At 45.9% G+C, this 55,114-nt stretch carries 50 protein-coding genes and 1 pseudogene; 14 read left to right on the forward strand and 37 right to left on the reverse strand.

Annotated features, from left to right (window positions below):
- The 4 genes from SCJ97_09820 to SCJ97_09835 all read left to right on the forward strand — a co-directional run.
- The coding region (locus SCJ97_09820) for a CotH kinase family protein (GenBank protein MDW7740331.1) at nucleotides 1–543 on the forward strand (543 nt) is incomplete at its 5' end.
- A 1-nt stretch (nucleotide 544) separates the two neighbouring features.
- Entirely contained in the window at nucleotides 545–1,225 is a 681-nt protein-coding gene (locus SCJ97_09825; protein MDW7740332.1) for a DUF4956 domain-containing protein, read from the forward strand.
- A 16-nt stretch (nucleotides 1,226–1,241) separates the two neighbouring features.
- Nucleotides 1,242–1,982: a polyphosphate polymerase domain-containing protein gene (locus SCJ97_09830; protein MDW7740333.1), complete on the forward strand. Its 741-nt coding sequence runs from the start codon at nucleotides 1,242–1,244 to the stop codon at nucleotides 1,980–1,982.
- A gap of 16 nt (nucleotides 1,983–1,998) precedes the next feature.
- Entirely contained in the window at nucleotides 1,999–2,919 is a 921-nt protein-coding gene (locus SCJ97_09835) for an EamA family transporter (protein ID MDW7740334.1), read from the forward strand.
- Nucleotides 2,920–2,944: 25 nt separating this feature from the next.
- On the opposite strand, the gene SCJ97_09840 is transcribed toward SCJ97_09835, so the two are convergent.
- Nucleotides 2,945–3,382, reverse strand: coding sequence for a bifunctional nuclease family protein (locus SCJ97_09840; GenBank protein MDW7740335.1), 438 nt, complete (start codon nucleotides 3,380–3,382; stop codon nucleotides 2,945–2,947).
- A 175-nt stretch (nucleotides 3,383–3,557) separates the two neighbouring features.
- On the opposite strand from SCJ97_09840, the gene SCJ97_09845 reads away from it, so the two are divergent.
- The gene (locus SCJ97_09845; protein MDW7740336.1) at nucleotides 3,558–3,764 is read left to right on the forward strand and encodes a dodecin family protein; all 207 of its coding nucleotides are present in this window, start codon (nucleotides 3,558–3,560) and stop codon (nucleotides 3,762–3,764) included.
- A 221-nt stretch (nucleotides 3,765–3,985) separates the two neighbouring features.
- Nucleotides 3,986–4,411, forward strand: a complete 426-nt coding sequence (locus SCJ97_09850; GenBank protein ID MDW7740337.1) for an Rrf2 family transcriptional regulator — start codon at nucleotides 3,986–3,988, stop codon at nucleotides 4,409–4,411.
- Nucleotides 4,412–4,418: 7 nt separating this feature from the next.
- Here SCJ97_09850 and SCJ97_09855 read toward each other — a convergent pair whose 3' ends face one another.
- The 26 genes from SCJ97_09855 to gatC all read right to left on the reverse strand — a co-directional run bounded on the left by SCJ97_09855 (nucleotide 4,419) and on the right by gatC (nucleotide 35,547).
- Complete coding sequence (locus SCJ97_09855) at nucleotides 4,419–5,543, reverse strand: prephenate dehydrogenase (GenBank protein ID MDW7740338.1); 1,125 nt, start codon at nucleotides 5,541–5,543, stop codon at nucleotides 4,419–4,421.
- A complete protein-coding gene (gene aroF, locus SCJ97_09860) occupies nucleotides 5,524–6,537 on the reverse strand; it encodes a 3-deoxy-7-phosphoheptulonate synthase (GenBank protein ID MDW7740339.1) in 1,014 nt (337 codons plus the stop codon). Before aroF ends, SCJ97_09855 begins: the two co-directional genes overlap by 20 nt.
- Nucleotides 6,538–6,642: 105 nt before the next feature.
- Entirely contained in the window at nucleotides 6,643–8,025 is a 1,383-nt protein-coding gene (gene hydA / locus SCJ97_09865; GenBank protein ID MDW7740340.1) for a dihydropyrimidinase, read from the reverse strand.
- A gap of 44 nt (nucleotides 8,026–8,069) precedes the next feature.
- The gene (locus SCJ97_09870) at nucleotides 8,070–8,957 is read right to left on the reverse strand and encodes a nitrilase-related carbon-nitrogen hydrolase (GenBank protein MDW7740341.1); all 888 of its coding nucleotides are present in this window, start codon (nucleotides 8,955–8,957) and stop codon (nucleotides 8,070–8,072) included.
- Nucleotides 8,958–8,990: 33 nt separating this feature from the next.
- Nucleotides 8,991–10,016, reverse strand: coding sequence for an aspartate-semialdehyde dehydrogenase (locus tag SCJ97_09875; protein MDW7740342.1), 1,026 nt, complete (start codon nucleotides 10,014–10,016; stop codon nucleotides 8,991–8,993).
- 30 nt (nucleotides 10,017–10,046) lie between these two features.
- Complete coding sequence (locus tag SCJ97_09880) at nucleotides 10,047–10,505, reverse strand: SoxR reducing system RseC family protein (GenBank protein ID MDW7740343.1); 459 nt, start codon at nucleotides 10,503–10,505, stop codon at nucleotides 10,047–10,049.
- Between the two features lie 284 nt (nucleotides 10,506–10,789).
- Nucleotides 10,790–11,638 carry an FAD/NAD(P)-binding protein gene (locus tag SCJ97_09885; protein ID MDW7740344.1) on the reverse strand — a complete coding sequence of 283 codons (849 nt, stop codon included), beginning with the start codon at nucleotides 11,636–11,638 and terminating at the stop codon, nucleotides 10,790–10,792.
- Nucleotides 11,635–12,648: a 4Fe-4S dicluster domain-containing protein gene (locus tag SCJ97_09890; GenBank protein MDW7740345.1), complete on the reverse strand. Its 1,014-nt coding sequence runs from the start codon at nucleotides 12,646–12,648 to the stop codon at nucleotides 11,635–11,637. Before SCJ97_09890 ends, SCJ97_09885 begins: the two co-directional genes overlap by 4 nt.
- Nucleotides 12,649–12,659: 11 nt before the next feature.
- The gene (locus SCJ97_09895) at nucleotides 12,660–13,640 is read right to left on the reverse strand and encodes a 4Fe-4S dicluster domain-containing protein (protein MDW7740346.1); all 981 of its coding nucleotides are present in this window, start codon (nucleotides 13,638–13,640) and stop codon (nucleotides 12,660–12,662) included.
- 13 nt (nucleotides 13,641–13,653) lie between these two features.
- On the reverse strand, nucleotides 13,654–14,085 hold the full coding sequence (locus SCJ97_09900; protein ID MDW7740347.1) for a hydrogenase iron-sulfur subunit: 432 nt from the start codon (nucleotides 14,083–14,085) through the stop codon (nucleotides 13,654–13,656).
- The gene (locus tag SCJ97_09905; protein MDW7740348.1) at nucleotides 14,082–16,094 is read right to left on the reverse strand and encodes a CoB--CoM heterodisulfide reductase iron-sulfur subunit A family protein; all 2,013 of its coding nucleotides are present in this window, start codon (nucleotides 16,092–16,094) and stop codon (nucleotides 14,082–14,084) included. Before SCJ97_09905 ends, SCJ97_09900 begins: the two co-directional genes overlap by 4 nt.
- A gap of 32 nt (nucleotides 16,095–16,126) precedes the next feature.
- Nucleotides 16,127–17,101, reverse strand: a complete 975-nt coding sequence (locus SCJ97_09910; protein MDW7740349.1) for an electron transfer flavoprotein subunit alpha/FixB family protein — start codon at nucleotides 17,099–17,101, stop codon at nucleotides 16,127–16,129.
- Nucleotides 17,101–17,889, reverse strand: a complete 789-nt coding sequence (locus tag SCJ97_09915) for an electron transfer flavoprotein subunit beta/FixA family protein (GenBank protein ID MDW7740350.1) — start codon at nucleotides 17,887–17,889, stop codon at nucleotides 17,101–17,103. Before SCJ97_09915 ends, SCJ97_09910 begins: the two co-directional genes overlap by 1 nt.
- A 34-nt stretch (nucleotides 17,890–17,923) precedes the next feature.
- Nucleotides 17,924–19,060 (reverse strand): (Fe-S)-binding protein, encoded by a 1,137-nt coding sequence (locus SCJ97_09920; protein MDW7740351.1) that lies wholly within the window; start codon nucleotides 19,058–19,060, stop codon nucleotides 17,924–17,926.
- A gap of 291 nt (nucleotides 19,061–19,351) precedes the next feature.
- A complete protein-coding gene (selD, locus tag SCJ97_09925; GenBank protein MDW7740352.1) occupies nucleotides 19,352–20,371 on the reverse strand; it encodes a selenide, water dikinase SelD in 1,020 nt (339 codons plus the stop codon).
- Between the two features lie 52 nt (nucleotides 20,372–20,423).
- Nucleotides 20,424–22,334, reverse strand: a complete 1,911-nt coding sequence (gene selB / locus SCJ97_09930) for a selenocysteine-specific translation elongation factor (GenBank protein ID MDW7740353.1) — start codon at nucleotides 22,332–22,334, stop codon at nucleotides 20,424–20,426.
- Between the two features lie 30 nt (nucleotides 22,335–22,364).
- Nucleotides 22,365–23,792, reverse strand: coding sequence for an L-seryl-tRNA(Sec) selenium transferase (gene selA, locus SCJ97_09935; GenBank protein MDW7740354.1), 1,428 nt, complete (start codon nucleotides 23,790–23,792; stop codon nucleotides 22,365–22,367).
- A gap of 262 nt (nucleotides 23,793–24,054) precedes the next feature.
- Nucleotides 24,055–24,798, reverse strand: coding sequence for an MBL fold metallo-hydrolase (locus SCJ97_09940; GenBank protein MDW7740355.1), 744 nt, complete (start codon nucleotides 24,796–24,798; stop codon nucleotides 24,055–24,057).
- 32 nt (nucleotides 24,799–24,830) lie between these two features.
- On the reverse strand, nucleotides 24,831–27,152 hold the full coding sequence (locus SCJ97_09945; GenBank protein ID MDW7740356.1) for a hypothetical protein: 2,322 nt from the start codon (nucleotides 27,150–27,152) through the stop codon (nucleotides 24,831–24,833).
- The gene (locus SCJ97_09950; protein ID MDW7740357.1) at nucleotides 27,143–28,213 is read right to left on the reverse strand and encodes a metallophosphoesterase; all 1,071 of its coding nucleotides are present in this window, start codon (nucleotides 28,211–28,213) and stop codon (nucleotides 27,143–27,145) included. Before SCJ97_09950 ends, SCJ97_09945 begins: the two co-directional genes overlap by 10 nt.
- Nucleotides 28,214–28,240: 27 nt before the next feature.
- Nucleotides 28,241–30,349, reverse strand: coding sequence for an alpha-galactosidase (locus SCJ97_09955; protein ID MDW7740358.1), 2,109 nt, complete (start codon nucleotides 30,347–30,349; stop codon nucleotides 28,241–28,243).
- On the reverse strand, nucleotides 30,321–30,818 hold the full coding sequence (locus SCJ97_09960; protein ID MDW7740359.1) for a hypothetical protein: 498 nt from the start codon (nucleotides 30,816–30,818) through the stop codon (nucleotides 30,321–30,323). Before SCJ97_09960 ends, SCJ97_09955 begins: the two co-directional genes overlap by 29 nt.
- A gap of 120 nt (nucleotides 30,819–30,938) precedes the next feature.
- Nucleotides 30,939–32,258 carry an adenylosuccinate synthase gene (locus tag SCJ97_09965; GenBank protein MDW7740360.1) on the reverse strand — a complete coding sequence of 440 codons (1,320 nt, stop codon included), beginning with the start codon at nucleotides 32,256–32,258 and terminating at the stop codon, nucleotides 30,939–30,941.
- Between the two features lie 11 nt (nucleotides 32,259–32,269).
- A complete protein-coding gene (gatB, locus tag SCJ97_09970; GenBank protein ID MDW7740361.1) occupies nucleotides 32,270–33,709 on the reverse strand; it encodes an Asp-tRNA(Asn)/Glu-tRNA(Gln) amidotransferase subunit GatB in 1,440 nt (479 codons plus the stop codon).
- Between the two features lies 1 nt (nucleotide 33,710).
- On the reverse strand, nucleotides 33,711–35,192 hold the full coding sequence (gene gatA, locus SCJ97_09975; GenBank protein ID MDW7740362.1) for an Asp-tRNA(Asn)/Glu-tRNA(Gln) amidotransferase subunit GatA: 1,482 nt from the start codon (nucleotides 35,190–35,192) through the stop codon (nucleotides 33,711–33,713).
- A gap of 43 nt (nucleotides 35,193–35,235) precedes the next feature.
- Nucleotides 35,236–35,547 carry an Asp-tRNA(Asn)/Glu-tRNA(Gln) amidotransferase subunit GatC gene (gene gatC, locus SCJ97_09980; GenBank protein MDW7740363.1) on the reverse strand — a complete coding sequence of 104 codons (312 nt, stop codon included), beginning with the start codon at nucleotides 35,545–35,547 and terminating at the stop codon, nucleotides 35,236–35,238.
- Nucleotides 35,548–35,838: 291 nt separating this feature from the next.
- Here gatC and SCJ97_09985 point away from each other — a divergent pair, with 291 nt between their 5' ends.
- A complete protein-coding gene (locus SCJ97_09985) occupies nucleotides 35,839–36,954 on the forward strand; it encodes an NAD(P)/FAD-dependent oxidoreductase (protein MDW7740364.1) in 1,116 nt (371 codons plus the stop codon).
- Here the strand turns inward: SCJ97_09985 and alr are convergent.
- The 4 genes from alr to SCJ97_10005 form a co-directional block, all read right to left on the reverse strand.
- On the reverse strand, nucleotides 36,951–38,135 hold the full coding sequence (gene alr, locus SCJ97_09990; GenBank protein ID MDW7740365.1) for an alanine racemase: 1,185 nt from the start codon (nucleotides 38,133–38,135) through the stop codon (nucleotides 36,951–36,953). The two genes, SCJ97_09985 and alr, sit on opposite strands and share 4 nt — an antisense overlap.
- Nucleotides 38,136–38,153: 18 nt before the next feature.
- Entirely contained in the window at nucleotides 38,154–39,443 is a 1,290-nt protein-coding gene (locus tag SCJ97_09995; GenBank protein MDW7740366.1) for a homoserine dehydrogenase, read from the reverse strand.
- Between the two features lie 96 nt (nucleotides 39,444–39,539).
- Nucleotides 39,540–40,778 (reverse strand): acyl-CoA dehydrogenase family protein, encoded by a 1,239-nt coding sequence (locus SCJ97_10000; protein MDW7740367.1) that lies wholly within the window; start codon nucleotides 40,776–40,778, stop codon nucleotides 39,540–39,542.
- Between the two features lie 19 nt (nucleotides 40,779–40,797).
- Entirely contained in the window at nucleotides 40,798–42,396 is a 1,599-nt protein-coding gene (locus tag SCJ97_10005) for an NAD(P)H-hydrate dehydratase (protein ID MDW7740368.1), read from the reverse strand.
- Between the two features lie 215 nt (nucleotides 42,397–42,611).
- Between SCJ97_10005 and rpsT the strand changes: the two genes are divergently transcribed.
- The gene (gene rpsT, locus SCJ97_10010; protein ID MDW7740369.1) at nucleotides 42,612–42,881 is read left to right on the forward strand and encodes a 30S ribosomal protein S20; all 270 of its coding nucleotides are present in this window, start codon (nucleotides 42,612–42,614) and stop codon (nucleotides 42,879–42,881) included.
- A 140-nt stretch (nucleotides 42,882–43,021) separates the two neighbouring features.
- Here the strand turns inward: rpsT and SCJ97_10015 are convergent, their stop codons facing one another.
- The 4 genes from SCJ97_10015 to SCJ97_10030 form a co-directional block, all read right to left on the reverse strand.
- On the reverse strand, nucleotides 43,022–43,549 hold the full coding sequence (locus SCJ97_10015) for a C-GCAxxG-C-C family protein (protein ID MDW7740370.1): 528 nt from the start codon (nucleotides 43,547–43,549) through the stop codon (nucleotides 43,022–43,024).
- Nucleotides 43,550–43,568: 19 nt separating this feature from the next.
- The gene (holA, locus tag SCJ97_10020) at nucleotides 43,569–44,639 is read right to left on the reverse strand and encodes a DNA polymerase III subunit delta (GenBank protein MDW7740371.1); all 1,071 of its coding nucleotides are present in this window, start codon (nucleotides 44,637–44,639) and stop codon (nucleotides 43,569–43,571) included.
- Between the two features lie 276 nt (nucleotides 44,640–44,915).
- The gene (gene ilvC, locus SCJ97_10025; GenBank protein MDW7740372.1) at nucleotides 44,916–45,911 is read right to left on the reverse strand and encodes a ketol-acid reductoisomerase; all 996 of its coding nucleotides are present in this window, start codon (nucleotides 45,909–45,911) and stop codon (nucleotides 44,916–44,918) included.
- Between the two features lie 86 nt (nucleotides 45,912–45,997).
- Nucleotides 45,998–46,711, reverse strand: coding sequence for a FadR/GntR family transcriptional regulator (locus SCJ97_10030; protein MDW7740373.1), 714 nt, complete (start codon nucleotides 46,709–46,711; stop codon nucleotides 45,998–46,000).
- 376 nt (nucleotides 46,712–47,087) lie between these two features.
- Between SCJ97_10030 and SCJ97_10035 the strand changes: the two genes are divergently transcribed.
- From SCJ97_10035 to SCJ97_10050, 4 genes are all read left to right on the forward strand, one after another.
- The gene (locus tag SCJ97_10035; GenBank protein MDW7740374.1) at nucleotides 47,088–48,317 is read left to right on the forward strand and encodes a pyruvate carboxyltransferase; all 1,230 of its coding nucleotides are present in this window, start codon (nucleotides 47,088–47,090) and stop codon (nucleotides 48,315–48,317) included.
- A 32-nt stretch (nucleotides 48,318–48,349) separates the two neighbouring features.
- Nucleotides 48,350–49,294, forward strand: coding sequence for a C-terminal binding protein (locus SCJ97_10040; protein ID MDW7740375.1), 945 nt, complete (start codon nucleotides 48,350–48,352; stop codon nucleotides 49,292–49,294).
- A 109-nt stretch (nucleotides 49,295–49,403) separates the two neighbouring features.
- Nucleotides 49,404–50,150, forward strand: a complete 747-nt coding sequence (locus SCJ97_10045) for a reductive dehalogenase domain-containing protein (protein ID MDW7740376.1) — start codon at nucleotides 49,404–49,406, stop codon at nucleotides 50,148–50,150.
- 2 nt (nucleotides 50,151–50,152) lie between these two features.
- Complete coding sequence (locus tag SCJ97_10050) at nucleotides 50,153–50,950, forward strand: epoxyqueuosine reductase (protein MDW7740377.1); 798 nt, start codon at nucleotides 50,153–50,155, stop codon at nucleotides 50,948–50,950.
- 218 nt (nucleotides 50,951–51,168) lie between these two features.
- Here SCJ97_10050 and SCJ97_10055 read toward each other — a convergent pair.
- Nucleotides 51,169–52,491, reverse strand: a pseudogene (locus SCJ97_10055) (Xaa-Pro peptidase family protein).
- 182 nt (nucleotides 52,492–52,673) lie between these two features.
- Between SCJ97_10055 and SCJ97_10060 the strand changes: the two are divergent.
- Together SCJ97_10060 and SCJ97_10065 are read left to right on the forward strand one after the other, a co-directional pair.
- Nucleotides 52,674–53,972: a purine/pyrimidine permease gene (locus tag SCJ97_10060; GenBank protein MDW7740378.1), complete on the forward strand. Its 1,299-nt coding sequence runs from the start codon at nucleotides 52,674–52,676 to the stop codon at nucleotides 53,970–53,972.
- A gap of 16 nt (nucleotides 53,973–53,988) precedes the next feature.
- The gene (locus SCJ97_10065) at nucleotides 53,989–54,651 is read left to right on the forward strand and encodes a cyclase family protein (GenBank protein ID MDW7740379.1); all 663 of its coding nucleotides are present in this window, start codon (nucleotides 53,989–53,991) and stop codon (nucleotides 54,649–54,651) included.
- A 65-nt stretch (nucleotides 54,652–54,716) separates the two neighbouring features.
- On the opposite strand, the gene SCJ97_10070 is transcribed toward SCJ97_10065, so the two are convergent.
- Nucleotides 54,717–55,114 (reverse strand): amidohydrolase family protein (locus SCJ97_10070; GenBank protein ID MDW7740380.1); only part of this gene is annotated, 398 nt, incomplete at its 5' end.

Consider the following 55,114-nt stretch of genomic DNA (forward strand, 5'->3'; position numbering starts at 1 on the left):
TATATAAAAACCAGGATGAATGTAACAAATTATATCGATGCTTTGATCGCCCAGATGTTTTTTGCCCAGACAGACCAGGGCAATATTCGTTACTGGCGGGAACAAAGCGACGAAGGCCGCTGGCACTGGCTCGTTTATGACCTGGACTGGTGTTTCTGGCCCAGCCACCTGCACCACAATACCCTGGCCAGCATGACCAACCCGGCAGGCACAGGTTATAATAATGCGGTAAGTACAACTCTCACGGTTAATCTACTTAGAAATGAGGAATTCAAAAAGGAATTCATTGAAAGGTTTGCCTATCACCTGAACAACACGTTTACAGCGGAAAAGGTAATTGCCAGGATTGATGAGCTTGCATCCAAGATCGAGCCGGAAATGCCCCGCCAGGTAGAGCGTTGGGGCGGCTCCATGGAACGCTGGTACAGGGAAGTTGAACATTTACGAAATTTTGCCAGGCAGAGGCCGGCAATCGTAACAGAACAGATCAGGCGAAAGTTTAACCTGAGTGATCAAGAGATGACGATTTTCGGGAGGTATTAATATGTGGCAGCAGATAATTGAATCATTTGCAATACCCGGAGAGTTGACTTTAAGCCTTCTAACAGCCCTGATAATGGCGCTGGTCTTATCATTTATAATTGCCATGATCTACCGCAACACACATCGGGGGATGAATTATGAGCCGGCCTTTCTGACAACCCTGGTTCTGATAGCTCCGGTTGTCGCGCTGGTTATGTTTTTCATTCGTGGTGATCTTGTTTTATCCCTGGGATTGATCGGTTCCCTTTCCATCGTCCGCTTCAGGACACCGATAAAGGATACACGGGATATGGTTTACCTCTTCTGGGCTATTGTAGTCGGCCTGGGCTGCGGAACGGAAAACTGGACTATAGCGCTGTTGGCAACATTGTTTATCTCCATAATCATCTTCTTCCTGTTTATTATCGAATATGGACGTCCGAAACATTCAGATTTTGTCCTGGTTGTATCGGGGCATAGTGAACATTCACCCCAAGGCGCCGGTGAGCTTATCCAGCAGTACGCTTCGCGTTTCAGGATTCGTTCTCATGATATCGTAGACGGTGGATGGGAAATTGTATACGAACTGCGATTCACAAAAGAGCAGGAACAGCTGACAGAACAGTTTATTACAGAATTAAAATCATTGGAAGGCGTAAACAAAGTATCCCTTCTGGCCCCCCAACTGGCCTTACCGATGTAATTGGAGATAAATATTGATGAACTTATTTAAAAAACCTGAACAAACGGTTATTCCCTGGCGGTTCGAATACAAGTACCGCATTTCTCTTTCGACTTATTACCAGTTCAGAAATGCCCTTGCGCCACACATGGAACAGGATCATTATACCCGCCGGTCACCAAGTAACCGTTACCTTGTGCGCAGTCTCTATTTTGATAATGACCAGTACCAGGCTTACTATGAAAAAATTGAAGGAAACTTTGGCAGGATTAAATGCAGGATCAGAACTTACAGTGAGGCAATGGAAGAAAATACGGTTATCAAGGCAGAACTCAAGAACCGGTGGGGTGAATCAATTGAAAAATACAGCACGTTGATAAGCCCTGACGATTACAAATTTTTCATGAAAAACCGGCACTGGCCTGATCAGGATAACTCTATTTTGCAGGAATTCGAACGCATTTATTACCTGAGGGCTATGAAACCGAAAGTGCTGGTTGAATATTATCGCGAAGGGTATATTCCCCGCAACCGGGAAGACGTACGGATAACCCTTGATCATGATGTGCGCAGCTGCAGCACCGATAGTTTATTCCCGAAACCTGCACATTTTAAAAGACACTATTTCCATCTGGTGATTTTAGAGATAAAATGCAGAAAGCAGCAGCCTTACTGGCTAAGCAGGCTGATCCGCCAATATGGTTTAAAATATATTGCAAACAGTAAATACACCCAGGGGATTGATGCTGTCCGTCCCGATTTTATAAGTCCATATTGAAACAGGTGAAAACTAAATGCCCTACAACAAAAACCTTACTATCCTTTCATATCTTACCGTCTGTATCGTCTGGGGTTCAACCTACCTGGCCATCCGTATCGGGGTTACCGATATGCCATTCCTGGCTTTCGCCGGTATCCGTTTCTTTACCGCCGGAGTTATCATTCTGACAATTTCATTGATTAAGCGCTGGACTTTTCCTGAAACCTTTCAGGATTACAAAACCCTGATCATAGCCGGAGCTTTACTGCTCTTTGTGAGCAACGGACTGATCTGCTGGGCTGAACAGTGGCTGGAATCAAACCTGACAGCACTGCTCGTAGCTTCTGTTCCTCTTTTCATGGCCCTGATTGAAACAATTTTTCCAAAAGATCAGAGAATAGGTGGATTGGGCTGGGTTGGGCTGGTAGTAGGTTTTATCGGAGTTGCTTTTCTGGTCAGTCCCCATGTAACTATGGGAGGAAGAACATTCCCCGCCATGCTTGCTGTCCTTGGCGCTTCAATGAACTGGGCTATGGCTTCAATATATTTGAAGCGAAGAACAGTGAGCGGTTCCATGATGCCCAATGTAGGTATCCAGATGACTTCCGCCGGGCTGGCTTTCCTTTTAAGCGCATTTTTCTTTGGAGGCATATCGATTGCCGGAGCATCTTCGAGAGGAATAGCCGCACTTATCTACCTGATCATCATCGGCTCGATTATTGCCTATACGGCATTCAACTATATGATCAAGGCTCTGCCGGCTTCAAAAGCAGGAACCTATGCCTATATTAATCCGGTAGTAGCTGTAATTCTGGGAGCGCTGATTCTTCAGGAAGAGATTACATTGAGAAGCATTATTGCAGCAGCAGTGATCCTGGGCGGGGTAATTCTTGTCCAGATCTCCAAGGTTAAATATATCGCACCGGCAGCAGTTGAGCAGGCAAGTAAAGGATAAATTTGCTGGTTATATAATTCAGATATCAGTGGAGTGTTTCATCTCCACCGCCATCGCGGGCGATTATATCCTGGTAATCATAGGTAAACTCAACCATCTTGGTGGCCATAAATATCGGTGCTTCTACACGCAAAGCAAGGGCAATTGCATCGCTCGGTCTTGAATCGAAAATTAAATCCACACCATTATGCTTCATATAAATTTCTGCATAAAAGGTGCTATCCTTGATATCTGTAATTACTATCTTTTCGACAACGGCCCCGAGTTGTTCACAAAATGTCTTTAATAGATCATGAGTTAACGGACGTGGTGGTGTTTCTCCCTGCAGTACAAGGGCAATGGCCTGTGCCTCAAGAGGACCGATCGATATGGGCAAAACTTTTTTTTCTTCGTCATCCATTAACAGGACCAGAAAATTGCCGCCCTGATCCGCCGTAACAGTTTTTACTTCCATTTTAATCACTGGATGTTTCCTCCCTCAGCTCTCTTTCCTGTATTCTATCACATAAAGCTCTGGGATCAAGTCAATAAGCTCTGTTAATTTCTTGCTGAATGGAATGATAATTAATTGAATTTTGACTTGTATATGAATTTTTTGTAAAATAAAATTAAGCCAATTAATCTAGAAGGAGGAAAAGATAATGAACAGCGTTTATAAAGTAGTCGAGATAATCGGAACCAGTGACAAGTCCTGGGAAGATGCTGCCCGGGGAGCTGTTGAAAAAGCCTCCAAGTCACTGAGAGACCTAAGGGTTGCAGAAGTTCAGGAGCTGGATCTGAAGATTGAAGATGGGAAAATTATCTTCAGAGTCAAGCTTAATGTCTCTTTCAAGTACGAAGATTAAATTTAAAAATTAAATAGAAACTAAAAATTTGGTAGGGCGGTACTGAAATATTGCAGTACCGCCCGTCTTTGTGAATTAATAAACAATACATACCATTTATTTCCAGTCTTCAAAAAAAACAGTAATTTTTTTGACAAAATGAACGCTCAAGGTTAGAATTAGAGCGAATACTCCTATTAATGAAATCGATAAAATATTATTTTCACATGGAGGTAACTATTTTGAAGTTATCCACGAAAGTCCGTTATGCAACCAGGGCGATGATTGAACTCGCTATGAACTACAAGGTTGAACCGATCCAGCTAAATGATATAGCCAACAAACAGGGTGTATCAGTTAAATATCTGGAACAGATAATGGCTCCGCTGAGGGTGAAAGGTTATGTGAGAACCCAGAAAGGGAGTCGCGGGGGATATCACCTGAATATTGACCCTAAACAATTAACCCTTTATCAAATTATTGAAAGTATTGAGGGTTCACTTGCTCCGGTAGATTGTGTTGATGATGAATCAACATGTGATCGCTCACCCATCTGTGTAACCAGACCGGTTTGGGTAAGTGTAAGAGACGCTATCAAGAATGAACTGGAAGCTCATACTCTGGCTCAGCTCGCTGCTGAACAGGAAAAAATATATTCCCGATTATAAGTAATTATTACCTGCTGTATGTATGATAACCGCGCTCGTTCAACAGATCGAGCGCTTTTTTATGCTGATCCCTGCTCCTGAAGCCGAGTCTGACACTACCTCCGGCAAGTTCTCTCACATGAACTATCTCGATTGCATCGATATTAATTCCTGCTTCTCCCAGCAAGGTCGCTACCTTGCCAATTATTCCCGGTGTATCACGGACAAGAACAGTCAGTTCGAAAATCTCGGGAAGGATGCCTTTGCCCCTGTGAGGTATGGATTTGCGATAATCCCGGGCTTGAAGCAGGTATTCCCGGACTGATTCGGCATCCGGTTCAGTCAGGTATTTTTCCAGGGTGCCCAGACTTTCTTTAAATGCTTTGAGGGCAGACAAGAGCGCCCAGCGGTTGCTGATAAAAATATCACGCCAAACATCAGGATTGCCCAGGGCAATTCTTGTACTGTCCCGAAATCCTCCTGCGGCAAGAGTCCGGACCAGTTCCATATCAGGCTTTCCGGCAACACTGTTTACCAGTGCCGCCGCTGTCATGTGCGGCAGGTGGCTGATCAGGGCAACTACCGTATCGTGGGTTAGCGGATCGAGAATGATCGGCTGAGCGCCGGCTGCTTCGAACAAGTCACTTAACTTATCAACAATCTCTTTTGGAGTATCCTCTTGAGGGGTCAAAACATAGATAGCATTTTCCAGTAATACCGGATCTGCGCCGTTTATACCGCTTTCTTCGGAGCCGGCCATGGGATGGCCGCCGATGAAAGTTGCGGTACCTGGTAGAAGCTGTTCTGCTGTTGCCATAACTGAACTCTTGGTGCTGCCAACATCGGTAATGACAACTCCTTTTTCCAGGTCGGGAAGGATCTCTTTTAACAGTTCAGGAGTAGTCATCACCGGCACGGCAATGATGATTAATTCAGCCCCCCTGACTGCGGCAGATAGCGATTCTGCCCTATAATCTGCAGCGCCCTTGTCTACAGCCAAACGGGAAGCAACATCGTCGATGTCGTAACAGGTAATGTTGCCAACCAGGTTATTTTCCCGGAGAGCCATTCCTATACTGCCGCCGATCAAACCGGTTCCCAGCAGTGCAACTTTTTTGTAGAAGCTCTTTTTATCAGAGAATTTTTCCGACACTTAGAGACACTCCTTTTAATTCGCTGACCAGGTCATTGAACTGTTGGGGGGTTAATGACTGGGGACCATCAGAGAGCGCTTCCTGGGGATTGGGATGGACCTCGATCATCAGGCCGTCTGCACCGGCAGCAATTGCCGCTTTACTCATTGAAGGCACCAGGCTGGATACACCGGTTCCGTGGCTGGGATCAACGATTATTGGCAGGTGGCTAAGCTGAGCTATGAGGGGCACTGCGCTGATATCAAGGGTGTTACGGGTGTAAGGTTCAAAAGTCCTGATACCCCGCTCACAGAGAATCACTTCATAATTTCCTCCGCTTAAAATGTATTCTGCGGCCATCAGCCACTCCTCAATGGTCGCTGACAGCCCTCTTTTCAACAACACGGGTTTGCGAATTTTACCCAGTTCCCGGAGGAGAAAGTAATTTTGCATATTCCGTGCGCCAACCTGGATTATATCGGCACATTCGACTACTTCACCGACGGTAAACTGATCCATCACCTCGGTCACAATCAGTAAACCTGTTTTTGATCTGACATCATCGAGAAATTGAAGACCCTGTTTCTCCAGTCCCTGGAAACTGTATGGTGAAGTTCTCGGCTTAAAGGCTCCTGCCCTGAGTATTTTCGCTCCTGCTTTTTTAATGGCCTGGGCAGCCTGCATAAGCTGGTCCTCGTTCTCAACCGCACAGGGTCCGGCCATGATTACCAGTTCAGGGCCACCAATCGTTACTTCACCGATCTTGATTATCGTTTTTTCAGGATGGAATTCTTTACTGGCCAGTTTATAGGGCCGGCTAATAAATACAACCTTTTCAACCTCGGGCATTGCTTCCATCGCCTGGGCTACTTCTTCACGGCGCTGGCCGATAACTCCGATTACAGTCCGGTTTTCACCAGTGGAAAGGTGTACCCCATAGCCCATTTTCTTTAATTTATCGGTGATCCTTGTTACTTCTTCTTTTCCGGCGCCGGGATTCATTACGACTATCATCTTCTATATCTCCTCCTGAAAAACAATTCAGATCAGCCCGGTTAAACTCAGCTGAAATCTGGTTGAATTGAAATAACCGGGATTAGTGATTTCTATGATTAAAGCTTACAGACCGCTAAAAGGAGTACGGGGCTGGAAGCGGCCGTCGCCGACAGTACCCACGTAATTTCCGTTATCAATAACCAACTGTCCGCGTAGATAAACTTTAACTGGAACTCCCAGGCCTTCATAGCCTTCATAAGGGTTATAGTCGACATTCTGGTGCTGTGTCTGACTGCTGAAAGTAAACTTTTTGACGGGATCGAATATAACCAGGTCAGCGTCACTGCCAACAGCAATAGTCCCTTTTTGCGGGTATAGGCCGAACAGCTTGGCAGGAGCAGTGCTGACCAGGTCAACGAATTTATTAATGGAAAATCGTCCGGCCACTACTCCCCCGTTATAGGTTAACTGGACCCTTGTTTCAACTCCCGGAGCGCCATTTGGAATTTTGGTATAATCGCTTTTACCAAGATCTTTCTGCCCTTTAAGGTTGAAAGAACAGTGGTCGGAGGCGACAACCTGCAAATTGCCGGATACAAGGCCGCTCCAAAGATATTCTTCATTTCCGCATTCCCTGAGTGGAGGCGACATTACATATTTTGCTCCCCCAAAGTCGGGTTCATAGTAGCGATCCAGATCAAGGAAAAGATACTGCGGGCAGGTTTCAGCATATACTGGCAGACCGCGCAGCCGGGCATCAGCAACCCTACCCAGGGCTCCGGCATCGCTGAGATGAACCACGTAAGCCGGAGATCCGCTTAATTCAGCCATGGTAATGAAGCGGTTAACAGCTTCTTCTTCGGCTTCGGGTGGTCTGCTAAGCGCGTGATAAACCGGGTCGGTCAAGCCGGCGGCAAGCATCTCTTTGGTCAGGACGTCGATGACATCGCCATTTTCGGCGTGAACCAAAACCAGCCCCCCTGCTTCCCCAGCTCTTTTCAATACTTTCAACAGCGTCGCATCATCTACCTGAAATACTCCCTTATAGGCCATGAAAACCTTGAAAGAAGGGTAACCCTTGTTAATCAATACTGGAATTTCATTCAAGACTGCATCGGTAAGATCGGTCACGGCAATATGAAAGCCGTAATCTACCGCACATTTACCTTTAGCTCTCTGATGCCAAGCATCAAGGGCTTCCTGGAGAGTTTTTCCCGGTGTCTGCAGGGCATAATCAACTATGCAGGTAGTAGCACCCGCTGCAGCGGCGATTGTTCCGGTAGTAAAATCATCTGCTGTAACCGTTCCGCCGAAAGGCATGTCTAAATGGGTATGGACGTCGATAGCCCCGGGTATTACCAGTTTGCCTTCTGCGTCGACGATCTCATCCGCCTCGGTTTTCAATTCAGACCCAATTGCAACTATCTTTTCATCCTCTACCAGGATATCAGCCTGGTAACCATCAGACGCTGTAACCACATGCCCATTCCGGATCAATAGTTTCATTGCATTAACCTCCCGGGTATTGGATTTTAAAAAATCATGCTACTTTAGGGAGCACAGATCTCTTTATAAAAATCAGGCCGGCGATCCCTGTAAAACTGCCAAACATTTCTTACTTCACGAATCATTTCCAGATCGGCATCACCGATAACAACTTCTTCCTGTTCCCGGCTGCCTTCAGCAACGAACTGGCCGCGCGGGTCGCAGAGATAGCTGCTCCCGTAGAAGTGTCCCATATCCCAGGGAGATTCTACACCAACACGGTTTATCGCCCCGACATAATAGGCATTTGCCACTGCATGCGCCGGCTGTTCAAGCTTCCAGAGATATTCTGAGAGACCGGCAACTGTTGCTGAAGGGTTGAAGACAATTTCTGCTCCATTCAATCCGAGAATTCTCGGTCCTTCCGGGAAGTGACGATCGTAACAGATGTAAACACCAATCTTGGCAAAGGCGGTGTTGAAAACAGGATGGCCCAGGTTTCCCGGTTTGAAATAATATTTTTCCCAGAATCCTGTTGCCGGGGTTTTTCCTGCCTGAACATGGGGGATATGGATTTTACGGAATTTACCCAGGTATTTTCCGTCTGCATCAATGATTGCCGCTGTGTTGAAATATACGCCTGTAATATCTTCTTCATACATGGGCACGACCAGAACTATTCCATACTTTTTAGCCTGCTCCTGCATAAGCTTTGTTGTCGGTCCGTCCGGTATCTTTTCCGTTGATTCATACCACTTGGTATTCTGCTCGGCACAAAAATAAGGACCGTAGAAAATCTCCTGCAGACAAACAATCTGCGCTTTCTTTTCAGCTGCTTCTTTAATCATTTTCAGATGTTTCTCTATCGCTGTTTCCTTGTGTTTCGCCACCGGTTCGTCGCCATTCACTTCATGTTTCGCCTGAATTAAAGCGATCCGTACCAACCTGCTCATCATGGAGTACCTCCCTAAAAGTTTATTCGGACCTTATCCAGATATCAGCAATTCTGCAATCTGTATTGAATTGGTCGCTGCTCCTTTTCGGATATTATCGGAAACAACCCAGAGATTTAAACCGTTTTTAACTGAAAAATCCTGGCGGATCCGTCCCACATATACATCATCGTAATCCGCGGCAGCAAGAGGCGTTGGGTATTCAAGTTGCTCAGGGTTGTCCAGAACCGCAACCCCTGGAGTTTCTTTTAATAATACTTTTGCTTCATCAGGTGAGATTGGTTCTTCAAACTCAACATTAAGGGCTATTGAATGACCTGTAACCACCGGAATCCTGACCGTGGTAGTGGTTATCGCCAGATCCGGCAGGTTCATTATCTTTCTGGTTTCGTTGATCATCTTGGTTTCTTCTTTGCAATATCCATTATCAACAAATATATCGATCTGCGGAACACAGTTAAAGGCCAGCTGATAGCTGCGCAAAGCTCCCTTGTGGGGGATATATTCTGCATTGACCGCTTCTCCGGCCAGATGTGCCCTGCTCTGTTCAAACAGCTCTTCAACCGCTTCCTTCCCCGCGCCTGACACTGCCTGGTAAGTCGATGCAACAACCCGTTTCAAAGTAGCTTTGCGGTGAAGGGGCTCGAGGGCAACAACCATCTGGATTGTTGAACAGTTTGGATTGGCAATTATCCCTTTGTGGCTGAAAACAGCCTGGGGGTTAACCTCGGGAACAACCAGGGGAACATCCTTTTCCATGCGAAAGGCATTACTGTTATCGATGATGATCGTTCCCGCTTTCGCCGCTTCCGGGCTGTGTTCTTTACTGATAGACTCTCCGGCGCTAAAAAAGGCAAAGTCCACTCCATCAAGTGAACCTTTTGATAGTTCTTCTACTTTATATGATTTTCCATCGACTGTAACATTCTGATCTGCTGAACGGGAGGATGCCAGCAGTTTTAAGTTGTTGTAGGGAAATTTTCTTTCTACCAAAACCTCAATCATTTTCTGGCCAACCATGCCGGTTGCTCCGACCACTGCTACATTGTAAGTCTTCATAATGATGTATCCTCCTTATAGATCTGTCTATTACTCATTCGGGGTGCAGAAGGGATCTTCTTCGATGATTTCGGTTATTACCGGTTTATATCTTGGATCATCTTTAACTCTCCGATCCCATGATCGAATCACAACAAAAACAATGACCATCAATAAAAGACCGGCAGCGACAGCAAATAGATCCTGACTGCCTTCAAGACCGATCAAATTCGCCAGTCCAAGCCAGACAAAAATTCCGGCCACGAGTCCACCCAGCGGGACCAGGTAGAGCATAAAGGAAAGGAAAAGTATCTGGCGGTCATTGCTTTCCATCATAACTCGCTGCCCTTTTTCGGCATCGATCGGGTTCAGGGCTTCAACAATCATCTCTTTTTTATTTGCTCCGCTTAATATCCCACAGCGACCACAATTCTCACAAACCAGGTGTCGTTGCAGACTAACCAAAGCGGTTTTCTCCTTATTCTCTAAAATCAGTCCATATTGTTCCAATATATCCTACCTCCAAAGAAGTTAAATAAATCTTAGCACAACAGTTGAAGAGTAACAAGAAGAAGATACCCCAGACAAGGGGACAGGGACTTGTCCGGCAATCTAACAAAAAACCAGACAGGGGGACAGGGACTTGTCTGGTGATTTATTAAAAAATAATTTAGATTATAACAAAAAGGAAATCAAGGAAGTTGTTAAGTATCAGACAAGTCCCTGTCCCCCTGTCTGAATCATTCTCAGGTGGTTAGGAACGTCAGACAAGTCCCTGTCCCCTTGTCTGGTGATTAGGCGAAGGCTTCGGGGATGTCTTTTAGAACGGCGTAACAGAAAACGGGGCCGTCTTTGCAGACATACATGTTGCCTGCGTTGCAGCGGCCGCATTTGCCGATGCCGCATTTCATCCGGTTTTCAAGGGTTGTGTAGATCTGTTCATCTTCGAAACCGAGTTTTTTCAGGTTTTCCAAAACAAAACGGATCATGATCGGCGGGCCGCAGGTAATGGCGATCGTATTTTCAGGTGATGGATTCAGGTCGAGAAGCATTTGGGGAACAAATCCCACATTATGCTCCCATTCTTCCTCTTCAACGTCAATAGTCAGGTGACAGGAGAGATCATCGGATTTGCTCATCTCTTCAAACTCGCCTTTAAAGCAGAGATCTCCCGAAGTCCTTGCACCGTAGATCATGGTCAATCCGGCATACTTATCCCGGTTGGCTTTTACAAATTCGACGATCGGCCTTAAGGGCGCCTGCCCGATCCCTCCTCCGATAGTCAGGATCTGTTTGCCCTGCCAGTCTTCAATGGGGAAGCTGTTCCCGTAAGGGCCGCGAACCATCATCTTATCTCCGGCTTCAAGCTGGTGAAGGGCCTGGGTAACTTTACCCATGCGCATTACCGAGAAACGGAGAAATTTACCTTCGGTAGGTGAGCAGGATATGGAGATCATGCTTTCGCCTTCTCCAAGAACTCCGATCATGGCGCATTGTCCCGGACGATGGCTCCAGGCTTCCCGAACCTTTTCTTCGTCAAATACGACTTTGAATGTCTTGATACAGCGCTCACCGCCGGTTTCATACCAAGTTTCCTCAACGGTAGCTAAATGAGGGATATAAGGATTACCTGTGGTTGTCATAGCGCCTCCTTCACCTGCCTTAGTATTTCAACAATGTCGATATTGACAGGGCAGAGGTTAATACACCGGCCACACCCCACGCAGGCTATAACATCAAACTTATCGACATAGTAGTTGTATTTATGATTAATTCTGTTCCTGGTCCGCTCCCGGCGGGTCGGCCGTGGATTATGCCCTGATGTATGAAGGGTATATTCTTCAAACATGCATGAATCCCACATCCTGCAGCGCCTGGCATCAAATCCTTCTATTTCATCCTGGATATCGAAGCAGTGACAGGTCGGGCAAAGATAAGTACAGGTTCCACAGCCAAGACATGAAGCAGATACTCGTTTCCAGAGAGGGTCTTCCCATAATCCGGGCAGCCCTTCCGGGATTCCTTTCGTATCAACAGTTCTATTAATTTTTTTCTCAGCTGCCGCAACAAGTTTTTCCTTTGCTTTTGCACCATCACCCTTATCTTCCACCATTAGATCCCCGGCTTCACCAAGCAGTTTTTCACCCTTATTTGTGAGAGCTTCCAGGTAATAATTTTCACCCAGATCAGTGATCAATATATCCAGTCCATCGGTGGAAGCCGGTCCTCCGCCCACAGAAGGGCAGAAACAGTTCAAACCCGGTTCTGTGCAGGTTAGGCCGATCAGGGTAACCTTCTCCTGCCTCGCCAGAAAGTAAGGATCGTCCACATCCCATTTGAATAGTTTTTCAATTATTTTATTTGCCCTGGCATCGCAGGGCCGGATCCCCAAAACGACAACCTCATCGTCTATTACCGGTTCTTCAATATTTGTGCCGCCCAGTTGAAAACGGTACATTGTTTCTGTTTGGGGGAATATAAACTTTTTCGGGGGAACCCTGGTATTACCGAAATCAAGACCGGGAGTTTCACCCTCTTTTACCTGGGCAAAATGCATGGCGTCTCCCTCGGCCTGCGGCGCCCAGAGGTTTTTCCCGGCCAACTTTCCGATAAATTCCGGCCATTTCTCCTTATTTAACAGCATCGCTGACATATCACCCACCTCTAAAGAATGAAGTCCTCGGGATCATCAGGCTTGTAGCTGGCCTGGAACGGTTCACCCTCGGGATCTATGCCGGGTTCAAAACCGTATTTTTCCCGCACTTCCCTGGCAAGCTTACGATTCAATTTTCCCAGGGGTATATTTGCCGGGCATACCCGCTCGCATTCACCGCATTCAATGCAGCGTCCGGCAAGATGAAATGCCCGTGAGATATTATAAGCAGTATTCTCGGAAAAGTTGACTGCACGATTGATCCAGGTCGGGTTTAGACGATCCAGTATACAGTCCTGGCAGTAGCATAATGGACAGACATTTCTGCAACTGTAGCAGCGTATACATTTGTCGAATTCTTCCAACCAGTAAGACCAACGTTCCTGTATACTTTTTTCTTCAATTTCCACCACTCCGCTGTCTTCCGGAACATCCCAGGGCTTAACCGGTTCACCAAGCATTAGATCGCTGATGACAGGGTTGGGATAGCGGCAGAGGCGGCATTTTTCGGCCAGAACTTCATCCCGTGCTATCTTGATCTCTTCACCACCACGGATCAGCAGAAAGCCGTCTCCATTCCACTTAACCTCTGCAGCTTCCTCCGTCTCGGGATATTTCTCCGCCAGCAATTTGGCATCAACAACTCCGGGACAGGGGCAGCCGATAACCACAACATCTTCCCGACTTATGCCTTTTTCAACTATCAGCTGGGTTACAGCCCTGCTGTCACAACCCTTTACCATCAAGGCTACTTTTCGGGTATCGGGTTCCTGGCCTCGGGGTACCGGCAGTTTTTCAACCAGAGTCAGGTATGTAGCCAGGTTAGCAGTACAGAGCGGTGAAAAAATAAGATCAGCAGTTTCTTCAGTATCTTCCACAAAGGCGGGGGCTATTCTGTAACCGTAAGAACCCTTTTTCCAACCAATCAGGCATTTTACATCATCCCGGGCTACTACTTCTGATGCAATTTTACGCAGCTGTTCAATATCCATAATTAATTACCCCCTACCAGTCGATCTTCCGCCGCCTGAAACCATCGAAAGGTCCGGCTTCACGGGCGTCTTCAACCGTTTTTTCTACAACTTCTTTCCATTTGTGCCCCTCAGAAGCGGAAACCCAACTCATATGAAACCGGCGGGGATCCACACCGACGAATTCCATCAGATCTTTGAGAATTCCGAAACGCCGGCGGGCATAGTAATTGCCTTCCATGTAGTGGCAATCACCGGGGTGGCAACCTGAAACAAGCACACCGTCAGCACCCTGCTGAAGAGCATTCATTACATAGAGCGGGTTAACCCTCCCGGAGCACATAACCCTGATTACATGAATATTCGATGGATACTGAGTTCGGCTGGTTCCAGCCAGATCAGCACCGGCATATGAACACCAGTTACAGAGAAAAGCTACAATGTTAGGTTCACCGTTTGCACTCATTTCATGACCCCCAATGCCGCTATCTGTGGTAAGATCTGACGATCGCGGAATGATTTTGGTTGTATAGAATCGGAAAGGCAGGCAGCCGAACAAGAGCCGCAGCCTTTACAGAGGGCTTCATTAACCCGGGCGACCTCAACCTCGTTACCAAATCTATTAATTGTTACCAACTCGATAGCCGTATAGGGGCATATGTTTACACAGAATGCACAGCCCCGGCAGGTTGCTTCATTAACGATGGCCACCTGGGCACCGATGGAAACCTTGCCCCGGGCCAGGGGAATCATGGCCGATGATGCAGCACCCTTGGCCTGAGCTACAGTGTCAGGTATATCTTTCGGCCCCTGGCAGCATCCGGCCAAAAACACACCGTCTGTCGCCGTATCAACCGGCCTCAGCTTCGGATGAGCTTCCAGGAAAAAGCGGTCCGGTGACTGGGAAAGCCTGAGCAGGTCCATTACCTGGCGCATATCAGCTCTCGGTTCGAGGCCAACGCCCAGCACGACCAGATCTACTTCGTCTTCAAGGGGAGTGGAGGTTAAGGTATCCTCAACCTTTACTACCAGCTTATTGCCTCTCTTGAATATTTCTGAGGGATTACCCCTGATATAGCGGACATTCTCACGGCGGACACGATCATAAAATTCCTCGTATCCCTTACCGAAAGCCCTGACATCCATATAATAAACCCGGATGTTGGCATCGGGCAGTTTATCCCGGAGAAGATGTGCCTGCTTGGCCACATACATACAGCAGACCCGGGAACAGTACTCGTTACCCACACTGGCATCCCTTGAACCGACGCACTTGATAAAAGCGACCTCTTTAGGTTCGATCTCCTCTTCACCATTGAAGACCTTGATCTTACCTCCGGTCGGCCCGGATGCGGAAACCAGCCGCTCCATCTCCATGCCGGTGATCACGTTGGGATAATCACTGTAACCATATTCAGGTTTGCGCGATGCATCAAAGGGATCGAATCCTGTAGCAACAATGATTGCCCCGACCTTGAACTCAACAAATTCATCTGTCTGTTCAAAATCGATTGCACCGGCCTGGCAAACCTCGGCACACTTGGGGTTTTTACCGCATTTTCCCTTGGTCAAAAAGAGGCACTGTTCCGGATCAATGGTATACTTTGCCGGAACTGCCTGGGGGAAAGGCAGGTAAACAGCCGATCGTTTGCCCATTCCCTGGTCAAATTCACTGGGGAAGCGATCCTTAACCCGGCAGTTGGCTGCACAGTCGCCGCAGCCGGTACACCGGTCAAAATCGACATAACGCGCTTTTTGGCGCACCTTAACATCAAAATTGCCAATAAACCCGTTAATTTCCTCCACTTCTGAATAGCTCATCAGTTCAATATTGGGGTGATTGGCACAGTCAACCATCTTTGGTGTGAGGATACAGGCCGAACAGTCAAGGGTCGGAAAAGTTTTATCAAGCTGGGCCATACGGCCTCCGACAGATGGACTTTTTTCGACTAGATAAACCTTGAATCCTGCATCGGCAATATCCAGGGCTGCCTGAATTCCGGCAATACCGGCCCCGATAACCAGGGCTGACGGTTCGGCATCAACCTCCTTGGCTTCCAGAGGCTCAAGCACTCTGACTTTGGCCACTGAAGCAGCCACCAGTTTTTTTGCCTTGGCGGTAGCTTCATCAATATTCTCATGCACCCATGAACATTGTTCCCTTATGTTGGCCATTTCGAGGAAATAGGGGTTTACCCCCGCTTCCTGAATCGCTTTCCGGAAGGTAGGTTCGTGCATACGGGGCGAACAGGAGGCAACAACAACCCTGTTCAATCCCATTTCTTCAATGTCCTTCTTAATCAACGTCTGCCCCGGGTCAGAACACATATATGAATAGGTCCGTGCCACAGCCACGTTAGGCAGCTTTTTTGCATAATCTGCAACTGTTTCCACGTCAACCGTTGCGGCAATATTAATGCCACAGTGGCAAACATAGACGCCCACTTTCGGTTTCTCCGTCATCTGGTTATTCATCCTCCCGCAAAGATTGGGCCCAACAATTAAGCTTAGCCTTTCATCTCTTTCAACTTCTCGGTCAGCTTGGGCACAACCTTGAACATATCATCGACTATGGCGTAGTCGGCGACGGTAAAAATCGGAGCTTCCGGATCCTTATTGATGGCAACAACCGTTTTTGCCCCTTTCATACCGGCTATATGCTGAAATGCGCCGGATATACCCATAGCAATGTACAGCTTGGGTTTGACTGATTTTCCAGATGTTCCCACCTGGCGGTCATGAGGTATCCAACCGGCATCGGTAGCAGCCCTGGAACCGGCGATATCAGCTTTAATTGCTTTAGCCAGTTCCTCGACCAGCGGCAGGTTTTTATCTTCCTTCAAACCGCGGCCTACGGCAACGAGAATATCCGACTGGGTTATATCAACATCGCCTACCTCGGCTTCAATGTACTCAACAAATTTACGATAGGCTACATCTTCTTTCAGGGGGGAATCAAGTTTTTCTACCGCCCCTGCTGCTGACGGTTCCGGGGCTTCGACAACACCTTCCCGGATTGTCACCAAATATGTATCTGCAGGCTTGAAAACAACGGTTGCATTAACCTTGCCCGAATAGAGCTGGCGGGTTGCTTTTAAAGCCCCACCTTCATATTCAAGGGCAACTGCCTCGGCAACCAGGGGAAGTTTTTTCTCAACAGCCAGGGCAGGCATAAAATCAACACCCTGGGAAGTATGACCGGTCATCACGACAGAAGGTTTGAGATCATCAATCAGGGCTGAAAGCACTTTTTGATACTTTTCAGCATTAAAGTTTTCAAATAAAGGATCATCGATAACCGCTACCTTGACCCCGTATCCGGCAACCTTCTGGGCCAAACTGTCCATACCGCTACCGATAAGAAGAACCATTACTTCGCCGCCCATATCCTGAGCCAGTTTGGGAGCGACAGCAAGCATTTCAAATGAAACATCTCTCAGTGTTCCCTGGCGGTGTTCCGCCAATACCAGAATATTACCCATTATACCAAGCCTCCTTTAACCAGTATGGAAGCCAGTTTTTCGGCTTTCTCGTCGGGTTCGCCTTCAATAAATTCAGCAGAGGATTCAACCTCCGGAATATAGAGTTTCTCAAGGATGACCATCGAGGCATCACTGTCTACTTCTGCAGGATCGACCCCGAGATCTTCAAGTTTTACTACTTTAAGTTCTTTCTTCTGAGCTTCGCGAATACCGCGAATGGGAGCATAACGAGGTTCATTTATGCCGGTCTGGATGGTCAAAACTGCCGGAAGTTCAAGCTCAACGACTTCCATCAGTCCCCCTTCCAGCTCCCGGTGAGCTTTAACTTTTCCATCAAGAACCTCGACTTTCTTTACCATGGAAGCATGGTTTACACCGAGTTCCTCGGCAAGCGCAACACCGGTAGACATGTGTCCGTCATCTGTAGCCATACACCCGGTCAGGACAAGGTCGAATTCTTCGCCTTTTACAGCACCGGCCAGCACTTTGGCCACCATAAGGGGATCATGGACGGCGACCCTGTCATCTTCGATCCGAACAGCACGGTCACAGCCCTTGGCCATAGCCATCCGGATCATTACATCCGACTGTTTTGGGCCAATCGAAACAACAGTGATCTCGCCACCCTTATTTTCTTTAATAAGAACAGATTCCTCAACGGCATAATTATCAGCATCGTTAATGTCAAATGAAAAACGGCTGCTGTCAACGGTTATACCGTCGGGATTGACCTTAACTTCAGCTTCTGAAGTATCTGGCACATATTTGATACAGACAAAAGTCTTCATAAATCACTCCACCTCCTGTCAATATTTAAGCCTATCAGGCGTCAACAAAATCCCCCAGTAATTCCATAATTTCAGCCACCCTCATCTCTTCCTCATAACCGAGGCCTTTCATGGCATCTTCCAGGGTTAGAACACAGAATGGGCAGGCCACGGCAACGATATCGGCACCGAGAGCTTTAGCATCCTTGATTCGTGTTTCGGCCAGCCGCTCTTTTTTCGATTGAGACTCAACCCACATCTTACCCCCGCCGCCCTCACAGCAGAGGCTGCGTTCACGACGGCGGTCAAATTCGAGAAGTTCAACGCCGGGTATGCCCTGGAGCAGACGACGGGGCTCGTCAAATACTCCCCCCTGTTTACCCAGATAGCAGGGATCGTGAAAGACAATCTTCTTCTGGAGATCACCCTTCCAGGATAGTTTCCCTTCGGTTACCAGTTGATCGAGCAATTGGGTGTAATGAATAACCGGACTTTTCAGATCCGGGTAGTGGGTTCTGTATGTGGTAAAGCAATGAGGAGATAATGTAACAATTCTATCAGCGGTAAATTCATTCAGAAACTCTGTATTATCCTCAACCAGCATTTCAAAAAGGCCTTCTTCGCCGAGGGTAAAGACCTCACTGCCGCAGCAGCTTTCATTCTCGTCAATGAAGGCATAATCGATTCCGGCTTTATTCAGGATTCGAACCATATTCTTGGCAATAGCCTGAACCCTCGGGTCATAAGCAATGGTGCAGCAGACAAAGAAAAGGTTCTCAACGGCTACACCCGGCTCGGCTATTTTAACATCAAGACCTTCCATCCAATCGGTTCGGGCTGCTCTCGATTTTTCCCAGGGGTTACCTTCAAGCAAAACGCTCTGCAGCGCATCACGGACTGTCGGTTCAACTTTTCCGCTTTCAACAATCATGGTCCGTAAGCCAATCAAAACTTCCAGCGGCTTCAAGCCCTTGGGGCAGCGGACAGCACAGGTATGGCAGGCCGTGCAATCCCAAATTTCCGCCAGCCTGGCCAGTTCATCGAGCTTCTCTTCGTTATACGCGTCGTATACAAAGCGGCGCACATTGAGATCGGCCCGGACAGTAACCGGACAGCCCCCGGTACAGCGACCGCATTGGATACAACCAAGCAGATCATATTTTTCGGTGAATGTCTGGCTTTCGGTACTCATTAGCATACCCCGCATCATGAAATAATTAGTTCAAAGTAGTCTCACCGGCATCAATAGAGCAATCGGCCGGTTCCGGCATAGAAAAATAACCTCCGGCAACACCTCTCTTTAATAGCAATAAATTTAAATTGTATGACAATTGCGATAAAAGCAGGCTATATTAGAGGATTTCGACATTTCTCATAATATATCCTGCTTTAAATTTTAAATTCATAAATATTTAACATGAACAAATATTTACCCTGTCAAGCGATTTGACAAAACAGATATTATGTAATGGAGCATATAATATCAGCAAATTGTAATTGTCCCGGGTTGTCCCTCCGTGATTCGTCCAATTATAGTTCCGGCTTCCCCATTGCTCTTTAAAATCTTCCGGAATTGCTCCGCCTTCTCTTCAGGCAGGGCAACCAGAAGACCGCCCGAAGTTTGCGGGTCGGATAATATCATCAGTTCATCGTCTTTTACCTCTTCCGGTCCTTTCCAGGTGATCTGCCCTTTCATATATTCAAGATTACGGTAAGCTCCTCCGGGTATCATGCCCATTGAAACCATCTCTCTGACCGACGGATAGAGAGGCACTTTTTTAAATTCAATCTCAGCTGAAACCTGGCTGGAAAGAAGCATTTCATGCAGGTGACCCAGCAGACTGAATCCTGTTATGTCTGTACAGGCCGAAACACCGATCTCAACCATTGCCCGTGATGCAGAGGCATTGAGGGCAGTCATCCCTTCAACCACCACAGAAGCGTCTTGTTCCCGCAGAATCTCGCCCTTGATAGCAGTTGCAATGATTCCCGTACCCAGAGGCTTGGTTAATACCAGAATATCACCCGGACGGGCTCCACTGCCGGTAATAAGGCGGTCAATGTAAACCAGGCCGGTCACGGAGAGACCGTATTTCGGTTCCTGATCCTCGATACTGTGCCCGCCAACAACAACCGCTCCGGCTTCGCTTACCTTATCATATCCGCCGCGCAGGATCTCTTCCATGATCTCCAGCGGCTGGCAGGATACCGGAAAACAGATGATGTTCAGCGCTGTTAACGGTCGGCCTCCCATGGCGTATACGTCGCTAAGCGCGTTGGCGGCGGCAATCTGCCCAAAAGTATAGGGATCATCTACAATCGGCGTAAAAAAATCAACAGTCTGAACCAGGGCTTCAGTTTCGGATATACGGTAGATCCCCGCATCGGAAAAATGCTGTTCCCGGTTCAGGTAGTTGGGATCATCAAACTTAGGCAGGCGGCGCAGAACCTGCGCCAGGGCCTCAGGCCCGATTTTGGCCGCTCAGCCGGCGCTCGAAGTCATGCTTGTCAATCTTATCTCTTTGCGATCGATTGTAATCACCGCCTTTATCTTTTTATTTTGGAGCAAGCAGAACCCTGTAATCTTCAACACGCCTGGTGTACTTCACCTGATCAAAGTGCTCAAGAAGCGCCTGGGCAAACTTTCGGGAAGTGCCGCTCTTGTCCCTGAATTCAGCCAGAGTCATTTTAGCATTGGTCCTGAAATGTTCGGCAATTATCAAGCGGGCTTCCTCGTAAGCATCCTTATGAAAGAAGAGCTCGTCAGTTACTTTGTAAAGTACTTTTTTGCCCTGCAGGTAATTAAAGAACTCATCCTTACGATCCTGTTTCAACCCTGATTTTTCAAGAACTTCTCTTAAACCTGGAGGCTGCAGCCCGCTCTTTCGGTATAAATCAATTATTGTATCCAGTTTGTTCTGATCGACTGCCGAGGGTTCCGGTTGATAACCATGTATAGAAACATATTCTCCCCTGGATGCCACTTTCTTTTCCGTCTGCAGTTTATCCAGAAGGGCATCGTAATCACGCTGGCTGATCCCTCCCGGTAAAAACCCCTTCAGGCTTGCCCTCGACATGCCCGGTGAGAGCGGCTGTCGCGAATGTACTTTTTGTAGTTCATCTACCAATTTGTCAGCAACATTATTCAGAACAGCAGAAAGAACAAATGAACTGCCCAGCGGAACTGCTTCGTCATTTGAAACAAGCGTTTCAACCATTTTCCCTACTTTAGTTTGGTCAAGACGAGTTTCCCTGGCCAGGCGGTTTATGTCGGCAATGATCAGTTCTTCCAGCTTCCGGCGGACGATTACAGTATCATCGTCACCAGCAGCAGCAGAATCAAGTTCCAGCAGGCTGTTTATAACCTGTTCGCGAAAACGGCGGTGGCGCTGAGGGTAAGGATCAAGAACTTTCCCTCCACCAATCGTGGTCATGGGCGAATAGGAGCGAATGACAAAAGGGTCTCCTCTTTCAGTAACCAGGGGCTTATCAAGGCGGCACTGGGCAAGAGTTTTTTCACCTGGTTTGAGTTCATCCCGGTCCAGCAGCAGTACCCTGGCTACGCTGCGGGCGGTGCCTAAAAAGAAATGAACGGGATCGAGGTTTTTCAATCCCCTCGCAGCCCGGGGGAGTAGTTCCACAGAAACATCGATCAATCCTGTTTCCCGGTAAAACCCGGGAACGCTGACCACGCTGCCACGCATAATCTGGCTTTTTTCAAGACCTGACAGGTTCAGGGCAACCCTGGTTCCGGCCCTGGCTTCCTTAAGATCATCATCATGAACCTGGATATTGCGGACCCTTGCTTCCACGCCAGGCGGGACCACAGCAACAGTATCGCCTACCTTAACCGATCCCTGGATCAGGGTCCCGGTAATAACCGTTCCAAATCCGGCTATGACGAAGGAACGGTCAACAGGCAGGCGAAGCGGCCCGGCGGTATTTCTTGGTTTTATTCCTGTCGTCTGACGATCTATTAAATCTTTGAGCTCTTCGATTCCCTCGCCGCTGATCGCCGAAACAGCATGAATGGGAGCTTCCTCCAGAAAAGTTCCCTTAAGTTCTTCGCCGATCTCTTCCCTGACAAGTTCACGCCAATCTTCCTCGACCAGATCGATCTTGGTGATTACCACTATACCGTTTTTTATGCCCAGAAGCTCCAAAATATCGAGATGTTCCCTGGTCTGGGGCATTACTCCTTCTGAAGCATCAACAACCAGCATAACCAGATCCATTCCGGCTGCTCCGGCCAGCATATTATGAATAAATCTTTCATGGCCGGGGACATCAACTACTCCGGCAAGCCTGCCCCCGGGCAGGCGGAATGGCGCAAACCCAAGATCGATGGAAATACCTCTCTCTTTTTCTTCCTGAAGGCGGTCAGTATCGACACCGGTCAGAGCCTTGATCAGAACCGTTTTACCGTGATCAACATGGCCGGCCGTGCCAATAATCAGATCATCCAATATTCTCATTCTCCCGTATGAAGGTTATCTTTAATCCAACCCTGCAAAAGCATCTTTCACAGCTTCAACCAGTAGATCTTCCTGCTCTTCAAAAATAGTCCGGGGATCAAAGAGCAGGCTTTCCTGCTGAAGGCGGGCGATCACCGGTGGATGGCCGGAACGGAGTTTTTCAACAACTTTTTCAGAGTTTAGATCACTGGCGCTGAAGCTGATAGAAACAAGTGATGTGGGCAGGTCGGCAGTAGGCAGGGCCCCACCGCCAACTTTCGAAAACCCTTCGATTACCGAAACCTTGAACCCGGGGATCGCTGCAGAAAACTGAGCGGCGATTTTACCGGCACGCTCGTTTAATAATTGCGGTTCAGCGGTCAGCATTCGCCAAACGGGTATATTATTCGCTGCTGTTTTTTCGTCAAGGTAGAGGCGCAGTGTTGCTTCCAATGCAGCCAGGGTAAATTTATCAACCCGCAGTGTCCTGGCAAGTTGATTACTGCGCATATAGGTAATCAGGTCCTTTCGTCCGACCAGAATTCCGGCCTGGGGGCCACCGAGCATTTTATCACCACTAAACGTGACAATATCTGCACCATCTTTGATGCTGTCCTGAATCCGGGGTTCTGCCGGCAGTTTGAATTGTTCCAGATCCAGCATTACTCCACTGCCCAGATCTTCAATAGATATAATGTTATATTTTTGGGCCAACGCTGATAACTCTGATGTTTCGACCTCTGCCGTAAAACCGATCATGTGGTAATTACTGGTATGCACTTTCAACAATGCTGCGGTATTCTCGTTTATTGCCGCTTCGTAATCACGGAGGTAGGTCTTGTTGGTCGTACCAACTTCTACCAGGCGGGCTCCACTGGCTTTCATTATCTCCGGTATACGGAAGGAGCCGCCGATTTCTACCAGCTGACCGCGGGAAACGATTACTTCCCTTCCCGAGGCTATTGTATTTAAGGCAAGAAATACTGCAGCAGCATTGTTATTGACCGTTAAAGCAGCTTCAGATCCGCAAAGCTCACAGATCAGTTCTTCAACATGGACCTGACGTGAACCCCGTTTGCCGGTTTCCAAATTCAACTCGAGGTTGTTATAGTTTTCGGCAACTGCGATTAGCGCGTTGACTGCAGAACGGGCCAGGGGAACCCTTCCCAGGTTGGTGTGAATGACAACACCGGTTGCATTGATCAAGGCTTTCAGGTTTGTTTCAGCATATTTTCTGGCCAGTTCGAGAGCTGTTTCAGCTATTGAACCAGCAGAAAGATCGATTTTTCCCAGCTGCCCGGGGTTATCTCTGTGTTCGTTAATCAGTTTGCGGTATAAATCCACTGCATCCTGAGCAGCCTGAAGAACCTGCCTCCTCGGGATATAAAGCAGCGCCTCTTCTAGAAGCGGATCACGCAAAAGGGAATCTATCGCCGGTAATTTTCTTAACAAGGTATTAAAGTCACTCATCTAAGTCACTCATTTCAGCAAAAAGATAAAAAATAGACGGAAGTAACTGGTAATTACAGTCATTATACCCCGACAGAAAGCGGGTTGGCAACCGAACCCTTACATATCAAAAAGTGCAAATAAATTATTCTTTCAGTGTGTAGCCAAGCTGCAGGTTAAGCGGTGAAGTTTCAAGATAACTGCCGGCGCAAAAACCGAGAAGCCTTGCTTTTGCCGGATTGATTTTTCCTTTTTCATCAGCGAACCCTCCTGTGATAATTAATTATATAATACCTATACTGTATCTAGCTCCTTCACGGGCCAATTCAGCTCCAGGAAAGTATTTTTCAGCTTCTGCCAGTGCTAACTGAAGATCTCTTTCAGGATGGTGATGGGTTAGTATTAATCTTTTAACACCTGCTGCGGAAGCTGCCCGGGCAGCCTGAGCAGAGCTCAGGTGATTGGGCAAGCCAAGTTCAATATCTTCATTCAGATAATTTGCTTCACATAAAAAAAGGTCTGCACCTTTAGCCATCTCAAGCAGGCTATCATTGTATTCAGTATCACCGGAATAGGTCAGGATCCCCCTTGATGATTCAATTCGAACAGCGAGAGAGGGGACTGCATGCACCCCAAAGCCTGTAATTACCGAAAAAGGTCCGATTGTTACTTTTTGTAGTTCGCCTAAGTTTACAACTTCGTAAGCATGTTTATAGGGAAGACGTGCGTATTCACTCTCAGGCTCCCCGGGTGCGAACAGGGGCAGCGGCTCCTTTCTTAAACCCTCGTTAAAAGCCATTTCCAGGCCGTAGCGCATGATCATCAAGTCTGAAATATGATCGGCATGAAGATGAGACAAGATGACAGCATCAAGTGTATGAAAAGCGATCCATTCCTGCAAACGGCTAAGCACCCCATTCCCGCAATCTAAAAGCAGGTTTGTGCCCTCCATTTGCAAAAGGTAACCGGAACAGGCTGCTCCGGCTTTCGGGTATGGGCCGTAACAACCTAACACAGTAAGCTGCATATCCAGAAGCCTCCTTAAAACCTAACCGACGGTCATGAAATAGCAAATTCCCTGATTTCTTTCCTGTCTATTCTTTCCTGTAAGGTATTTTTTACTTCTCCCTTTGAACTGAAGTACAAGATCTGCCAGCCTGAAGAATTAATATCGGCCAGCATTTCCATCAGTAATCCTAACCGGACGGGATCTGCCTTAATAAAGGGATCATCCAGGATTAAGAAACCCCTGTTCTCTTTGAGTACTGCTTCTCCCAGGGCAATTCTGACTGCAAAATATAGCTGATCAAAAGTTCCTCCCGACAGACTTGAAGCTTCAAGGATGTTTCCTTCAGTATTTACAACCATAATAGGGTTTTCACCACCCTGAAATCTTACTTCCCGGTAACGCCCGCCTGTTATCCTGGCAAAGTTTGCATGCAGAGAACTTTCCGGGCTGAAAAGCTGATGAACTTTCTCTTCTTCTTCATCCTCGAGTTCAGATAATATCTCCAGGGCAGCCAAAGCTGAATCCCTGTTCTGCTCAAGAACTTTAATCCATCCCAGTAATTTAATATTTATGGCATTCAGATCTACAGTGGTCTGACAGGGCAGGTAACCTCCTTCATAATCAAATACTTCATTGACCAAGCGCTCAATTTCTCTCAGTTCTTCTTTACGCTCGCCAAATTTTTCATTAAGCAGGTTCAGCTTATTATTTACTTCTTCAAGTTCATCGGATAAACGGTCAACTTCTTTCTGATTATAAATGATTCCCTCAGCCGAATCGGCAAAACGGGCCAGATTATCAACCTTCTCCACCCAGTAATTAATATCGTTGGCACCCCTATTGACGCTTTTATCCAATCCAAAATGACTTTCCAGTATATTCTTCTGCACTTTGATCTCGCTGTGCATTTTACCCTTTTCCCCGATCAGGGTTTCCAGCTCTGCAAGGGCGCTGACAGCATTCGCCTCTTTTAGATTATTAACCTTCGCTTCTTCAGACTTGATGCGCTGCATCAGATCATCCAGATCTTTCTCAACCCGATCAAGTTCTTTTTGATGCCACTCAACTTCTTTTACAGCTTCATTCAGCCTGCTCTCTGCAATGACAAGCTCGCGACTCTTCGTGCCCAAAGCGGTACGGACAGCAGCTATCCCGGCAGCAGACAGTCCCAGTCTTTCAGCTTTTTGGCAAAGCGATGCTTCCTGTCCGGCCAGCCTTGCCTTTAACCCAAGAAGGTTAAAACGCAGCCAGCCAATAAAGAGGCCGTAGCCCAGTGAAACAGCTAAAAAGAGATGAAACCACCAGATGGGACGGATAATTAAACCTGTTACCGATATTGCAAAAAGGAGCAGTGCCAGCACAGATACACTCTTTAGTGTCTTACTGCCGGTAAGTACTTCCCTTTTCCTGTAAACCTGCGACTGCTGGTCGTGTTGTTCAATTAAAGGGTTTAGCTGATTAAAAGCCGTTTCATATTCATGTTTGGCCGTGCTGTGAGCTAAGGATAAATTCTTACTTTCCGTTCCTGCCCTGGTCAGAGATTCCTTTGAGCGGTCATATTCTTCTTCATGTTTTTTCTTCTCAGCCTTCAAAAAATCGAGGGATGATTCCGACCGACGCCAGGATTCAAGCTCAGCCTCATCATAATTTTTATACTTCACCAGATTGTTTTCGATTTCATCAATCTTCCGCAGAGCTTCATTTCCTTTTTCATAACGCTCCCTACTCAAAGCAGCATCGTACATTTTTTTTAGCTCCACCATCCCTGAAGATCTTTCCTTCAGGAATGCCAGTTCTTCCTCAAAACTGCTGAAATTTTCTTCCTCGAGCTCTATTAGGAGGGATTCTATCCGATCGGTAAGGGCCAAAGCCTGTTGATAGCGATCTTTGAGCTTCTCCGGAGCAGTATTGCTTATTGCTCCTTTCTCTGTTATTCCTCCCAGTTCAGATAATTTTTTTTTGATATTAGCGATCTCTTCAGTGCGCATTCCTGTAAGACGGGCAGTGATATTTCGGTAAAAATCATCTTCACCTTTTATGGCCAGATCACTGTCACGGATAACAAATATATTGGAAAATTCGGCAGCACTAACCGGGTAAAAATCGCTTAATGACCCTGCTTCAGGCAGTTTAATTTCCTCTCCGTTTCTTTCACTCAGTAACAGGTAGCCTTCGGGATTTTCTGTTACCCTGTTCAGCGCTGAAAAATAACGGCCGGCTTTTTTCCCAAAGAGCATTTTCAGTAAAGCGTCGATGGTCAGGGTTTTACCGTCTTCATTGGAACCGTAAAAGAGGTTAAAACTGCCGAGCTTCAAGACGCCTATTTCTGACAGCGGTCCGTATCTTCCAATGGCAAATTCCTTCAGGAACATGATTTCACCACCCTGAAGGCATCTATAACCATTCTCAAAGCCTGCTCCTTTATTTCAGCGGGATTATCGCTTTTTTCCATTCGCTCTTTAAACCTCAGGTAAAGATCGTCTTCCAGTATACGGCTTATATCGATATAATCTTCCACAATTTCGTCGACATTTAGCCCGGATAGTTTTTCCCTTATCTCTACCGATAAATCACTTTCAGTCAATCCAATTTCAGCGCTGTTAAAAAACCCGCTGATTTTGAGGATCACTCTGGCTGCCTGGTGTACATCGGCAATTTCATCAGCGAGGCTTTCAAGAGGGTTTTTCTGACTGAATGGATCCAGTTCAAGAAGAAGTTCCTGAAAATGCATGCTGTCCAACCCGAGTTCTACAGGAGCTTTATTACCATCGATCAGGTTAACGACCCGCCTGCCGCTTTCCCTCCTGGTAACTGCCACCGGAGAACCGGGATATATAAACAGACCGCCTCCGGGAAGGTTCCAACCTGCATAGCGGGAGTGGAAATGACCGGCCAACACATATTTCACAGGAAGTTTATTGAAGTAAGCCAGTTTTACCGGCATATAGCGATTGTTACCTTCATCCCCAAGATCATTCCTTGAAAAAAAAGCATCAAGTAGTTCACCGTGATAGAGCAGGATATTAAAGTGATCCGGATCCATCTTTTCACCAAGATGGTGTAAATCTCTGACCAGCCTATCCCCGCTGATTGCTTTAAAGGGCAAGCCCCATATCACCAACTCACCAAGTGAAACCGGTTCAAAGGGATTCCTGATTACCCGGACCTTGTCTCCAAAATAGAAACCGCTGCTGTATGCATTAAAATCATGGTTCCCCGGTAAAATAATTGTCTCAAAATCACCTCGGCTCAAATATGATCTGAGTTTATTTCTGAGTTTTTCCGCTTCAACATTATGATCAAATAAATCTCCTGAAATTGCCAAAACATCAACATTCTCAGCACAGGCGGCTTCAACGATATAATCCAGAGCTTCCCAGCGTTCAGCAGCATGCTCAGTTAAATGTATATCAGCGGTATGAAGTATTTTCAAAATCGCTTGGATCCTCCACTCTTTTAATTATACAGTTAAGTAATTGAAATCATTCTCCCTGGTCGCCCTGTATACCTGCCCGTTCACGGTATAGCAACCTGAGAGATGAGGTACCGCAAAATAAATTTTGCTTTTGGGGTAAGCATCAGGAAACAGCCTGAAATCAATCTTACAATCATCTATGGCCAGGTATTCGATTTGTGCCCCGGGGAAAACATGACCTGACGTGCCAAGAAAAGTTACTTTCTCCCGATCATAGGCTGCTTTAATCAAGCTAACACTTTCAAATGGCTCCAGCAAGATTTCAGCCCCCGGTTTTTGTAACAGTGTTTTTGCAGAAAAATAATACCCTTCCGGCAAGATTAATTTTTTCATTACCCTGCTCATATTTATATATGCCAGATAATTCCTTTTATTTAAAGCAAATTCAATACAATATACCATCTCAGAAAACCTTCTATCCTTAATTTCTGCCTCACAAAGTGGATAACTTTCTGCAATCTGTTCAATCTGTTCCGAATTTAATTCATTGACATTATCAGAGAAGAAAATCAGGCCGCCGAAGAGATTATTAATTAAAAATAGCGTATTTCGCTGGTTAAGGGAAAGGCGGTTTTCGTTTACACCTCTGGTGCCATCCCGCAGAATAAAGACATCCGGATCATTACGGAAAAAAGTTGAGTCCAGGAAACTGCGGTTAATTACTGAAGTGATCGCATTTTCGGTCGAAACCCGTTCACGATAGTTGATATGCGCCAGGTAATCTTCCCAGTAAGGACTTACATCGCTTCCGATACGGCAGTAATCAAAATTACCCGCTGCAGAACCCAGAGGAACACCACAGCCCAATATGATACTTTTTCGCGTATGATGTTCAATAAAATTAACAGTATCCCACATTACTGTTCCCCTGGATTTCCCATTTAATGGTAAAAGTGCTGCAGCATATAAAAAATCGAATTTGAGCATCCCGTAGCCCCAGTCTTCCTGAATAGTTTCAAATACCCGCTTCAGGTAATCCCGGACACCGGGGTTATAAATATCAAGGGCATAGAAGAATCCCTCCCAGCCGGGGTTAAACCCGGCTTTCAACGGTTTGCCGCGCTGATCGCGCAGTAACCACCCGGGATTTTTCTTAAATATTTCTGAAGAGGGCACGGCAATCAGGGGAGCCAGCCAGAGCCCCGGTTCATAGCCGAATGACTTGATTTCTTCGCAAAGAGATTTCATTCCCGAGGGAAATTTATCGTTACATCCAAGCCAATCACCGATGGCATTTTGCCAGCCATCATCAATTTGAAAGTAGGTTAAAGGTATCTCTTTTTTTTTGAGATTTTTCAAATTTTCCCTGACAATAGATTCGGAAACACCGGTATAATAATTGTACCAGCTGCACCATCCAGTTGCCTTTTTACCGGATTTTCTGGTAACCCGCAGGTTATTACCATATTCTTTAAAAAGTTTGTTTAAATTACCCCGGCCGATATAGATTTTAAGGAGCTGAAAGCCATTTTTCACTTTTACGCCCAGGCAGTCCTTGTGAACCCTCATGACATTAAGATCAAAATCATATTCAAATATTGTGTATCCTGTAGATTCTTCGAGAGAAGCAAGGAGTAATGCATCGTCTCGATGATGATGAAAGAGTGTATATGTCCAGGAATGAAAATGGCCGCGATCTCCGGGAGTGGAAAAGATATTGTAATCACCGTAAGGAGCTAGCAGCAGTTTGGCCGGAAAAAACAAAGGAGCGATGCGGTCATTCGCTCCAACTTCTTCACTGCGGCTCCAGGATTGAAAGCCGTTCACAGTCATTTTTGATCGGGCAGGAATCTCAGGCTCCAGCTCTATATAGAATCCTTTAAGATCTATAGGGCAAGATTCTTCGCCCTGCTCCAAAGCCAGGGTTAAAACAATGCCTTGTTCAAGGCTTTCTCTATTATCAACGGTTATTTTGACGGAAAGTGAATTATCCCCGGGCTGACCGGGTAGATGGAAGCTTTTTAACAGATGATCTTCATAGTAATCCAGCCGCAGGAAATTAATTATTTGCCAGCCTTGATCAGTAGTTTTGTTAACCTCAGAATCAGCAAAAAAACTGTACCTGTTACTTTTTCTTCTTAAAAATTCGATCACCCCATATGGACAAAGCGACAAGCAGGATGCCGAAACTTGCTATACCGATTGCAGCTTCCCTGAACCTGTCCAGGGCTGTCTGTATATACAGCTGAGATACAACACCGGTAAATAGGAGGATATTGTCAAGAGAAGCGATCAATATAAAGGTGAGAAAAGCAGTAATTGCCAGGCATAACACTCCCGGTCCCATGAATCCGCTGAAGCTATGGTCTATAAAATAAAGGACTATCAGCATGAAACCCAGAGAGGCGAGGCATAACCAGAAAACATTATGAATGACCATGGGTTGTAAATCTGCATAAAAAACTACCATATCCCGCCTTAGACCTGTTGCTTCGGTTACAATAAGTCGGATTGTATCTTCAGCTTTTACCCCAAACAAAGAGAGTGTCAGAAATGTGAGGAGTACAGTAAGAGAAAATAGAAATCCGATTATGATTTTCACTGCAACTTTTAGACTGTGCAAAAAGATCCCTCCCTGAATTTATTGTAATCGAGAGCCCTATTCCGAAAATTTAAAATTGACCTTTACAATTCGCTTGTTTCTGCTTAGAATCCTGCCTGATTGAAATTTTTTATTTTCTAGTTAATCAGCACCGGAAATCCAGTTCTTAATATGTGAGTCCGAAGAGACAATTGTCTGTGAGCGATCCGGCCCGACCGAAACTATTTCAATTCTGACCCCAACAGTTTCCTCCAGAGCCTTTAAATAATGGCGGGCAGCTGATGGCAAATCTTCCAAAGACCTGATATGAGAAATATCCTCATCCCAGCCCTGAAAACTTTCATATACGGGAATACAATCTTCAAGTTCATCAATACCGCTTGGAAAATTCTTTAATATCTTTTCTCCACATCTATAAGCAACAGCAAGGTTGATCATTTCCATGCCGCTGAGAACATCAAGCTTGGTGATTGCTATCCCGGTCAGACCATTGATTATAGAGGCATAGCGGGCAACAACCGCATCAAACCAGCCACATCGCCTCGGACGCCCTGTTGTTGTCCCGTATTCATTTCCTCTCTGGCGCAGCTGGTTCCCGGCTTCTGAATGATCCTCGGAAGGAAAGGGGCCTTCTCCTACACGCGTGGCATAAGCCTTCATAACTCCCAGAACATTACTGACATATCCCGGACCAACCCCTGTGCCGGTTGCTGCAGCCCCTGCCACTGTAGAAGAGGAGGTAACAAAAGGGTAAGTACCGTGATCAATATCCAGTAAAGCACCCTGGGCTCCTTCAAATAATACTAATTTCCCTTCTTCGAACTTTTCAAGAAGCAGGGTAGTGATATCAGTTACCATGGGCGCCAACTTCTCAAAAACAGGCAGATACCGGGCAACCATTTCTTCATAGTCAATACCTTCTACACCGTATATTTCCTTTAGTATTTTATTTTGCATGGGCAGTACCTCGGATATTTTTCGGCGAAATCCTTCAGGATCGGTCATATACCAGGCCCTTATGCCGCGACGGAGCGCTTTATCTGCGTAAGCAGGTCCGATTCCCCTGCCGGTAGTCCCTATTTTTTGCCCTGCACGCATTGTTTCATCTGCCACATCAATCATTTGATGGTAATCCAATATGAGATGGGCTTTGCCGCTTATCCTTAAGTTTGCGGTGTTTATACCCCTCTTGGTCAACTCTTCAAGTTCTTCGACAAGAACCAATGGGTTTACAACCATTCCATTGCCGAGTAAACAGAGTGTATCGGGATAAAGTATACCCGAGGGCACATGGTGAAGCTTGAAAATATTGGCCCCGTAAACAACAGTATGTCCGGCGTTGTCTCCCCCCTGAAAACGGGCAACCACATCTGCTTCCGAAGCAAGATAATCAATAATTTTACCCTTTCCCTCATCACCCCACTGGGCTCCGACGACCACCATACTGTTCATTTTATTCATTGGAACACCGCCTATTGCTGACTGATTTTTTCTCTGAGCAGTTTATTCAATTCCCCGGGATCGGCCCGCCCTTTGGTTAAGGCCATCACCCTTCCGACTAAAAAGGTTATTGCCTTTTCTTTTCCCTGCCGGTAATTCTCAACAGCATCCGGATTTTCGGCAATGACCTGTTCAATGAGGGGAATCAGCTTCTCCCCTCCGGCAATACGCCCTAAACCCTTTTCTTCGACCAGTTCTTTCGGACTGCTCCCATTCTGAATCATCTCTGCTAAAAGTTCCTTGGCAACCGGCCTGTTTATCTGCCCCTTCTCGAGCAGGGTAAGCAGTTCGACAAATAATTCTGGTTTAATTTCTTCAGGTTTTTTATCATTTTCTCTCAGCTGGTACAGAAAATCACCCTGGACCCAGTTGGCCAGGTTTTTGTAGTCATCATACTTTTCAGCGGCAGCTTCAAAGAAATCGGCCAACGGACGATTCTCTATAAAAATATCCAGTTCGCTCTCACCGAGTCCGTAATGTTCAGCCATACGGGCCCGGCGTTTACCGGGCATCTCGGGAAGTGATTCCGCGATCCTGCTGATAAAATCTTTATCAAGTGTAAGCGGCAGCAGATCAGGCTCGGGAAAGTAGCGATAATCCGAAGAACCCTCCTTGCTCCTGATGGGAATCGTAATTTTTTCAGCCTCATCCCAATGGCATGTTTGCTGGATAACAGTTCCGCCTCCGGCGAGAATCTTTTCCTGGCGTTTGGCTTCATAGTATAATGCTGTTTCAACAGCACGGAAGGAATTCATGTTTTTCACTTCAGCCTTAACACCATAACCCTGGGAACCAACCGGCCTTAGAGATATATTTGCATCGCAGCGCAGGGATCCTTCTTCCATCTTGCAGTCAGATGCTCCTGAATAGAGTAGAATCGAGCGAAGTGTTTCAAGAAACTTTCTTGCTTCACTCCCGGAACGAATATCCGGAGCGGTGACAATCTCCAGAAGTGGTATGCCTGTTCTATTGTAATCCACCAGGGAGTAATCCGCTCCAAAAATCGAGTCGCCGGCATGAATCAGCTTGCCCGCTTCTTCTTCAAGGTGGACCCGCTCAAGATTGATTCTGCGCAGTCCACTCTCAAACTCCACTTCCAGGTATCCGCCTTTGGCCAACGGTTGCTCGTATTGAGATATCTGGTAAGCTTTCGGCAGGTCCGGGTAGTAATAATTTTTTCGATCGAACCGGCTCTGCAGTTGGATATCACTGTTTAAAGCCAAAGCGGCGGTAACAGCCAGTTCAATAGCCCTTTTGTTAAATACAGGCAAAGTACCGGGAAGGCCCAGGCAAACAGGGCAGCAATTTGTATTCGCTTCCTGTCCGAATGAAGTGCTGCACCCGCAAAACAGTTTTGAAGAAGTTTGCAGCTCAAGGTGAATTTCCAGACCGATAATTGTTTCATAATGCATATCAGGCACTCCCTTCTTCAGTAAGCTGTATGCCAGGGCGTTTTGGATGATTCTCATTTCTCTGCTCAAGAAAATGAGCTATCTTCAGCAGCGTACCCTCTTGAAGCGGTGGCGCAGACAACTGTATACCCATCGGCAGCCCTGTTGAATGGATACCACTGGGGACTGAAAGGGAAGGAATACCGGCAAGAGCATCGTTCAGATTGCATATGTCACTTAAGTACATTTGGAGCGGGTCATCGACTTTCTCGCCTAATTTAAAGGCCGGTGTGGGTGTTGTAGCACCGAGGAGAAGGTCGTATTTCTTGAAAGCCTCTTCATATTCCCTGCGGATCAGTGTCCGGACCTTCATTGCCTGCAGGTAGTAGGCATCATAGTAACCTGCGCTGAGAGCATAAGTCCCGATGATAATTCTCCGTTTAACTTCGGGGCCAAAGCCTCGACCACGGGTATCACTGAACATGGACTCGATATCTTCACCTTCAATGCAGAGCCCGTAACGTACCCCGTCATAGCGTCCAAGGTTTGAACTTGCTTCTGATGGAGCAATCAGGTAGTATGCTCCCAAGCCACAATCGATCATTGAAAGTGATATTTCTTCAATCTCTGCACCGGCGTCTCCAAGAAATGCAGCCTGTTTCTTTACAGCTGCTATAACTTCCGGATCAAAACCATCGGAGGGATCCTGCCTGATCAGCCCGATTCTAAGATTTTTGCAGTCAATTTCCAAATCAGAATGAAATTCGGGAACAGAATTTGGGAGAGACGTTGAATCCCGGAGATCATAACCGGAGATAACACTGAGCAAAAGTGCATTATCAAGTGCTGTGGTTGAAAAGGGGCCAATTTGATCCAGTGATGAGGCAAAAGCAATCAATCCATATCTCGATACCCTGCCGTAAGTCGGTCTCAGTCCGGTTATACCGCAAAATGATGCCGGTTGGCGTACCGAGCCACCAGTATCTGATCCAAGGGCTAAAGGGACCATGGCTGATGCTACGGCCGCAGCGGATCCCCCACTTGAGCCACCGGGAACCATATCCGGATTCCATGGGTTCCTGGTAGCATGAAAAGCAGAGTTTTCTGTGGATGAACCCATGGCGAACTCGTCAAGATTGGTTTTACCGAGCAGGGGCATCCCTGCTTTCTTTAGAGATTCAATTACAGCTGCATCATAGGGAGGTATAAAGTTTTCCAGTATCCGGGATGAACAGGTTGTCCTGATTCCTTCGGTACAAATATTGTCTTTTACCGCCACAGGGATTCCGGCCAGCGGGTGCTGCTCTTCTCCACGCATCCGCTTATCATCAATGAATCTCGCCATTACAAGGGCAGACTCCGGCGTGTAACTCACAAAGGCTTTAATTTGAGGCTCAACCCGATCGATCCTGTCGATGAAACTCTGAACAATTTCAACAGAACTAACTTCGCTTTTTTTTAAAAGCAGGCTTAATTCAGCAGCACTCTTTTCATATAATTTCATGGGGATCCTCTTTTCTATCTGTCAAGGTCAATCTCAATGACAATTAACCATCTTCCCGCTCGGTGGGAGAAGTTATACTCGGCACACGAAAGAAATTATCTTCCCGAACAGGCGCATTCTGCAATACTTTATTTAATGGAAGAGAAGGTTGAATTAAATCTTCCCTTAATCGGGCAGGCATCGAGATTACGTGCGAAGTAGGTTCTACACCGGTAGTATCAATTTCCTGAACTTGTTTGACCGATTCAAGAAAATCATTAATCTGGACAGCCATTAAATCTTTCTCTGCAGATGTAAGGGTCAGGCGGGATAGACGAGCGACATATTCAACTTCTTTTCTGAAATCATCCGACATATAATGTTCCTCCATTCAGGCACATCAATTGGAAACAATAAACCGGCTACTCAAGCCGGCTTAAATGTAAAAATATCTACCGGGCAAAACAGAGATGCCATATGTCCGACATGCTGTCGGACTTCTAAATTGCCTTATTCTCTTTAGAAATAAAGGTTTCACAGGACAATTTTAATCTATTGGGCTGCCCGCGTCAAGGCAGGCTCATGCCGGTTTTGACTTCAGGTCAGGCCGGAGGCTATAATCAATAGTGATCCTTCGTCAGACTATGGACTATCGAGGTCGCGAAAAATGTCAATCATATCTCCTTTACACCAAAATTATGACGTAATTGTTGTCGGTGCCGGTCCGGCAGGAGCACTCTGCGCAGCCCTGACAGCAAAAGCAGGTTTGAAAACGCTGATATTGGAGAAGAGATCTTTGCCCCGGCAAAAGATATGCGGTGGATTCATTTCCAAACGCAGCCTGGCTTTGCTGCCTGCTGACTTTTCTACGCCACCCCAATGGTCTGAACCGATTAATGAAATTGCTGTATGCATGAGAAACAAGATATATAGCTATATTTCCGGAGAAGCACTGGGACTGATGGTAAAAAGAGAGAGCTTCGATCAGCAGCTGGCAGCTTATGCTGTGGAGTGCGGCGCCGAATTGATTGAAGATAGTCCGGTAATCGATATCAGGGAAACAGCAGGAGAAGCAGATTATATTTACCACTACATGGTTAAGGCTGGCTTACCCGAACAGGTTCCATTTATTGGCAGATTCCTGGTTGGCGCTGATGGTGCCAACGGTACTACAGCATATATTGCAGGGTTGCGGGGAACAAAAACAATCAATACCGGCTGGGGTATATCAGAAATTATCAATAAGGATCCCGGAGATAATGGCCGGGCAATTTTGAAATTTTACCCCCTGCCCCTGCTCGGAGGAATGGCGTGGTCTTTTGAAACTTCGCATTGGGTTAATCGTGGTCTGGGCGGGCTTGTAAGCCCAAAAACCCTGCGGAACAAATATACTAAATTGTTTCATCAGTCCGAAAGCGTTTTAAAGGCCTGGCCCATTCCTTTCATGGGTCCATATCGAAAAGCGGCCAAAAACAACCTGGTTCTGATCGGTGACGCAGCCGGTCTGGCGGAACCATTTTCAGGCGAAGGATTATACAATTCTTTTTCCAGTGCTTGTTACGCCGCGTCAGCGATTATTGAAGCAGATGATACAGGTAGCATTGCCGGTCCGATCTATAACCGCTATTTTCTTTCTCACTTCAGATCAGGGTTTTTGCCGTCAATAGCAGGAACCTTTATTTTACACGGCCGGTCATTAATATCCCCGTCATTTCTGCCAAAAACGATAGCAACCCTGATGGATAACAAATTATGGTTTAATCGTTCATGCAAACTTTTCTAAATTAAACAGTCTTCTATAAAGTCATGGACCGAATCGAGACGGTTATTGTTGAAATAAAACCTTGAAACTCTTTTGTCAACAGCACAGAGCAGTTCATAGTTAACAGTGCCGATCAGCGAAGCAACTTCTTCAACAGTAATCTCTTCAGATCCCTGGCGGCCATACAGAACTACTTCGTCACCCAGGCGTGCAGCCGGAATACGGGTTACATCAATCATCAGGTGATCCATGCAGATCAATCCTACCACAGGAGCGCGCTCTCCCCTGATCAAGACTACGCCCTTGTTGGATAACAATCGGCTGTATCCATCTGCATAACCAACCGGAACAGTAGCGATCAGTGCATCATCAGCAGTGCGATAGGTACAGCCATAGCTTATTGATGTCCCTTTGGGTAGTTTCTTGACCATGACAACCTGGCTTTTAAGGGTCAGCGCAGGCTGTAATTGAATTCCCGGCTCTCTTTGCCGGAGGGAGGGATAGTGTCCATAAAGGGATAAGCCTATACGGACAAGGTTGAACCTTGCTGCCGGACAGGATAAAGCTGCAGCGCTGTTAGCTGTGTGCAGGTAGGTAAAATCTATCCCCTGCTTTCTGCAATCATCGATTATTTGGCCGAAAAGAGCCAATTGCTCTTCTGTATATTGGCTGAATGCTTCATCTTCTGCTGCGGCAAGGTGGGTAAGCAGCCCTTCAACTTCCAGACCGGGTAGTTCAACAATTTGCATAATAGTTCCCAGGGCTTCCCCCGGTAGTAAACCTACCCGGCTCATCCCGGTGTCAACTTTAAGGTGCACCGGCAATTTAAGCTTCTTCTCAACTGCCATTTCTGATAGGGTTAAGGCCGTATCCAGGCTGAAAACTGTCGGTATTAAATCAAATTCTACCATTGTCTGAAACTCGGCAGGATCTGTATAACCAAGCAGTAAGATAGGGGCTTGAATTCCTTCCCGGCGCAGGTCAACCCCCTCCTCAACAAAAGCTACAGATAACCAGGTCGCGCCTGCAGCCAGGGCAGCCCTGGCAATCGCCGCCGCACCATGCCCGTATCCATCAGCTTTTACAACGGCCATTATTTCAGTGCCTTTGCCTATCAAGGAGATGATCTGTTTAACATTATGTTTAATAGCGTCGAGATCGATTTCTGCCCAGGCCGGGCGTGCGGAAAAAACAGGTTTCATAATCAGTAGCCTTCCTTTTTAACCTAAGAGGCGAATCATACTTGATTCCGGCTGGATTGCCGGTATTTCCATCACTTTATTTAACGCTTTCCGGAAAGATTCTTCACGCACATCATGAGTAATTAGAACAATTTCGGCGAGATTTCCGACACGGCGTTTTTGTATCACCAGGTCAAGACTTACCTGCTCATCTCCAAATACATTGGCCAGCGCCGCGAATACACCCGGGCGATCTTCAGCCAAAAACCGCAGGTAAAATCTGCTGTTAAGCTCATAAACAGGCACAACTCTCTTCTCACGTTTTGTATGGACCACAACATCAACCGACAGGCCGGAACTGACAGATCGGGCCGCCTCTATTACATCGGCCAGGACTGCTGAAGCTGTAGGTTTTGCCCCTGCCCCACGTCCGTAAAACATGAGATCACCGGCTGCTGCTGCCTCAATAAATACAGCATTAAACTCATTCTGAACAGAAGAGAGCGGATGTGATAAGGGCACCAGGGTAGGATGGACCCTCAAAGCAAGCCCATCAGATACATGTTCTCCGATGGCTAACAACTTTACAGCATATCCCAGTTCGCGGGCATAGGCAATATCTTCATGAGTTACCTCTTTAATTCCCTGCACATAAATATCATCAGGGTTCACAAACTCTCCAAAAGCCAGGGAAGCCATGATAACCAATTTATATACTGCATCCAGGCCATCCAGGTCATTTGTCGGATTTGCTTCAGCAAACCCCAGTTTCTGAGCTTCTGCCAGCGCATCGGGCAGGCTCAAGTTGTCACGGTCCATGCGGGTAAAAATATAGTTGGTTGTACCGTTAACGATCCCTACAATGCGTTGAATGCAATCAGCACTAAGGCTGTATTTTAAAGGGCGGATAAGCGGAATCCCCCCTCCCACACTGCCTTCGTAGAAAAGGTTCCGGTTGTTTTCAGCAGCAGCAACAAAGAGTTCCGGACCATGAGATGCAAGCAGATCTTTATTGGCGGTGATAACATGTTTTCCATTTTTCAATGCAGCCAGAACGTAGGTGCGGGCAGGTTCAAGCCCGCCAATCAATTCAATAATCAGATCCAGTTCAGGATTTTCAAGAACTGCAGAGGCATCTGTAGTAAACTGATCTCTGCCAAGTTTAACTGATCTCTGCCGGCCTGGGTCGCGAACCAATACTTTGTCAATTCTGATTTCAAACCCGGTTTTTTCTGCGATATCATTGCAGTTGGTATTGATAAGTTCGGCCACACCGCTTCCAACCGTCCCCATCCCCAACATGCCAATTCTGATCAATTGCTTTCCCATAATTTATCCTGCAGCTCCTCTGTATACCTGATAATTATTCTATTATTACCGGATTTTTTATTTTTGTCCACTTTACCCTGTTGCTATTAGAATATATTATTCATAAATCTTTTCCTCATCCCGGTCGGCTTCGGTTGCATCGAATTCTATATCGCGGCCTTTGAAACCATCTTTTAAAAACTCCTTATAGTATTCATGCTGAATGATCAGATCCATAATTTCATTTGTCCCGGTCCAGATCATGATCAGGCGAACATCGCGAAGCATTTTCTCTATCGGGTATATATTTGTATAACCGATCCCACCCATAACCTGCATGGCATTGTTGACTACCTTCCAGGCGTTTTCAGTAGCCACTTTTTTGGCTTCAGACACAAGGCGGCGCGATCTGCCCGGCAGATCTCCGGCATCAACAGACCTTGCTGCAAGATAGACCATACCACGTGCTGTGTCTAAAAGGGTTATGCTGTCGGCAACCTTGAAACTAACTGCCTGGAAGTTTTTAATCTCCGTTCCGAATGCTTTTCTCCTGGTACTGTAGCGAACAGCTACATCAAGGGCAGCCCTGCCCATCCCGATCGCTCCGCCGGCGCTGGTCATGCGCTCCGGAATCATCATTTGATAAAATATATTTGCCCCCTTATTTTCTTCACCTAACAGGTTTGCCTTCGGAACAACTACGTCTTTAAATACAAGACGACCTGTTCCCCCACCTCTTGTCCCCATCAACCCATAGATATATTCAGCTTTTACCTGGGGACTGCGATCAACAAGGAATGTACTAATCGATTTATGGGGTGGTCCACTGGGATCTGTTCTGGCATAAACCATAAAGTAGTCTGCCCCTTCAGAACCAACTACAAATCTCTTCTGGCCATTTAATATATAGCTGTCGCCTTCTTTTATTGCAGTGCAGGTTGCTCCAAAGAAATCTGATCCGCCTCGGGGTTCGGTAAGTGCTTCGGCTGCCGTCAAACGCCCCTCAATGGTCGGTTTCAGGTATTTTTCTTTCAAGTGATTAGAGCCAAATTTGTTGATCGCTTCTCCGACTATGCTTACCAGGGAATAAAGGCAGCCCAGTGATGTTCCCAGTATCCCAACCTCTTCAAGGGCTATAATTTCGGAAGTCCAGGGCAGGCCTCTTCCCCCGTACTTTTTCGGAAACCGCAAGCCGAGCAGGTTTCGGGCAGCTGCCTTCTCGATAAATTGACGCGGATAGCGAATTTTATCTTCATCCATATCTCTCAGGAGCTGCTTATCCACATCTTCTTTAACGAAGGCTCTTACTTCATCCCTTAATAATTTTTCCTCATGACTCATCATAAAATCAAGCATCGTAACCCCTCCCAAATTTTCATTTGTGATAAATATTATTAACCGGCCTGATTTTTGCGAGATAGGGATTTAAATTAGCCTTATCTCCCGATTCATTAATAAATTGAAAAGTTCTTTGAAAACATTCAAGGATGTCCGAAGCTGAATGACCACGGAGGGACGAAATAAGATCTCCGGCCAGGCCATGAATAAATGCCCCGGCTTTTACAGCATTTTCAGGGATCATTCCCTGGGCTATTAAAGAAGCTACCAGGCCGGTCAGGAGATCGCCGGAGCCGGCAGTTGCCAATACGGGGCTGCCGGTTGGATTGATCGTTATTTTGCCATCCGGAGCAGCAATGATACTGTTGGCTCCCTTCAGCAGGATTATACAATTCCAGAGCCGGGCATTCTTTGAAGCTATCTCAATCCTGTTATCCTGTACATGCTGTACAGTAGTTCTTTCCAACCGGGCCATTTCTCCCGGATGGGGAGTTATAACCGGTGGATGTTTTGCTGCTCTTAATACATTTATCTGCCTGCTTATTGCTTCCAACGCACCGGCATCGAATACAAGGGGGACCGGACAGAGTTGAACAAGTTTGTTGATTAATTCTGCAGTTTCCTCTCCGGTATTCAATCCCGGGCCGATGGCTAGCACATCACATAATTCGGCTTTTGCAATAATTTCTTTTGCCGCTGCAGGGTCTATAATCCCGGGAGCTGCCTCCGGAAGGGCAACGGTAATAACTTCAACCGTTTTCGCTTCCAATGTGGGACAAATACTTTCAGGAGCAGCAATATATACCAACCCCGAGCCACTTTTCAGGGCAGCCAGTGCAGATAAAAGAGCAGCGCCGGTCATTCCCGGCGAACCGGCCACAAGCATAACTTTGCCCATTGTTCCCTTATGAGCATCAACCGGTTTTAACGGTAGGTTTTCTCTTACGAAATCAAGAGTCGTCAGATCAATTCTGCTCTCTTCAGCCAATGATTCGGGAACATAGATTTCACCCACATATACTTCACCAGCCAGGGCTGCCCCGGGATAAAGCAACAGACCAGGCTTTGGAAAAGCAAAAGTAACGGTCCATTTAGCTTTAATGGCAGCACCCATTATCTCCCCTGTGTCCGCATTGACACCCGAAGGCAGGTCCACAGCGATTACCGGTAATTTTCTGCTGTTAATCTCATGAATCAAATTATCAAACAATCCTTCAATCTTGCGAACAGTTCCCAGACCCAACAAGGCGTCTACGAGCAAATCTGCATTATCCAGATCACTAAGAAATAATTGCAGGCTACCGCTGTCCAAAAGCCTGCTGATCTTGAAACCGGTATTCAAATGGTACTGCTCGTTTACTGCTGCCTCAGCTTTATATGTCCCGGGTTTGGCAGTGCTCCAGAGTGAAAGGTTTAAACCTGCCTTAGCCAACTGCCGGGCAACAGCCAAACCATCACCACCATTATTTCCCGGTCCGGCCAGAACTACCACCCGCTCAGGTTTTTCTGGTAAGTTTAAAATAAATTCTGTAACCCGTTGAGCGGCATTTTCCATCAAAACTATTCCGGGCAAGCCCAGCTGATTAATCGTTTTCCGATCCGCCTCTTTCATCTGGTCACTAGTTAAAATTTTCATACTCAATTACCTCAATTCAATATTTGTAAAATTAAGTACACCTTCTATTTCGCTGGCAAATCTGCTTACTCCTTCACGATAAGATTATTGCCAAAGCAGTATTATTGTCCACATGCTGCCATAAATTCTATTTAATAAAATATTTGGACTTGCATTTTACCGGCACTGATGTTAATATTTTAATGCCTTAATGGAATGGAAGGAGGTATTTTATTTTGCCCAATATTAAATCTGCTGCAAAAAGAGCAAGACAAAATATTACACGCGAAAATCGTAACCGCCGGGTGAAGAGTATCCTGAAAACTTCAATCCGCCGCTTCGAGGAGTCTCTGCAGAGCGGAGATATGGAAGAAGCACAAGCCAAGTTTTATAATGCAGTGCGCCAGATTGATAAGGCTGCGGCAAAGGGAATTGTCCATAAGAATAATGCAGCCCGAAAAAAATCGCGGCTCAGCCGACTTTTAAGTGAAAATAAAGCTGTATAATCAAAAAAATATTTAAGGTGATTCTAAAGACAGCCTTTTACCCCGATCGCGGGGAAAAGGCTGATTTATTTTCCCGGTTTATTAACCAGACATATGGCGGACAGTATTAAGCATTATTAGACTCCTATTACTTTTTCCAGTTACTTTTTCAATGAAGGAATATTATTGGCCAACAGCATTTCGGCAAGCCAGGCTCCTGCCTGGCCGACAACATGAGCACATTTTTCACTATGCCCGCCTGCTTCCTCATACTGCCTGTATTCATCACCATCGAGAAAGTGGTAAGCTTTCCCAAAAAGGTGCATCTGGATTTTACGGCAGGTATCACCACCATATGTAACATTGAATTTATTCCAGTATTCTCGGACCAGCGGTCCGGGACGGCGAAGCAGCCCGATGTTTGAAAATTCATCACGTGAACGTCCAAAGAAATAGCTTAAAACTATAATGCCGCCGGTCAATGCACCACAGGGGCCTTCAATTGTTGAAGCGAAACCACCGGAAAATGATGTTGCCGCTTTAAACAAAACTTCGTTGATTGGAAAGAAATCCTGAATTGAACCGACTACACATTGAGCACAACCATAGTAGCGTTGTTCAAGTTCATAGCCCCTCTGGTATACATCTCTGATCAATTTTTCTTCCAACACTGGACGCTCATCCTTCATAGCCCACACTCCTCGTATTCTATTTGCTTTGGACCAGGTCAAGATATCCGATTAGCAGATACAAAGCCTGCTCAGGGTCTAACAGGCCGGTTTTTATTTTCAGATCAAACTGTTGGAGTTCAATTAATATTTTTTCAAGGGTTTTCTGTTCATACCTTGCAGCCTGCTCTCGTAACTTACGGGCAACAAAGGGATGGACTTCCAGCGCTTTAGGAAATTCGGAAGCAGGTATCCCTTCTTCCAGAAGGCTTTTTGCCTGAAGCATTAACCTGTAATGCCGAACCAGCATGAAAAAGATTAATAGCGGTTTTTCTCTTTTCCGGTATAGTAGTTCCAGCAGATGGTATGCTTTATTAAATTCACCTTCCGTTACAGCGTCGGAGAGCTTAAATACGTCTCCCTGGATATCTCCGGAATGCAAAAAATCCACTATCTCCGCTGTAATAACTTGCTCCTCCTCATCCAGGTAAGTGCAGTATTTTTCAAGTTCATTTGATATATTATACAGGTTTTGATTCCCGGCTAATAGCAATCTTTCAAGAGCAGGACGTTCAATTTGTTTACCAATCAACTGAACTTTGTTATTGATCCATGAGGTCAGGGCTTCTCCTTTAAGCGGCTCACATTCAACCGCAAGGCCGTTAGTGTCAATATATTTATATAATCGCCTGCGTTTATCCGGTTTGACAGCTAAAAATACCACTATGGAATCTTGTGACCCTGCCTTGAACTGTTCCACAAAATTATTTAAAAGGTCCCAGGAAGGTTCTTCAGAAGGATCAGCCTCTTTTTCGGAAGCTGTCGACTCATCTTTTCTGCCCGAAGAAACCAGGAAAGGTGGATTATCTATTACCAGCAGGTTACGACTGGCAAAGATCCCTGTTTCATTTGCCCTCGTCAACAGATCTTCAAGTTTGCAGCCTGCACCTTCGATCACTTCTTTTCCATAAGCATTATCCTGCCCAAGAAAAGAATCGGCAAGACTGTTGACCAACTCCTGCTGCAGGTATCTTTCTTCTCCCCATAAAAGGTAAAGAGGAGAATATTTTTTATCAAGAATCCTGCGTACTGCCACCTGGTAAGGGATCACCTGCTAAAAAACCTCCTATAAAACATGTTAACCTAAAAAGAGGTAAAAAAAGAGACAGCGGCTACGCTGCCTCATCAGGGAGAAAAAGTTAAAAATTTATATCCTGACCGGCAGCCTGACGGTTTTTACTTTATAACCGTAGGCCCCGCAAACATGCTAAAAGCAGTTTGCCTCTTGCGGTCTGATTAACTATTAAAATTATATACTATCAGGCGCCTGATGACAACACCATTTTTTAACCTTTTCACAATTCTTTCATTTATTCGATCAGTCGGATTAACCCTGCTGCAGCCAGGGCATCATTTTTCTTAGATCTTTTCCTACTTTTTCAATCAAATGTTCCTGATCGATCTTCTTCAAAGCATTATACTTGGGACGGTTAGCCTGGTTTTCCAAAACCCATTCCAATGCAAACTGTCCGGTCTGGATTTCTTTTAATATTTTCTTCATTTCAGCTTTAACGTCATCGTTGATCAATCTCGGACCCCTGGTTAAATCACCATATTCCGCGACATCACTAACAGAATAACGCATATATTCAAGCCCGCCTTCATAGATCAGGTCCACGATAAGCTTAAGTTCATTTAAGCATTCAAAGTAAGCAATTTCCGGCTGGTACCCGGCTTCCACCAGAGTCTCGAACCCAGCTTTGATCAGAGCAGTAACTCCTCCACAGAGCACTACCTGTTCGCCAAGCAGGTCTGTTTCAGTTTCTTCCTTAAAGGTTGTTTCAATAACACCAGCCCTGGTACAGCCTATCCCTTTGGCAAATGCAAGGGCCAGTTCTTTAGTTTTTCCGGTGTAATCCTGGTACACTGCCAGCAATCCGGGTACTCCGGCGCCATTTTTATAAAGCCTTCTTAAGATATGTCCCGGGCTTTTCGGAGCAACCATAAATACATCCACATTTTCCGGGGGCACTACCTGGTTATAGATAATATTGAAACCATGCGATACCACCAGAGCTTTACCTTCAGTCAGATAGGGAAGAACCTCGTCTTTATAAACAGCGGGCTGCACATTATCTACTATAAGCATTTGGATGATATCAGCTTTTTTCGAAGCTTCACTGACCGAATAGACTTCAAACCCGTCTTTTTTGGCCTGATCGCGACTCTTGCTCTGTGCATGCAAGCCGATGATTACATTCAAACCACTTTCTTTTAAATTCAAAGCCTGGGCATGCCCCTGGCTCCCGTAACCGAGAACAGCAATACTTTTGCCTTTCAAATTTGAAATTTCCGCATCCTGGTCATAATATAACTTGGCCAAAGATCCAACCTCCCTTTTCAGATTTTTTTACAAACTGTTTATGTCACACTTTGGCAACCTATGTATGTTATGCAGCCAATCCTGTCTTATTTTAAATTGCCCAGCACCTGCTTCCGGTACTGCTCGATCAGAAACGCCAGGTGTTCTTTGATCAACTCTTCCGCCTTATCTTCATCCTGAGCTTCAATTGCATCATATATTGCCTGATGCTGCTTGCTTGATGTTTTGACAATCTGGGGGAAATAGCTAATCAGATCGGTCAAACTCTCCGTCAGGGCTTTTCGAATGACCTGGTAGGCTTCATAGAGGATAACATTTTGCGCCGCGCCGGCAATCGCTACGTGGAAATCGGCATCGGCCTGGATATATTCATCATATTTTTTTGATTTCATACGGCTTAGATGTTTACGCATCTCTTCCAAATCTTCTTCTGTCGCCCGACTGGCCGCCAGCCTGGCAATCATAATTTCGAAGATCATCCTCGCTTCATAGAGCTGTTCTGTGCTGTGTTTTTTTATAATTAACTGCAAAAAGAGCTCTTTATAAGGTTCGCCTATCGCATTTCTGACAATGGTACCCTGCTTGGTTCGCTCGATCAAACCTATCGCATGCAAAGCTTTGAGCGCTTCCCGGACTGAAGTACGTCCGACTGAAAACATTTCTGCCATTGCGCTTTCCGAAGGCAGACGATCTCCGGGAAGCAGCTTGCCTTCAACAATAAGTTCCTTTAACTGCTTTGCCACTTCATCAGCCAGGTTAATTTTTCTTACGGGGACTGTCTCCAGGGTTCTTTCTTCCAATTTTTTCTCCTCTCGGGCAGAAAGACTTTAAAAGAAAAGTCGACTGATCTCATGCACCTGTATATTTAACTTACAGGATGAAATATTTTAGCTGTCCAAACGATCAGCTTTTGGAATATATTATTAAAAAAAACTGGTTAAGTCAAATAAATCAAGTAAATTCGCCGGAATTTAATAATTTTACACAATAGATTCAGCAGGGAATTAAGCTCTGGATGTCGAATTTTCCTCGCATATCATATTGTATGACATCATATAATCAGATATAATGAATATGTTGCTTCAGAATAGTCCCGGAGTTAAATTTATTTTAACACTAATCCGGCGCATTCGAAATTAATAATATAAAAAATATAATCTCAAAGGAGGAAATTACATGGGAAAACCATGGGAAACAAAAGATTGGTTTGTCAGTTTATGGAACTATGCACCGGAGGTTACCAGTGGTCTTAATTTTGCTCCAAAAATTAAGATTCACGATGTAACCCTTCGCGACGGTGAACAGCAGGCCGGTTTGGCTTTTAACTACGATCAGAAAATACGGATTGCCGAACATCTGGCCGAGCTGGGTGTGCATCGTATTGAAGCGGGAATGCCTGCTGTATCGGATGTAGACACCAAGGTTATCAAAGACATTGTTAAGCGTAACCTGGGACCGGAAATTTTCGTTTTCGGCCGCTGCATGGTCGATGACGTTAAAAGAGCAGTAGATTGTGGTGCATCCGGAATTGTAATCGAAATTCCTTCCAGCGAACATATTATCAAGTATGCTTACGGCTGGTCACTGGAGAAAGCGATTGACCTATCAATTACGGCAACCCAGTTTGCCAAAGAAAACGGCCTTTACACCGTATTCTTCCCCATTGATGCCAGCCGCGCCGATATGGACTGGGTTATTACCCTTCTTGAAAAAGTGGCTACCGAAGGCCATATGGATGCCCTGGCCCTGGTTGATACTTTCGGAGGGCTTTCCCCCCATGCCATTCCCTACCTGGTATCTAAAATTAAAGCAAAAATTAATAAACCCCTGGAAGCTCATTTCCACAATGACTTCGGAATGGGGACAGCAAATACCATCATGGCTCTGGCTGCAGGCGTAGACGTTGCCCATACCACCATTATGGGTGTGGGAGAGCGTTGCGGTAATGCTCCATTCGAAGAAGTCGTGGTATCGCTGCTTGCACTCTACAATAAGGATATTGGTATCAACACCAAGCATATCTATAAAACCGCAAAACTTCTTGAGGAATTCACCGGCATCAAGATTGCCCCGAACAGAGGGATCATCGGCGACAGGATTTTCCACGTTGAAGCTGGTATTATCGCCAGCTGGTTCAAAAACTGCATCGATAACCATCCCCTGGAACTCTTCCCCCTTAACTGGGAATTGGTCGGCCAGGAGAATCCTGATGTAGTTCTCGGCAAGAGCTGCGGAATAGATTCGGTTGCCATGTACCTCTCCAGAATTGGCAAATCAGATCAACTTGATGAAGAGCAGAAGCTTGCCGTTGTTAATAAGATCAAAGCCAAGTCAATGGAAATAGGCGGCCTGATCAATATGGACGAGTTTAATGATATTGTCGATGAAGTAAAAGCAGGCCGGTAAGGTTGACAAATAATCGATAAAAGGTGATGTTAATGACTTTAAAAGTAGTGGTAACCGATAATATTTTCCCTGATCTTGATATCGAACGGGAAGCACTGAAGGCTATCGGGGCCACCCTGGAAGAATACCAGTGCAAGAATGTGGAAGAAATCATCGACAAGGTAAAAGATGCCGACGCTCTTCTAAATATTTACGCCATTGTCAGTAAAAAAACAATTGACTCCCTGGAAAAATGTAAGATAATCGCCCGATACGGTATCGGTGTCGATACGATCGATCTGGAGGCGGCCAGGGAACGTGGCATCTATGTAACCAATGTTCCCGATTACTGTGTGGATGAAGTTTCCGATCATGCCATGGCTCTTCTTTTGGCATCGGTAAGAAAGATTGTTCCCCTCCACCGGACTGTTCAGTCCGGTATCTGGAGCATCCAGGAACAGCGTCCCATGTATCGTTTAAGGGGTCAAACCCTTGGGTTTATGGGTTTTGGTAAAATTGCCAGACTGGTAAAGGAGAAGGCTGCTCCATTTGGCTTTAAATTTATAGCTTACGATCCTTTCCTGAAAGAAAGCCCCGACAAAGAGGTAGACCTGGTTGAACTTCAGGATCTTTTCAGCAGGAGCGATTATCTCTCACTCCATACGCCTTTAACCCCGGAAACACGGGGAATGGTTAATTACAGCCTCTTATCGTTGATGAAGCCAACTGCAATTATTATCAATACAGCCAGGGGTCCGGTTATTAATGAAGATGACCTGGTGAAAGCGCTGGATGAAAAGAAAATCGGTGGAGCCGCTCTTGACGTGTTGAAACAGGAAGCTATCAGCAAGGATGATCCGCTCTTGGGCAGGGATAACGTAATAATCACACCACACGCTGCCTATTATTCGGAAGAAGCTACAGTTGAACAGCGGAATAAAGCAGTAATGCAGATCATCAAAACCTTCCGCAATGAAAAACCTGATTATCTGGTGTAATCTTAATCACAATTTAACTAATATCTTGTATCATATCCGGCCGGCTTTTTCTTATACCGGCCGGATATCCCATACCAAAAAAATATAAATATCAACTAAGGGGTACACAATGCCGGATTTAACAGACAGGATTATTGATTTCGCACGAAGCAAGGGGGCAGATCTGGTTGGTATAGCAGATGCTGATTCTTTTTTGATTCAGGATGAGCAGAACAAATTTTGCCCCCGATTTTACCTGCCGGAAGCTAAAAGCGTGATAGTGATTGGACTGAAGCTGGTAGACTCGATATGGGACCGTTTAACCGGAAATTACGACCCGTACAGTACCAATTTACACAGCTATTTAATGCACTACAATTATGATCAACTGGATTTCATCTCCTGCCAGGTTGCCCGATTTCTTGAAGATATTGGTTACGATGGTTATCCGATTGAAGCCAGGACTGAAACAAAAAGCGGTAAAGTTTTCGTCGGCCTTTTTCCATTTAAAGAAGCTGCTGTTCTGGCCGGCATGGGCAGAATCGGAAAAAGTTCTTTACTGATAACTCCTGAATTCGGACCACGGGTCAGGCTGACTGCAGTTATCACGGATGCACCGCTTGATACCACAATTGAAGCAGAGCCGGGAACGGTCGAAGATGTATGCAATTCCTGTACACTCTGTATCGACCAATGCCCTGCCGGAGCCATCAGTTATGACAAAGAAAAAAAAGTCACTGTTATCGACAAGGAAATGTGCCAGGCGAGAATGGACTGGGCTCAATGTGCCCTCTGTCAGGGAGTTTGTATCCTTGGTCACAAGGCAGCAAAAAAAAGAAGAGAAAGAAAAACCAACATATACTACATGGGGTTTTAATCGTGAAGAAAAACAGGTTAATATCCATAATCGAAGCATTTGTAGCAGGCGACAGGGGAAACAATCTACCGGGCAAAAATATTCATGTCTTCGAAAAACCAATTGTTGCCTTTGCTTCTGCTGACGATCCTCTATTCGTTGAGCTGAAGGAACCTGATGTTGTCGGGCCTACTCATACCCTGCCTACTGACTGGGTCAGCGATGCTAATACAATTATATCTTACTTTTTACCGATTAATCATCAACTTGTCGAGACAAATTATTCCGGGACAAGCAGTTCTGAAGATTGGGTTTATGTGCGTTTTTATGGTGAAGACTTCAACAATCGTCTCAGGCAGGTAATCGTCTCTGCCCTTCAGGCTGAAGGATATAGCGCGGTAGCACCTTTAATTTCTTCGGGATATTCGGTAAAAAACTTTAGAAGTAATTGGTCCGAAAGACATGTTGCATTCATTGCCGGAATAGGTTCCTTTGGGCTTAACCGGGGAATTATTACTGAAAAGGGATTGGCCGGAAGGCTTGGCAGCGTAATAACCAACCTCGTACTGGAACCAACGGTAAGAACTTACAAAGAAATTAATGAACGCTGTCCCTGGTATGATCAAAACAAGTGTGGTGAATGTATAAAGCGCTGTCCCTCGGGAGCCTTAACCCCTGAAGGAAAAGATATTGCCAAATGTGACAATTTCCTAAAGAATATTGAGGGTGAGAAAATCAGAGCTATTTATGGTTTTCCTTTCTCTCCCTGTGGAAAATGTTTTGTAAATGTGCCATGTGAAAGTCAAATCCCTGAGAGATAACGAGTTTCTTTTTCCATACATAATCGGGATAGGAGGCAGTCAATAGACCGCCGACCCTCCCACACTACCAAGCATGCCCACAGCTGACTTTCACTGTCAAGTTAACGCCCATGCCGAGCGCACTAAATAAAGGGCAGGCACTCATATTCAAGGCCTACCCTTTTACATTTCTAACATATTTTAGCATTTATTATCGAACTGAGACGATAAGTGTTGACCTAATAAACGCCAGGCAGTCCACAGACGATTAGATCTTTCTTAGGCCATCTATAGAATACATCAAAACCGTCATCAGTAATAACCCCACAATGTTCGACCTTCACACCATCCTTGGCCCAACGATCACCGAGCCAGGTAAAAACTCCAACTTCAACTGCAAAGGTCATATTCTTTTCGAGTTTACCGGCAGGGAAGGATCCCATAAACTGCCCGCTCTGTCCCGCTACGGTATGTCCGGGGTCACCTGAGCGAAGACCGATTGGATGAGCAGTTGAGCCATAAAAATACCGACCCGGTTCAGGCCACTCGGGTATTCTGCCCCATAAGCCGGGTTCATCCCCTTTTGCCAACCATTCCTGCTGGACATCGCTGGTTGTAATGCCTGGCCTGAAACATTCCGTCATTGCTTTAAGACCTTCATAAGCTACATTGTATACTTCTTTCTGGAATTCGGTAGCCTTGTCACCGACAAGGTATGTATTATAAAATCACGTTCGATAACCATTGAAGCTCACACCGTTGATATCCAAAATGACCATGTCACCAGGCCTGACTCGTCTATCGGTAGGCATATTCGGGACACCATAACCAGACCTTTCTCCGGAACATACAACAAAACTGGGACCTTCAAGTTCTTCTGCTCCATGCCTATAACAACCGTTTGCTGCTATACCGGCAATTTCCAGTTCAGTTATACCCGGACGCAAAGCCTGGCAAACATCCCAATGAGCAGCTTCCACAATTGTTCCAGCCATCCGCAAGCAATGAATTTCATCTTCAGTTTTAACACTGATAGCATCAGCCATGCAGGTATTACCATCAGTTATGTTTATCCCCGCACGTTCACAGGCTTTTAACATGTTATGACTGGAAACATCAATTCCACAAGGTAAATCAAGAACATCATGTTTTTTCAGAAGCGCCTTAATTTCTTCGGCAGTTTCGTCAAAGTAGCCGGGCATAAATTCGGGAGCATCGGGACAGCCCTGGCACAATTTATAGACCTTCGAAGTCTTAAGAACCATTTTTCCTTCAAACCAGGGCATCCTTGGGCGTTCCCATTCGCCATTGAGGTGATCGACTGGCACATAGGGGAACCCCTGATCCCTGATTAAAAGAACAAAGGTGCCGAGACGGCGCCTTGCATACTGGTGGAAAGAGTAATAACCTAGATAACGATGGTAATCGTAATCATAGAGTATAAGCGCTCCCAACCCATGCTTCTTCATGGCCTGCTGCGCTTTTTCTACCCTTTCCCTGCGCATCCGCTCCGGGTTATACGGGCGATGCTCGTAATCTACCGCAAACTGTCCGTATTGCATATCAGCTTTGCCTCCTTAGTCATCTTTTCTGAATTATAGCATGTCTGACATGCATAAATCAACACAAACCTATTGTCTGTTTTTTTCTCAAAGATAGAGGATTTAAACCGGCAAACCAGAATTATTCATTATGCTGAGTCTGAAATTTACACCGAGATTTAGAATAACCGAGGTGCGTATAATTGACGAATGGGTCAAATAAATTTTCTTCTGCAAGGAACATATTCATTTATGCTTTGCAGTGGCTATGTGTCAATTTAGTCCTCTGTATAGTCCTCCCCCTGGTTATCGGCCCTTACCTGGGATTGGATCAGGAAGGACTCCGCCAGCTCACCCAAAGGACTTTTTTTTACACTGGTCTGGCTACAATACTGCAAATTTACTTAGGGCATAAGCTCCCCATATATGAAGGCCCTTCGACAATCTGGGTCAGTGCTATCATCGCCTTGAGTGGAAATGCCTTGTTAAGCGGTAAACCGCTAACCCAGCTGCAGGGCGAACTGGCTCTCGGCTTCATTATCGGCGGTATACTTTATATCGTTCTTGCTTCTTTTAAACTGATGAATAGAATATCGAAACTCTTCACCCCGGCCGTAATGGGAACTTTCTTTGTATTGATCGTTTTCCAGATCGGTAAATCGGTCGCTTCAAATTTTATCAGGTTTCCCAACTATATTATTTCAGTAAATTGGATTAATATTACCCTGGCTTCCATTACCATTATTACCATTTTTCTATCTAACAAATATGGTAAGCTTTACCTTAGAAATTTTTCGCTGCTGGCCGGAGCGATCGCCGGTTGGCTCGCCCATCTGGTTATTGCAGCAGCCGGATTAATTCCGTACAGGCTGGCCTCTGCCTCCGGGCTACCAGCGATAGAATTTCCATCAGTTCTTGCCTGGGGTATGCCGAAGTTTGATCTGGTTGTAGTAATTACATCCCTGATTATCGCCTTCATGGTATTTGCCAATGTTATTGCTACGGTAAAAGGAATGGCAGACCTGACAGGGGCAAAAGAACCAGATATGGATCGGGCTGTTATGATCACCGGAACGGCAAATATTATCGGAGGGCTGGGAGGAACTATCGGATTTGTTCCGCAATCGCACTGTATCGGTTTTGTTGAAGTAACCGGGAATCCTTCAAAGAATCCTCTGGTTCTGCATGCGGTAATACTGATGCTGATGGGCTTATTACCGGCAATGGGAGCTTTCTTTGCTTCTATGCCTCCGGCAGTGGGACAGGCTATTTTGATGGTGGTTCTCGCTAAAATGTTCGGACTCGGGCTAGCTCATTATTCAAAAGTTACTGTGAGCAGGAAAAGACTCCCTGTAATTAGCATCCCCCTGGTAATCGGTATTGGATTAATCTTTCTACCGGCTCATTTCTTCAGCAGCCTGCCGGTGATGATCAGCGGAATTGCCGGAAACGGGCTGGTTGTAGGGTTAATTGTTTCATTGTTACTTGATAATATTTTATAAAACGGAGGTTATCAGAATGAAAATTGTTGATTTAAGCTTACCGGTTGACAGTAAAACTATTGTTCCCCCTTCTCAAAAACAGCCGATAGAATTTACCCGGGTTTACCGGGAGCCGGGACACTGGCAGGCAACATGGATTTCCATGGCTGCTCATACCGCCTCGCATGTTGACTCACCGCTGCACGTTATAGAAGGTGGACCGACAATCGCCCAAATACCACTCGAAAAAGTTGTCGGCGAGGCTGTTGTGCTTGATGTAACCGATCAGGGTGTGCCCGACGGCACTATCGATATCGATTGCCTCGCCAAGTATGACGGCCAAGTAAAAGAAGGCGATATTATCATCATCCGTACCGATTGGGGGGCAAAAATGTTCGGCACCGAGGAGTACTTTACCCAGTCCCCGATTCTGACTCCCGCAGCCGCACACTGGATTGTCAAGCAAAAACCAAATGCAGTAGCCTTTGATTTCTTTGAAGAATACTCGGCAAGGCTCAAGGATTTTAAACCCGATGATTTTGAGGTTCATCAGATAATCCTTGGGCAGGGGATAATTATTATTGAAGGCCTGACTAACCTGAAGTCAATTACTACAGAGCGTTTTCAGTTTTTCGCTGCACCGTTAAAACTTATGGAAGCCGAAGCCGCCCCGGCAAGGATCTTCGGTATCCTGCCTTAATTTTTATATGCTCTCGATTAATAGATCAAGGGTGGGGATATATAATCTTCCCCACCTTCTATTTTTTAAAGTTGAAAAAGATTATCAACATTTTTTCCTAAAACCAATTCTTCATCATAACTTTTCAGGTTTATATTTTTTACAGTGGAAACCGGATCCGGGTCAGCCATATCAAAGGGATAATCGCTGCCGAGTAAAATCTTTCGCGAGCCATGGCTCTCAACGAGATATTTCAAAGCCGGGGGCCAGTGGGTAATTGTATCGTAATAAATATTGTCGAAATAACGTGCCGGCAGTAGATCATTTAATATAATCTTTGTTTCCCCACGAACGTTAAATCCATGCTGTAACCTGCCCCGCTGATAGGGGATATATCCGCCGCCATGGACAAAAATAAACTTCGAGGAAGGACACTCCCTGAGGACGCCTCCAAGAACCAGGCGCGAAATACAGATAGTAGTGT

This window comes from Bacillota bacterium, assembly GCA_033549065.1.
Lineage (GTDB): Bacteria > Bacillota > Dethiobacteria > DTU022 > DTU022 > JAWSUE01.

Coding starts and splice junctions, on each gene's coding strand:
- SCJ97_09940 (MDW7740355.1), bottom strand. CDS start 24,798: ATGCAGCTTACTGTGTTAGGTTGTTACGGCCCATACCCGAAAGCCGGA.
- SCJ97_09895 (MDW7740346.1), bottom strand. CDS start 13,640: ATGGATATTGAACAGCTGCGTAAAATTGCATCAGAAGTAGTAGCCCGG.
- aroF (MDW7740339.1), bottom strand. CDS start 6,537: ATGATAGTCGTAATGAATCCCGGCGCCGGAAAAGAAGAAGTAACAAGG.
- SCJ97_10005 (MDW7740368.1), bottom strand. CDS start 42,396: ATGAAAATTTTAACTAGTGACCAGATGAAAGAGGCGGATCGGAAAACG.
- alr (MDW7740365.1), bottom strand. CDS start 38,135: ATGAAACCTGTTTTTTCCGCACGCCCGGCCTGGGCAGAAATCGATCTC.
- SCJ97_10015 (MDW7740370.1), bottom strand. CDS start 43,549: ATGAAGGATGAGCGTCCAGTGTTGGAAGAAAAATTGATCAGAGATGTA.
- gatA (MDW7740362.1), bottom strand. CDS start 35,192: ATGAAATTATATGAAAAGAGTGCTGCTGAATTAAGCCTGCTTTTAAAA.
- SCJ97_09905 (MDW7740348.1), bottom strand. CDS start 16,094: ATGAATAACCAGATGACGGAGAAACCGAAAGTGGGCGTCTATGTTTGC.
- SCJ97_10000 (MDW7740367.1), bottom strand. CDS start 40,778: ATGCTTGATTTTATGATGAGTCATGAGGAAAAATTATTAAGGGATGAA.
- SCJ97_09870 (MDW7740341.1), bottom strand. CDS start 8,957: ATGAGCAGGTTGGTACGGATCGCTTTAATTCAGGCGAAACATGAAGTG.
- SCJ97_10065 (MDW7740379.1), top strand. CDS start 53,989: ATGAAAATTGTTGATTTAAGCTTACCGGTTGACAGTAAAACTATTGTT.
- SCJ97_09835 (MDW7740334.1), top strand. CDS start 1,999: ATGCCCTACAACAAAAACCTTACTATCCTTTCATATCTTACCGTCTGT.
- SCJ97_10040 (MDW7740375.1), top strand. CDS start 48,350: ATGACTTTAAAAGTAGTGGTAACCGATAATATTTTCCCTGATCTTGAT.
- SCJ97_09945 (MDW7740356.1), bottom strand. CDS start 27,152: ATGTTCCTGAAGGAATTTGCCATTGGAAGATACGGACCGCTGTCAGAA.
- SCJ97_10035 (MDW7740374.1), top strand. CDS start 47,088: ATGGGAAAACCATGGGAAACAAAAGATTGGTTTGTCAGTTTATGGAAC.
- SCJ97_09890 (MDW7740345.1), bottom strand. CDS start 12,648: ATGTCAGCGATGCTGTTAAATAAGGAGAAATGGCCGGAATTTATCGGA.
- hydA (MDW7740340.1), bottom strand. CDS start 8,025: ATGAAACTATTGATCCGGAATGGGCATGTGGTTACAGCGTCTGATGGT.
- SCJ97_09875 (MDW7740342.1), bottom strand. CDS start 10,016: ATGAAGACTTACAATGTAGCAGTGGTCGGAGCAACCGGCATGGTTGGC.
- SCJ97_09830 (MDW7740333.1), top strand. CDS start 1,242: ATGAACTTATTTAAAAAACCTGAACAAACGGTTATTCCCTGGCGGTTC.
- SCJ97_09825 (MDW7740332.1), top strand. CDS start 545: ATGTGGCAGCAGATAATTGAATCATTTGCAATACCCGGAGAGTTGACT.
- selA (MDW7740354.1), bottom strand. CDS start 23,792: ATGAGTGACTTTAATACCTTGTTAAGAAAATTACCGGCGATAGATTCC.
- SCJ97_09910 (MDW7740349.1), bottom strand. CDS start 17,101: ATGGGTAATATTCTGGTATTGGCGGAACACCGCCAGGGAACACTGAGA.
- SCJ97_09985 (MDW7740364.1), top strand. CDS start 35,839: ATGTCAATCATATCTCCTTTACACCAAAATTATGACGTAATTGTTGTC.
- gatC (MDW7740363.1), bottom strand. CDS start 35,547: ATGTCGGATGATTTCAGAAAAGAAGTTGAATATGTCGCTCGTCTATCC.
- SCJ97_09920 (MDW7740351.1), bottom strand. CDS start 19,060: ATGAGTACCGAAAGCCAGACATTCACCGAAAAATATGATCTGCTTGGT.
- SCJ97_09995 (MDW7740366.1), bottom strand. CDS start 39,443: ATGGGAAAGCAATTGATCAGAATTGGCATGTTGGGGATGGGGACGGTT.
- SCJ97_09885 (MDW7740344.1), bottom strand. CDS start 11,638: ATGACAACCACAGGTAATCCTTATATCCCTCATTTAGCTACCGTTGAG.
- SCJ97_09965 (MDW7740360.1), bottom strand. CDS start 32,258: ATGAATAAAATGAACAGTATGGTGGTCGTCGGAGCCCAGTGGGGTGAT.
- SCJ97_09915 (MDW7740350.1), bottom strand. CDS start 17,889: ATGAAGACTTTTGTCTGTATCAAATATGTGCCAGATACTTCAGAAGCT.
- gatB (MDW7740361.1), bottom strand. CDS start 33,709: ATGCATTATGAAACAATTATCGGTCTGGAAATTCACCTTGAGCTGCAA.
- SCJ97_09900 (MDW7740347.1), bottom strand. CDS start 14,085: ATGAGTGCAAACGGTGAACCTAACATTGTAGCTTTTCTCTGTAACTGG.
- SCJ97_10045 (MDW7740376.1), top strand. CDS start 49,404: ATGCCGGATTTAACAGACAGGATTATTGATTTCGCACGAAGCAAGGGG.